This window comes from Noviherbaspirillum suwonense (genome assembly GCF_900182955.1).
GTDB classification, from domain to species: domain Bacteria; phylum Pseudomonadota; class Gammaproteobacteria; order Burkholderiales; family Burkholderiaceae_D; genus Noviherbaspirillum_A; species Noviherbaspirillum_A suwonense.
Genome location: NZ_FXUL01000001.1, coordinates 112861 through 169728, shown reverse-complemented (window position 1 = coordinate 169728; position 56868 = coordinate 112861). Strand labels below are relative to the sequence as shown.

The 56868-nt window shown below is 62.4% G+C and carries 52 protein-coding genes (1 of these 52 only partly in view); 11 read left to right on the top strand and 41 right to left on the bottom strand.

Translation table 11 applies throughout. The features are described 5' to 3' along the window. The 8 genes from QOL82_RS00785 to QOL82_RS00750 form a co-directional block, all read right to left on the bottom strand. Nucleotides 1-79 carry the 5' portion of an oxidoreductase-like domain-containing protein gene (locus tag QOL82_RS00785; RefSeq protein WP_283440315.1) on the bottom strand. The gene continues 83 nt to the left of window position 1, outside the view, so the window shows 79 of its 162 coding nt (coding positions 1-79); the start codon lies at nt 77-79; the stop codon falls past the left edge of the window. Nucleotides 80-84: 5 nt separating this feature from the next. Then, nucleotides 85-1353 (bottom strand): lipid IV(A) 3-deoxy-D-manno-octulosonic acid transferase, encoded by a 1269-nt coding sequence (gene waaA, locus QOL82_RS00780; protein ID WP_283440314.1) that lies wholly within the window; start codon nt 1351-1353, stop codon nt 85-87. Next, nucleotides 1353-2222 (bottom strand): Kdo hydroxylase KdoO, encoded by an 870-nt coding sequence (gene kdoO, locus QOL82_RS00775; RefSeq protein WP_283440313.1) that lies wholly within the window; start codon nt 2220-2222, stop codon nt 1353-1355. The genes waaA and kdoO overlap by 1 nt, the downstream gene beginning before the upstream one ends. Nucleotides 2223-2254: 32 nt before the next feature. Then, on the bottom strand, nt 2255-3244 hold the full coding sequence (waaC, locus tag QOL82_RS00770) for a lipopolysaccharide heptosyltransferase I (protein ID WP_283440312.1): 990 nt from the start codon (nt 3242-3244) through the stop codon (nt 2255-2257). 47 nt (nt 3245-3291) lie between these two features. After that, nucleotides 3292-4668 carry a phosphomannomutase/phosphoglucomutase gene (locus QOL82_RS00765; protein WP_283440311.1) on the bottom strand — a complete coding sequence of 459 codons (1377 nt, stop codon included), beginning with the start codon at nt 4666-4668 and terminating at the stop codon, nt 3292-3294. An 83-nt stretch (nt 4669-4751) separates the two neighbouring features. Further along, nucleotides 4752-6692, bottom strand: a complete 1941-nt coding sequence (locus QOL82_RS00760; RefSeq protein WP_283440310.1) for a polysaccharide biosynthesis protein — start codon at nt 6690-6692, stop codon at nt 4752-4754. Between the two features lie 121 nt (nt 6693-6813). After that, on the bottom strand, nt 6814-7374 hold the full coding sequence (locus tag QOL82_RS00755) for a sugar transferase (protein WP_283440309.1): 561 nt from the start codon (nt 7372-7374) through the stop codon (nt 6814-6816). After that, nucleotides 7371-8339 carry a UDP-glucose 4-epimerase family protein gene (locus tag QOL82_RS00750; RefSeq protein ID WP_283440308.1) on the bottom strand — a complete coding sequence of 323 codons (969 nt, stop codon included), beginning with the start codon at nt 8337-8339 and terminating at the stop codon, nt 7371-7373. The genes QOL82_RS00755 and QOL82_RS00750 overlap by 4 nt, the downstream gene beginning before the upstream one ends. A gap of 391 nt (nt 8340-8730) precedes the next feature. On the opposite strand from QOL82_RS00750, the gene QOL82_RS00745 reads away from it, so the two are divergent. Continuing rightward, nucleotides 8731-9534, top strand: coding sequence for a glycosyltransferase family protein (locus QOL82_RS00745; RefSeq protein WP_283440307.1), 804 nt, complete (start codon nt 8731-8733; stop codon nt 9532-9534). Nucleotides 9535-10030: 496 nt separating this feature from the next. Here QOL82_RS00745 and QOL82_RS00740 read toward each other — a convergent pair whose 3' ends face one another. The 7 genes from QOL82_RS00740 to rfbB form a co-directional block, all read right to left on the bottom strand. Then, nucleotides 10031-12796, bottom strand: coding sequence for a glycosyltransferase family protein (locus tag QOL82_RS00740; RefSeq protein WP_283440306.1), 2766 nt, complete (start codon nt 12794-12796; stop codon nt 10031-10033). A 60-nt stretch (nt 12797-12856) separates the two neighbouring features. Continuing rightward, on the bottom strand, nt 12857-14221 hold the full coding sequence (locus QOL82_RS00735; RefSeq protein ID WP_283440305.1) for an ABC transporter ATP-binding protein: 1365 nt from the start codon (nt 14219-14221) through the stop codon (nt 12857-12859). Then, nucleotides 14211-15029 carry an ABC transporter permease gene (locus QOL82_RS00730; protein ID WP_283440304.1) on the bottom strand — a complete coding sequence of 273 codons (819 nt, stop codon included), beginning with the start codon at nt 15027-15029 and terminating at the stop codon, nt 14211-14213. The genes QOL82_RS00735 and QOL82_RS00730 overlap by 11 nt, the downstream gene beginning before the upstream one ends. 608 nt (nt 15030-15637) lie before the next feature. Further along, nucleotides 15638-16504 (bottom strand): dTDP-4-dehydrorhamnose reductase, encoded by an 867-nt coding sequence (rfbD, locus tag QOL82_RS00725; RefSeq protein WP_283440303.1) that lies wholly within the window; start codon nt 16502-16504, stop codon nt 15638-15640. Beyond that, nucleotides 16501-17052: a dTDP-4-dehydrorhamnose 3,5-epimerase gene (gene rfbC, locus QOL82_RS00720; RefSeq protein ID WP_283440792.1), complete on the bottom strand. Its 552-nt coding sequence runs from the start codon at nt 17050-17052 to the stop codon at nt 16501-16503. The genes rfbD and rfbC overlap by 4 nt, the downstream gene beginning before the upstream one ends. A gap of 8 nt (nt 17053-17060) precedes the next feature. Continuing rightward, on the bottom strand, nt 17061-17960 hold the full coding sequence (gene rfbA, locus QOL82_RS00715) for a glucose-1-phosphate thymidylyltransferase RfbA (protein WP_283440302.1): 900 nt from the start codon (nt 17958-17960) through the stop codon (nt 17061-17063). Next, complete coding sequence (rfbB, locus tag QOL82_RS00710; protein WP_283440301.1) at nt 17957-19039, bottom strand: dTDP-glucose 4,6-dehydratase; 1083 nt, start codon at nt 19037-19039, stop codon at nt 17957-17959. The genes rfbA and rfbB overlap by 4 nt, the downstream gene beginning before the upstream one ends. A 199-nt stretch (nt 19040-19238) precedes the next feature. Between rfbB and QOL82_RS00705 the strand changes: the two genes are divergently transcribed. Continuing rightward, nucleotides 19239-20057 carry a symmetrical bis(5'-nucleosyl)-tetraphosphatase gene (locus tag QOL82_RS00705; RefSeq protein WP_283440300.1) on the top strand — a complete coding sequence of 273 codons (819 nt, stop codon included), beginning with the start codon at nt 19239-19241 and terminating at the stop codon, nt 20055-20057. On the opposite strand, the gene QOL82_RS00700 is transcribed toward QOL82_RS00705, so the two are convergent. The 7 genes from QOL82_RS00700 to QOL82_RS00670 all read right to left on the bottom strand — a co-directional run bounded on the left by QOL82_RS00700 (nt 20054) and on the right by QOL82_RS00670 (nt 25168). After that, nucleotides 20054-20788 carry a lysophospholipid acyltransferase family protein gene (locus tag QOL82_RS00700; protein WP_283440299.1) on the bottom strand — a complete coding sequence of 245 codons (735 nt, stop codon included), beginning with the start codon at nt 20786-20788 and terminating at the stop codon, nt 20054-20056. The genes QOL82_RS00705 and QOL82_RS00700 overlap by 4 nt on opposite strands. 25 nt (nt 20789-20813) lie before the next feature. Next, nucleotides 20814-22097, bottom strand: coding sequence for a dihydroorotase (locus QOL82_RS00695; RefSeq protein WP_283440298.1), 1284 nt, complete (start codon nt 22095-22097; stop codon nt 20814-20816). Nucleotides 22098-22371: 274 nt separating this feature from the next. Next, the gene (locus QOL82_RS00690; RefSeq protein ID WP_283440791.1) at nt 22372-22656 is read right to left on the bottom strand and encodes a GIY-YIG nuclease family protein; all 285 of its coding nucleotides are present in this window, start codon (nt 22654-22656) and stop codon (nt 22372-22374) included. Between the two features lie 11 nt (nt 22657-22667). After that, nucleotides 22668-23627, bottom strand: coding sequence for an aspartate carbamoyltransferase catalytic subunit (locus tag QOL82_RS00685; RefSeq protein WP_283440297.1), 960 nt, complete (start codon nt 23625-23627; stop codon nt 22668-22670). Next, nucleotides 23620-24126 (bottom strand): bifunctional pyr operon transcriptional regulator/uracil phosphoribosyltransferase PyrR, encoded by a 507-nt coding sequence (gene pyrR / locus QOL82_RS00680; RefSeq protein ID WP_283440296.1) that lies wholly within the window; start codon nt 24124-24126, stop codon nt 23620-23622. The genes QOL82_RS00685 and pyrR overlap by 8 nt, the downstream gene beginning before the upstream one ends. Further along, nucleotides 24113-24502: a Holliday junction resolvase RuvX gene (gene ruvX / locus QOL82_RS00675; RefSeq protein WP_283440295.1), complete on the bottom strand. Its 390-nt coding sequence runs from the start codon at nt 24500-24502 to the stop codon at nt 24113-24115. Before ruvX ends, pyrR begins: the two co-directional genes overlap by 14 nt. A 21-nt stretch (nt 24503-24523) precedes the next feature. Continuing rightward, a complete protein-coding gene (locus tag QOL82_RS00670) occupies nt 24524-25168 on the bottom strand; it encodes a YqgE/AlgH family protein (protein WP_283440294.1) in 645 nt (214 codons plus the stop codon). Between the two features lie 109 nt (nt 25169-25277). On the opposite strand from QOL82_RS00670, the gene QOL82_RS00665 reads away from it, so the two are divergent. Beyond that, on the top strand, nt 25278-26777 hold the full coding sequence (locus QOL82_RS00665; RefSeq protein ID WP_283440293.1) for a cryptochrome/photolyase family protein: 1500 nt from the start codon (nt 25278-25280) through the stop codon (nt 26775-26777). 93 nt (nt 26778-26870) lie between these two features. On the opposite strand, the gene QOL82_RS00660 is transcribed toward QOL82_RS00665, so the two are convergent. The 6 genes from QOL82_RS00660 to QOL82_RS00635 form a co-directional block, all read right to left on the bottom strand. Then, nucleotides 26871-33044, bottom strand: coding sequence for a hybrid sensor histidine kinase/response regulator (locus QOL82_RS00660; RefSeq protein WP_283440292.1), 6174 nt, complete (start codon nt 33042-33044; stop codon nt 26871-26873). 117 nt (nt 33045-33161) lie between these two features. Further along, complete coding sequence (locus tag QOL82_RS00655) at nt 33162-35432, bottom strand: methyl-accepting chemotaxis protein (RefSeq protein WP_283440291.1); 2271 nt, start codon at nt 35430-35432, stop codon at nt 33162-33164. Between the two features lie 52 nt (nt 35433-35484). Continuing rightward, on the bottom strand, nt 35485-36078 hold the full coding sequence (locus QOL82_RS00650) for a chemotaxis protein CheW (RefSeq protein WP_283440290.1): 594 nt from the start codon (nt 36076-36078) through the stop codon (nt 35485-35487). Between the two features lie 3 nt (nt 36079-36081). Further along, nucleotides 36082-36447 carry a response regulator transcription factor gene (locus tag QOL82_RS00645; protein ID WP_283440289.1) on the bottom strand — a complete coding sequence of 122 codons (366 nt, stop codon included), beginning with the start codon at nt 36445-36447 and terminating at the stop codon, nt 36082-36084. A 33-nt stretch (nt 36448-36480) separates the two neighbouring features. Next, nucleotides 36481-36882 carry a response regulator gene (locus tag QOL82_RS00640; protein WP_283440288.1) on the bottom strand — a complete coding sequence of 134 codons (402 nt, stop codon included), beginning with the start codon at nt 36880-36882 and terminating at the stop codon, nt 36481-36483. 168 nt (nt 36883-37050) lie between these two features. Then, complete coding sequence (locus QOL82_RS00635) at nt 37051-37203, bottom strand: rubredoxin (protein ID WP_283440790.1); 153 nt, start codon at nt 37201-37203, stop codon at nt 37051-37053. Between the two features lie 98 nt (nt 37204-37301). Here QOL82_RS00635 and thiD point away from each other — a divergent pair, with 98 nt between their 5' ends. Genes thiD through QOL82_RS00620 form a run of 3 tightly spaced genes read left to right on the top strand, consistent with a single transcriptional unit; the run spans nt 37302 to nt 40128 of the window. Then, entirely contained in the window at nt 37302-38126 is an 825-nt protein-coding gene (gene thiD / locus QOL82_RS00630; RefSeq protein WP_283440287.1) for a bifunctional hydroxymethylpyrimidine kinase/phosphomethylpyrimidine kinase, read from the top strand. Between the two features lie 37 nt (nt 38127-38163). Beyond that, on the top strand, nt 38164-39447 hold the full coding sequence (hemL, locus tag QOL82_RS00625; RefSeq protein ID WP_283440286.1) for a glutamate-1-semialdehyde 2,1-aminomutase: 1284 nt from the start codon (nt 38164-38166) through the stop codon (nt 39445-39447). A 42-nt stretch (nt 39448-39489) separates the two neighbouring features. Then, nucleotides 39490-40128: a DUF4136 domain-containing protein gene (locus QOL82_RS00620; protein ID WP_283440285.1), complete on the top strand. Its 639-nt coding sequence runs from the start codon at nt 39490-39492 to the stop codon at nt 40126-40128. A 100-nt stretch (nt 40129-40228) separates the two neighbouring features. On the opposite strand, the gene QOL82_RS00615 is transcribed toward QOL82_RS00620, so the two are convergent. From QOL82_RS00615 to QOL82_RS00600, 4 genes are all read right to left on the bottom strand, one after another. Further along, nucleotides 40229-41035 (bottom strand): ABC transporter ATP-binding protein, encoded by an 807-nt coding sequence (locus QOL82_RS00615; protein WP_283440284.1) that lies wholly within the window; start codon nt 41033-41035, stop codon nt 40229-40231. Nucleotides 41036-41046: 11 nt separating this feature from the next. After that, nucleotides 41047-41970 carry a nitrate ABC transporter permease gene (ntrB, locus tag QOL82_RS00610; protein WP_283440283.1) on the bottom strand — a complete coding sequence of 308 codons (924 nt, stop codon included), beginning with the start codon at nt 41968-41970 and terminating at the stop codon, nt 41047-41049. A 26-nt stretch (nt 41971-41996) separates the two neighbouring features. Beyond that, a complete protein-coding gene (locus QOL82_RS00605; RefSeq protein ID WP_283440282.1) occupies nt 41997-43250 on the bottom strand; it encodes a CmpA/NrtA family ABC transporter substrate-binding protein in 1254 nt (417 codons plus the stop codon). A gap of 284 nt (nt 43251-43534) precedes the next feature. After that, nucleotides 43535-44158, bottom strand: a complete 624-nt coding sequence (locus QOL82_RS00600) for an ANTAR domain-containing response regulator (RefSeq protein WP_283440281.1) — start codon at nt 44156-44158, stop codon at nt 43535-43537. 83 nt (nt 44159-44241) lie between these two features. Here QOL82_RS00600 and tsaD point away from each other — a divergent pair, with 83 nt between their 5' ends. Beyond that, complete coding sequence (gene tsaD / locus QOL82_RS00595; RefSeq protein WP_283440280.1) at nt 44242-45267, top strand: tRNA (adenosine(37)-N6)-threonylcarbamoyltransferase complex transferase subunit TsaD; 1026 nt, start codon at nt 44242-44244, stop codon at nt 45265-45267. 37 nt (nt 45268-45304) lie between these two features. Here the strand turns inward: tsaD and plsY are convergent, their stop codons facing one another. Both plsY and QOL82_RS00585 read right to left on the bottom strand, forming a co-directional pair. After that, entirely contained in the window at nt 45305-45907 is a 603-nt protein-coding gene (gene plsY, locus QOL82_RS00590) for a glycerol-3-phosphate 1-O-acyltransferase PlsY (protein ID WP_283440279.1), read from the bottom strand. 80 nt (nt 45908-45987) lie between these two features. Next, the gene (locus QOL82_RS00585; RefSeq protein ID WP_283440278.1) at nt 45988-46479 is read right to left on the bottom strand and encodes an aminoacyl-tRNA deacylase; all 492 of its coding nucleotides are present in this window, start codon (nt 46477-46479) and stop codon (nt 45988-45990) included. Between the two features lie 36 nt (nt 46480-46515). Between QOL82_RS00585 and QOL82_RS00580 the strand changes: the two genes are divergently transcribed. Beyond that, nucleotides 46516-47475: an endonuclease/exonuclease/phosphatase family protein gene (locus QOL82_RS00580; RefSeq protein ID WP_283440277.1), complete on the top strand. Its 960-nt coding sequence runs from the start codon at nt 46516-46518 to the stop codon at nt 47473-47475. Between the two features lie 25 nt (nt 47476-47500). Here QOL82_RS00580 and QOL82_RS00575 read toward each other — a convergent pair whose 3' ends face one another. From QOL82_RS00575 to QOL82_RS00560, 4 genes are all read right to left on the bottom strand, one after another. After that, complete coding sequence (locus tag QOL82_RS00575; RefSeq protein ID WP_283440276.1) at nt 47501-47689, bottom strand: hypothetical protein; 189 nt, start codon at nt 47687-47689, stop codon at nt 47501-47503. Nucleotides 47690-47832: 143 nt separating this feature from the next. Continuing rightward, entirely contained in the window at nt 47833-48219 is a 387-nt protein-coding gene (locus tag QOL82_RS00570) for a DUF488 domain-containing protein (protein WP_283440275.1), read from the bottom strand. Between the two features lie 12 nt (nt 48220-48231). After that, on the bottom strand, nt 48232-49137 hold the full coding sequence (xerD, locus tag QOL82_RS00565) for a site-specific tyrosine recombinase XerD (RefSeq protein WP_283440274.1): 906 nt from the start codon (nt 49135-49137) through the stop codon (nt 48232-48234). Continuing rightward, nucleotides 49134-49625, bottom strand: coding sequence for a methylated-DNA--[protein]-cysteine S-methyltransferase (locus QOL82_RS00560; RefSeq protein ID WP_283440273.1), 492 nt, complete (start codon nt 49623-49625; stop codon nt 49134-49136). The genes xerD and QOL82_RS00560 overlap by 4 nt, the downstream gene beginning before the upstream one ends. 271 nt (nt 49626-49896) lie before the next feature. Between QOL82_RS00560 and QOL82_RS00555 the strand changes: the two genes are divergently transcribed. Beyond that, nucleotides 49897-50778: an RMD1 family protein gene (locus QOL82_RS00555; RefSeq protein WP_283440272.1), complete on the top strand. Its 882-nt coding sequence runs from the start codon at nt 49897-49899 to the stop codon at nt 50776-50778. An 89-nt stretch (nt 50779-50867) separates the two neighbouring features. On the opposite strand, the gene QOL82_RS00550 is transcribed toward QOL82_RS00555, so the two are convergent. The 3 genes from QOL82_RS00550 to QOL82_RS00540 all read right to left on the bottom strand — a co-directional run bounded on the left by QOL82_RS00550 (nt 50868) and on the right by QOL82_RS00540 (nt 53812). Next, entirely contained in the window at nt 50868-52151 is a 1284-nt protein-coding gene (locus tag QOL82_RS00550; RefSeq protein WP_283440271.1) for a TRAP transporter large permease, read from the bottom strand. After that, a complete protein-coding gene (locus QOL82_RS00545; protein ID WP_283440270.1) occupies nt 52148-52717 on the bottom strand; it encodes a TRAP transporter small permease in 570 nt (189 codons plus the stop codon). Before QOL82_RS00545 ends, QOL82_RS00550 begins: the two co-directional genes overlap by 4 nt. A 90-nt stretch (nt 52718-52807) precedes the next feature. After that, nucleotides 52808-53812 carry a TRAP transporter substrate-binding protein gene (locus QOL82_RS00540; protein WP_283440269.1) on the bottom strand — a complete coding sequence of 335 codons (1005 nt, stop codon included), beginning with the start codon at nt 53810-53812 and terminating at the stop codon, nt 52808-52810. Nucleotides 53813-53977: 165 nt separating this feature from the next. Here QOL82_RS00540 and QOL82_RS00535 point away from each other — a divergent pair, with 165 nt between their 5' ends. After that, complete coding sequence (locus tag QOL82_RS00535) at nt 53978-56005, top strand: sensor histidine kinase (protein ID WP_283440268.1); 2028 nt, start codon at nt 53978-53980, stop codon at nt 56003-56005. Between the two features lie 99 nt (nt 56006-56104). Further along, entirely contained in the window at nt 56105-56695 is a 591-nt protein-coding gene (locus tag QOL82_RS00530; RefSeq protein ID WP_283440267.1) for a response regulator transcription factor, read from the top strand. Nucleotides 56696-56868 lie beyond the last annotated feature (173 nt).

Genomic DNA, 56868 nt, shown 5'->3' with positions numbered 1-56868 from the left:
GGTCGCAGCCGCTGCGGCAGCATTCGCTGTCGTCGGGCTGTTCCGGCGGCGTCGGCCGCGGGTCCTGGGCGTCGGCCATCGTCGTCAACCCAGCAGCGGCGCCAGCAGCCACACGGTGCGCGCAGTCGCGCCGCGGTGCTGCAGCGCGTATTCCCGCGCGCGCATGCCCATCGCGCGGCGGGTGTCGTCGTCGGCCAGCAGCGCCGCGGCCTGCTGCAGCATCGCCGTGGCGTCCTGCACGCGGATCGCTGCGCCTTCGGTCACCGCGTCATTGCTGACCGCGGCAAAGTTGAAGGTATGCTCGCCGATCAGCACCGGGGTGCCGACCGCGCAGGCCTCGATCAGGTTCTGCCCGCCCAGCGGCAGCAGGCTGCCGCCGATGAAGGCCAGGTCGGCCGCAACGTAATAGGCAAACATCTCGCCCATCGAGTCGCCCAGCACCACCTGCACGTCGGGCGGGACCTCATAGCCCAGCGACGAGCGCCGCCGGTAGGTCAGGCCGCGCGCCTCGATCTCGCGCGCGACATCGTCGAAGCGCTGTGGATGGCGCGGCACCAGCACCAGCAGCGCCTCGCCCAGCGGGGCCTCCGCCAGCGCGTCGAGGATCAGCGTTTCCTCGCCCTCGCGGGTGCTGGCGCACAGCAGCACGCGGCGCGAACCGAAACGGGTATGCATCGCCGCGCCGGCGTCCAGCATGGCCGGCGTCGGGCAGACGTCGAACTTGATGTTGCCGGTGACCTCGACGCTGGCCGCGCCAGCCTTGCGCAGCCGTTCGGCGTCGGCCTCGGTCTGCGCGGCGATGAAGGCGATGCCCTGCGCCGCCTGCTGCAGCAGCCCGCCGAAGCGGCCGGCGCGCGCCAGCGAACGCTCCGACAGCCGCGCATTGACCAGCGCCACCGGCACCTGGTGCGCATTGCATTGCGCGATCAGGTTGGGCCACACCTCGGTCTCCATCAGGATGCACAGGCGCGGCGTGAAATGCCGGAGGAAGCGCTTCACCATCCAGCCGGTGTCGTAGGGCAGATAGACCTGGTGCAGCCGCTCGCCGTACTTGGCGTACAGCTCGCGGCCAGCGGCGCGGCCGGTCGGCGTCATGTGCGTGAGCAGCAGAGCGCAGTCGGGAAACACGTCCAGCAGTTCGCGGATCAGCGGCTCCGCGGCGCGGGTCTCGCCGACCGACACCGCATGCAGCCAGACCAGCCGGCCGTCGACGACAGGCGCCGGCCCGTCGTAAAAACCCAGCCGCTCGGCGATATGTTGCCGGTAGCCCGGTTCCTTGCGGCCGCGCCACCACAGGCGCAGCAGCACCAGGGGCAGGCTGACCCACCACAGAAGAGAATAAAACCAGCGCATCAGATGAGATTCCGGCCTGTCAGCCGCGTCAATATGGCAAGGGGACTGGACGCCGTGTCGTACTGGGCGTCCGCGGGGAGATGAAAGGTCTGCTCCAGCATGTACTGGCCGGACATGACCGCATGGGAGGTCTGGTCCGAGAAGCAGACCCAGACCGCGCCAGGCGCGAACGGCATGGTCTGCTGCCGCGCATCGCGCTGGTAATCGAGGTCGGACTTCATCGCGTCATGCAGCTGCAGCATCAGGTGGTCGTATTCGCTGCGCAGCGACTTGGTCACGCGCAGCGCCCGCAGCAGCCGTGCCTGCATGCGCGAGTACGGCTTCAGCCGCGGCAGGAAATGGCTGGCCACCGCCTCGAACGGCTCGCCGACACGCCAGACGCGCGGCCGGTCTTCCGGGTTGATGTTGGTGAACACGCGCAGGATGCGCTCGCCGTAATTGGGCCGCGACGGGAACGCGTCGACATGCAGCCGCCGGTCGTCCGCGCGCCACGACTGCGCGCGCGTCTCGACCTGCGCCGGCCGGTAGCTCGTGGGCGCGGCGCGCAGCACGCCAGTGTAGGCCGGCAGCAGCGCGGCCACCAGCGCATGCGCCTCGGCACGGAAGCGTCCCACCATCGCCGCCAGCTGCGTCTGCTGCGCGCCTTCCAGCACCGTGCCTTTCAACCCGCCGCGGTCGTCCAGGCTGATGTTGCGCACCTTGGGGTCGCGCACCGCCGGCGTCAGGAAAGCCTGCTCGTGGTCCTGCAGCACGAAGGGCCGGTGCGGGAAATGCAGCACCTTGCCGGCCTCCACTGCCGCGATCCAGTCCGGGTTGGGAGCGCCGTCCTGCAATGCGCCCGAGTCAATGTCGATGATTTGCTGTTCCATCAGCCGTATTATGCCTGTCGCACCATGTTGGGTCAGCCGGCCGGGTGCCGGTCCAGCAGCGCCAGCGCCGCCGCCGCGGCCTGCGCCACGTCCGGCGGCGCGCCGGCGTCGCCCAGGTTGACGATGCGCGGCGACCAGTTGCCCTCGGTCTTCCAGCGCGGCGAGTCGCAATACAGCTCCACCGTCGGCCGCTCGAAGGCCGCTGCGATATGGGTCAGCCCGGTGTCGACGCCCACCGCCAGCGCGGCCCGCTGCGCCAGCGTCACGGCCTCCATCAGCGGCAGCTTCGGCAGCACCTGCGCTCCCGGAATCCCGGCCGCGATGCGGCGCGCCGCGTCATGCTCGGCCGCGCTGCCCCACGGCAGCAGCAGCGCCAGCCCGTGCGCAACGAGTTGCCGGCCGAGCGCGATCCAGCTCGCTTCCGGCCACTGCTTGGCCGCGCGCGCCGTGCCATGAAAGAAGACCGCATACGGTTGCGCCGGCAGCCAGGCCGGCTGGAGGTCCGGCGCGCCCAGGTTGAAGTCGGCCGGCCCTTCCACCGCATAACCCAGCGCCGCCGCGGCCACTTCCCGCGCCCGCTGCACCGCGTGCGTACGGCGTCCGACCGGCACGCTCTCGGTATGGAAGATGCGCGACAGCGCCTCGTAGCCGGAACCCTCGGTCGCATTGGCCAGGCCGATGCGCCGCCCGCCGGGCGCGAGCCGCGCCATGCGCATCACGATACCGGTCTTGATCAGGCCCTGGGTGTCGAGCACGAGGTCGTAGGATGTCGCGCGCAGCGCGTCGCGGAATGCGCGCATCTCGGCGCGGGTGGCAGGGTCGCCCAGGTGCTTGCGCCAGCGCCGCAACGCGAACGGGATCACGTTGCGCACCGTGTCGTTGAGGCGCACCAGGCTCGCATACGACTCCTCGACCACCCAGTCGATCCGGGCGTCCGGCACGTGGCGGCGCAGGTCGGCGAGCATGGGCATGTTATGCACCACGTCGCCCAGCGAAGACACCCGCACGATCAGGATGTTCACGCCGCCGCCACCGCACCGGGTGAACCTGCCTGCCGCATGCAGCCCCTTCAGTAAGGCAGGGCTGCGTCAGGCTTCGCAGCCTGGATCACGCGCTTGAACTCGGCCTGGATGCGCGCCAGCGCCGCGTCGTTCTCGGCCTCGAAGCGCATCACCACCACCGGCGTGGTGTTGGACGAGCGGGCCAGGCCGAAGCCGTCCGGGTATTCGACGCGCAGGCCGTCGATGGTGATGACCTGGTCCGAACCCGGGAACGTCGCTTCCTTCTGCAGCTTCTCGATCAGCGCGAAGTTCTCGCCTTCATTGAGCTTCAGCTGCAGCTCGGGCGTGCTGGTCGACTGCGGCAGCGCATTGAGCACGGCCGACGGGTCGGTCTCGCGGCTCATCAACTCCAGCAGGCGGGCGCCGGCATACAGGCCGTCGTCGAAGCCGTACCAGCGGTCCTTGAAGAAGATATGGCCGCTCATCTCGCCGCCCAGCGGCGCTTCGGTCTCGCGCATCTTGGCCTTGACCAGCGAATGGCCGGTCTTCCACATCAGCGGCTCGCCGCCGTTCTCGGTGACCCAGCTCGCGAGGTGCCGCGTGCACTTGACGTCGTACAGGATTTTTTCGCCGGGATGGCGGGTCAGCACGTCCTTCGCGAACAGCATCAGCTGGCGGTCCGGGAAGATCACCTGGCCGTCCTTGGTGACCACGCCGAGGCGGTCGCCGTCGCCGTCGAAGGCCAGGCCGAGTTCGGCGTCGGACGTCTTCAGCGCCTGGATCAGGTCCTGCAGGTTTTCGACATGCGCCGGGTCCGGGTGATGGTTGGGAAAGTTGCCGTCGACCTCGCAGAACAGCTCGGTGACTTCGCAGCCCAGGCCGCGGTACAGGTCGCCGGCGAAAGCGCCCGCCACGCCGTTGCCGGCATCGATGACGATCTTCATCGGTCGCGCCAGCTTGATGTCGCCGATGATGCGCTGCAGGTAGGCTTCGCGGATATTGTGCTCCCGGTAGCTGCCCTGCCCCGTCGCATAGCCGTTGCTGTCTATCGTGCGGTACAGCGCGGTGATGGCGTCACCGTAGATCGCTTCGCCCGACAGCACCATCTTGAAGCCGTTGTAGTCCGGCGGATTGTGGCTGCCGGTGACCATGATGCCCGAGCGCGCTTCCAGCGTGCTGGTGGCGAAGTAGACCATGGGCGTAGCGACCACGCCGATGTCGATCACGTCCACGCCCGACGCCTGCAGGCCTTCCGCCAGCGCGGCCGACAGGCCGGGGCCGGACAGGCGGCCATCGCGGCCGATCACGACCGTGGTTTCGCCCTTGGCGCGCACCGCGGTGCCGAAGGCCTGACCGATGCGACGGGCCACCGATTCGTCCAGCGTCTTGCCGATGATGCCGCGGATGTCGTAGGCCTTGAATATGGAAGGAGAGAGTGTGAGCATGGTTTAGGGGTACTGCATTTCAGGTTGGACAAAAACGCCGGCAGTATACCGGCGCGGCGACATCACTGATTGTTCGGGCAACGCTATTTCACCGCGCGGATGCGCGCCGTTTCCAGCTTGGCCGGCTTGCGCTGCGCGCTCCAGACAAAATCCTCGATCCCGCACTGCGGCGCATATTCGGACACGACATCGAGCAGTATCGCCCGCACCGCTTCATAGTCGAAACGGGCGCAGGCGTCGTTGAGCCGCTCCAGGTCGGCCAGCAGTTCGGACCACGGTATTTCCGCCTCCTGCGCCCGCATGATCAGCGGATGCCCGGTGCCCTGCGCATTCGCGCCGATCAGCAATTCCTCATACAGCTTTTCACCCGGACGCAAGCCGATCTGGCGGATCTCGATCGTGCCTTCGGGCGTGGCGTCGGTCTTCACCTCGAGACCGCTCAGGTGGACCATGCGCTTGGCCAGGTCCATGATGCGGACAGGCTCGCCCATGTCGAGCACGAACACATCGCCGCCCTCGCCCATGCCGCCCGCCTGCAGCACCAGCTGCGCGGCTTCCGAGATGGTCATGAAGTAGCGCGTGATTTCCGGATGCGTCACCGTGATCGGACCACCGGCCATGATCTGGCTATGAAACAGCGGCACCACCGAGCCCGATGAACCGAGCACATTACCGAACCGTACCATGCAAAACCGGGTGTGCTTTTGCTCGCGTGCAAAGGCCTGCAGGATCAGCTCGGCCATGCGCTTGGTGCAGCCCATCACATTGGTCGGCCGCACCGCCTTGTCGGTCGAGATCAGCACGAAGCGCCCTACCCTGGCCTCCATCGCCGCACGCGCGATGGACAGCGTGCCGAACACATTGTTGCGTATGCCCTCGACCGGATTGTGCTCGACCAGCGGCACGTGCTTGTAAGCGGCGGCATGGTAGATCGTATCCGCGCCGAAGGTCTGCAAGATGCGCGTGCATTTCTGCTGGTCGAGCACCGTGCCCAGGAAAGGCAGCAGTTCGACCTGGCTATCCAACATCAGCGACTGCCGCATTGCCTGCAGTTCCTGCTCGATCGAATACAGCGCGTACTCCGAGCTTTCCAGAAGCAGCATCCGCGCAGGCTTCAGGCGGATGATCTGCCGGCACAGTTCGGAGCCGATGGAGCCGCCAGCGCCGGTCACCATGACCGTCTTGCCGGTGATGCAGCTGCCTAGGAGCGCCATGTCCGGCGCCACCGGATCGCGCCCCAGCAAGTCCTCGATCTCGATGTCGCGCACGTCCTGCAGCCGGAGCTGGCCGGATAGCAGGCTGCCCACCGGCGGCGTCACCCGGGTCTTGACCTTCAGCGGCTCGAGCCGGTTGAGGATGGTTTTCTGCTGGCTGCGCGTCAGGGACGGCATGGCCACCAGGATTTCCTTGATCGAGCGCTTGGCGATCAGGTCTTCGAGGTTGCGCGAACTGTAGACGCGAATGCCGGCGATGGTGGCGCCCTGCAGGTCGCGGCTGTCGTCGATGAAGGCGACCGGGGCGTAGTCCGGGACCAGCCTGAGCGCGCTGGCAAGCTGGATGCCGGCTTCGCCGGCGCCGTAGATGGCGACGCGGGTGCCACCTATCGGGCCCATTACACGAATAAAGTAGCCGCGAGCGATGAAGCGGCCGGCGACCATGTATAGGATTGCGCTGATCCAGTAAATGCCGAATACGCCGCGGGACAGGCCTTCGAGTCGGGTGGCGATGGCGGCGGTGGTGACAAGTACGACCAGTGACACGGTGACGCCTAACACGACGACGTAGACGATTTTCTGGTCGATGAAGCGGATCATGGCCCGGTAGAGGCCGGTGCGGATGAAGATGGGGATGGATACCACAGGGATAGCCAGCATCAGCCACCAGTACCGGCGCATCAGCGTCATGTCGACGACATCGTAGCGCAGCCATATCGCCAGGAAGAAGATGAGCGGCAGCATGATGGAGTCGATGCTGGCAGCCAACAGCTGCTTCTTGATCCGGGATAGTTCTAGTACGGCTCTCATTTATGGTGTTTTAGGCATTGGAGGGGGCATTTTACCTGCCTGGTGCGGTGAATGGTCTTGAAGCACCGCCAAGCGCCGGCTCGGACGTGTTGAACAACGGAACGTTTTACTTGGCATTTTATTAATGTGTCACCCCATCTCGCCTGACAACTTTAATGAAAGTCATGAAAAGGATTTTTAGATCGAACAGCCACGACTGTCGTGCCAGATATTCGGCATCCAGTTTCACCTTGTCCGGTATTGCGAGTTCATCGCGTCCATTCACCTGCGCCCAACCCGTCAACCCGGGCAGCAACTCGTCAACCTGGAACTGGGTGCGCAGCGCGACCAGGTCGTGCTGGTTAAACAAGGCGGGGCGCGGTCCGACGAAACTCATGTCGCCCCAAAGGATGCTCCACAACTGCGGCAACTCGTCCAGGCTGCTTTTACGCAGAAAGGAGCCGATCGGCGTCAGGAAACGGTCTGGATCGCCGAGCAAATGAGTTGCGACGGCCGGCGTATCGATGCGCATGGTGCGGAACTTGGGCATGCGGAAGATGGCATTTTTGCGGCCGACGCGGTCGGACCAGTAGAGGGCGGGCCCGGGGGAGGTCAGGCGTACAAGCAGCGCGATCAGCACACATGGAAGCAGGCAAACCGCGGACAGTAGCAGCGCCATGCAGAAGTCGGTAATGCGTTTCATTGATCAGCTATCGGATAGGGATTTAGCAGCGGCGCAACGGCAAGCCGGATACCCGTTTCGACATCGAGCGGTGGCGTCCAACCTAGCCGGTCGAGCGCAGGCCTTACGTCCACTTGAAGCGAGTCGAGCAGGCGACCGGCAGCAGCGCGACGACCCAGCAGACTCGCGCCTGCCGCGAGCAGGCCGGTGGGAACTGGCAGCAAACGGGCTGGCCGGCCCATTGCCGTTGCGATTAAGGTAATCAGTTCCGGCAAACTCAGGTCGCGGTTGTCCGACACCATCCAGGTAGCGCCAGCCGCGCCCGGATGACTGGCGCACAACAACAGGAAATCGACCAGATTCCCAAGCGCAACCACGCTACGACTATTCCTGACGTTGCCCAGCGGCAGCGGCACGCCCGACTTCACCAACTGCATCAGCCGCAAGAAATTGGCGCGCACACCCGGTCCATACACCAGCGGCGGCCTGACGATTACCAGTTCGGTCCCGGTCCTGGCCGCCCAGGCCTGCAGCGCCAATTCAGCTGCCAGCTTGGACCGGCCGTAGGCATCTTCCGGCGCTGGAGGGTCGTTTGCGCGGAACGGCTGGCTCAGCGTGTGCTCGCCATTTACCTTCACGCTGCTGACGAAGATGAAGCGGCGGACGCCCTGCGCTGCTGCCTGTTCGGCCAGTCGCATGGTCGCGTCCACGTTCATTGCTCGATAAACCGCTTCCGGGTCCGCAGCCTGCTCTTGCATCATGTGCACTCGGGCTGCAAGGTGTACGACGACCGTGCAGCCGGCAAGCGCAGGCGTCCAGTCTACGGCGACGGATAGATCCCCGGTTTCAAACATTGCTGGTCCGGGCGACTGGGTCGACGGCAGCTTGCGCACGCATGGGACGAATGAGATACCGCGCGCCAGAAGCGTATGGCACAGCGATGCGCCTACGAGGCCAGTTGCGCCGGTTACCAGCAATTTTTCCATGGCTAATTTGATCTCTGTATCGTCCAGCGTAATATTGTACGGATCATGTCACACAGCTAATTTGTTGATTCTGGCAAACGCCGACCCTTGTACGTTTCGGTAGAACACCTTGTCTCAAAAATGTCCCAGCCAAGACCTGCTTGATTATTGCAAGAACGGCATAGCGCTGCGGTCCACTTCGACGCGCAATGCTTCTCCAACATATCCGCCAAGCTTATCAAGTATACTTTTCTATTCAAACATGCGCAGTGAGCAAGTGGGCACAGGCTTCAATTTGGCAAGTTGTCTAATAAATCGATAGGTCGTTCGCCTGATTGTTCGCCTACTCAACGCTTTGCCTATTTTTCAATTAAATACAGCTGACCGTATGGGTCCCCGTAATAAAGAAACAATGCCCCCGAAACAACCAATCATATTTTCGCTTTCAATTGTCAGCCACGGCCATCGGGACCTCGTTTTGGCTCTTCTCGCTGATCTGACTAGAATCAGACGCACTGACATCGAGGTGATAGTCACATGGAATTTGAAACAGGAAGATAATGCGGTCGATCCTGCAGCTTTTCCGTTTCCAATACTGGCCGTGATAAATGACTCGCCCAAAGGTTTTGCTGCCAACCATAACACGGCATTCCATAAGTCCAGCGGCAAGCATTACGTCGTTCTTAATCCAGATATTCGACTTCCAGAAGATCCTTTCGCAGTTCTGCTTTCTGTTCTTGAGACTAACTCGAATGCCATTTGTGCGCCAATCATCCGGAATACTCACAACGAACTGGAAGACAGCGCACGCTTTTTCCCGAGTCCATTTGGCTTGGCAAAAAAGGCCGCAGCCAAGTTGCTAGGCATTCGATTAAGACTGCCCGCCCTTCCCATGCGGGATGCGCTGCTTTATCCGGACTGGATCGCCGGCATGTTCCTCGTAGTTCCACGTCACATCTATGTGATGTTGGAAGGCCTATCGGAAAGATACTTTCTCTATTACGAAGATGTGGACTTTTGTGCACGGGCCCGGCTACATGGAGTAGACATAATTGTGACGCCGGAAGTTGCTGCCATTCATGACGCACGAAGAGAAAGCCATCGAAATCTCCGGTTCCTATCTTGGCATTCTTCCAGTGCTTTCAAGTTTTTTACGTCACGAGCGTATATAACGCTCAAGCTGAAGGACATGGCTGGCAAAGCCTCACGAGACTAAGGGAAGCGAAAAATGTAACCAGTCGGTTTTTCCAAAGAAAAATAATAAAAAAACGAGACGCGCTACGTGCTTTACTACAGACAACTCCATCAGGTTTACCCACCAGATCGTTATAAAAATGCGATTGTGGTGGCGCGAGCCTAAAACCGATTCGCCTCCAATATGATTTCGGCAGCCACAACCAAAAATTTTAGTCAACCGAAAGGAAAATTTCTTATTAAAAAGCTATCAAAATTAGCACGAATATCGTCAGACTAAGTCTTGATTAAATCGCTATAAAATTTATCTTAAACTAGTTTTCACAATTCAAAGCCTTGTTGGAAGACGGCTCACGACTTAGTCCCTCTGCCTGCTTTATATAACCGAAAATCTTGGATCAAACTCATATTAATCATCAATAAATCAAAAAGAATTTGAATACACAAACATGAACATTGGAAATGCGCCCATTGAGAACCGAATAAGACGCATGCTGCAGGATTAAGTGGACTCTCTCTTAATGTTTAAGATTGTATTCTTTCAACATACTCATTAATTTCTTTTCACTGTCTCCTATAATCTCAAGATAATGTGAATTCTGAAATCCCCATAACGTTGAATGAACGTCCTCTCGATGCCCAACAAAAAAAGGAAGAGCAACAACAACCTTGAGATTGATTTGGCTTTCAATAAACCTATCAATAGTATTAGTGTGTGGATCTATATTTTCTGGATTCCAAGTAGCTAGAATGCGTAGCGCTTTCTCGTTATATATATTGAATACCATGCTCGTCATTCTATCGATGGTAAGAAATGTAACTCCATCAAAAATCTCTACTGCAAGAATTTTGGTCTCCGGATGCAAAAGTGCTATTACACCTGCAAAAACATCCCATTCATCTTTTTTTGAAGACAGATAATTTCTTATAACGGAAAGTTTTACGTCATAATCGCTAGGCAAAAGAACATCGTCTTCCATGACCGTTAACTGCTTTTTCCCTGTCCGAACAGCGTGCTGAGCAAGCGCCTTGTAACTCAAGCCACAACCTATCCAACCAGGATGACGTCGAATTCCAGAAAATACTAAGCAATCCTTAGGTTTTTCGATATTGAAAATATTGCGCCTGACAACTGTCTCTGGAAGTGATAGCGCTACTGGCTCGCTGGAATTAGGCAGTGGCAACTGAAGTTGCTGTATATATGACGATGGCAGAAAATTCATTGCCACCAAAAAACGATCAAACATAAAATCAAAGAGCTTTTCACCACGATAGGCTGCAGCTTGCACTTCGCTGATAGATTGAGGATTTTCTATAGCGTTTTGCAGCGCTTTGATCATTTCATCTTGGTTACCCTGATCGAAGAAGATTACGCCACCTTCTATTTCGGGATAATTAGCCTGATCTTGCGCCGACTCGGAAACTACCGGGATACCCAAGGATAAACATTCTTGAATCCGAGGCATTTCAAGCAAGGCATTTTCATAATAATGAATATTAACCACTACACGAGCTGACAGTATTTCATCAACCATTTTTGGACCAAATGTATCTCCACATATCTTCACATTAAAATGCTTCCGGATATATTTCAGCAATTCATTCCGGCGCGGAGAACTTTTTGCATCTCCGTAAAACAAGATATCGTAAATTTTTTCTTTTTTATCAAAATTCTGTGAATAAGAAGCATTTGCGCCAACAGGAAGGTAATGAACGTGTGGGTACGAAATCCCCTTAGTTGACATATACTCGATGTTGGAAAGGGCATAATCCAAAACAGCAAGTGAGTTTTCAAGGGTATTCAAATAATCTTCTTTGAACCACCGCGACGTGACTGACTGCTCCATTTGGTAGCAAATTCGCTTTTCTCCAGGTGGCAGAACATCAAACATTTGCGGGCAAATTACGATATACATATCATGCAGATATTCGCTCTGAGAACTTGTCAGAATATCTACTTCCCAACCATGATGGCGCAGTCGCTTTGCAACTAATTCAGCGATAAACAATGTATGCAGTGTTGCCATTACTCCCCATCGCTGTGGGGGCCCAGATTTTTGCGAGGATTGTAGAGCCGAATCTGTCCGATAATAACGAACCCGCTTTTTCAGCCCGTCAAAGTCACCCTTGGCGATGTAGCGGATTCCATTTCTTACTCTTCTCGAAAGATTAGGTATCGCGTTCGCGGTGGTCATAACCGCCCTTAACGGATGAGTAACCGCCCAAGATTTTGATCGATAAACTTTCGCTAATTCCTGTGATACCTCTGAATGGGAGCTTTGAAATTGAACTACTGAAGATTGCAATATAATTAACTCTTCTTCAAACCGATTTGCTCTATTCTGCAGTTGTTCACGGATCACCGATTCAGCATCTAGCTTTTCGTTTAAACTATCTATTAATTTTTTATATTCCTCGATTTTTTCATTATATGAAAAATTATGTTCAACTTCACTCTTTAGCAAAGCTTCTAGACTATTTATTTTATCTTTAGCTAGTTCCAATTCCTCTGAAACAATCTTAGATCCAAAACAAAAGTCCTGCTCTGCTTTTCCGTCACGGATTAGCTCTCTATTTTCGTCGTTTTTTAATTGGCTTACTAAATAATTTACTTGCGCCCGAGTACTGTGTAACTCTTCAAACGCCCTTTGCAATCTCGACTCCAGATCATTTTGAAGAATTCGCACAGGATGAGATGGCAAGTTTATCGATCGGTCTCTTCTGTTTTCAAATAAACCTTTCTTTATACCGAAAAAGTACAGATCTTTGGTTTCATGATTTACAGAAAATTCAAAAAATTGAAATTCTTGATCGACATTAACCGCATTGCGGATATCCTGTTCGGTAAGATTTCGATAGTAATCAGCCCATTCGTCATCTACTGCTGCAAGCAATGGCGCATCCTGAGGAGTAGTTCGACGAGTCCCATGCTCTGGTCGACCAGTCGTAGCGCAGGTTAGTAAAAGAAGTCCACCGCCGCGTAGTAATCGAATGGAATTATGAAGAGTAGCTACCCAATCCCTGTCGTGTTCAAGGCATTCAGTTGAAACTATCGTATCGAACGTCTGGTCAGGTAACTTCACATTGGAAGCAGAACACACAACGTCCACGTTTCTTCCAATAGCGACATCGACACCAAGAAATATGCTATTGGAGTCAAATAAAAACTGGTTATTTCCATTTATATCCAATGACCCGATGTCGAGCGCAAATACACTGGAAAAATATTGAGGAAATCTTAATTTGACCGATTCACAAAAATTACGTTGCTGCAGATGTGCCATTATTGTCCTACAGTAAAATGAGATATTAGTATGTCGATGCTATAAAATAGGTATCTGGCTTTATGAATTACTGACCGTAAGTTGTACCGTTCTCATTGGTATTCCCACCAAGCCTGCAGCAACACTTGTAGATTCAGATTTAAAAAACAAGGCATCCCGAATCCAATGATGTTGTATATGGTCCTGCTGAGTGCCATTGGCTATAGCAACTTCCACTGTATAGTTTCCAACTGGCAGTCTAGGCATGGAAAAAGAAAATTCAGCCTGTAGTTCGTCTCCGGGATTGCACAATAGAGGCGCATCGAAATAGGTCAAATAGGTATTATCACCAAACAACACCTGGCCTAGTCGATCCTTGATTGAAAATCCAACAATTGGCGAATCGAGCATTTCGTTCACTTGCACTTGAATCCTCAACGCAACATCTTCACCACCAACGACCCATGAGAGTGGTTTCCCGTCGGCATTGACAAATGAAACACCAACGATAGACGCGCCGCCTTTTCCAAATGATCCTGCCTCTGTATTAAACTTGAAAATCTCCAAGTCATTTCGTAAATTCCCGGCGTTAATAAACTCCAGTCTTTGATCTTTCCATTCCAGTTGCCTGCTGTCAGATTTTTTGGAAAGTTGTGCGGTATTTTTCTTATGCACTGCGCCTTGTTGCGATTCATAAAATTTCTGCAGGTAACCTTCGCAAATATCTTTAGGGCTCCCGGTTTGAATCATCTCGCCATTTTCCAGCCAAATTGCATAGTTACATAGGTTCTTGACCGATGCAGTATCATGACTTACAAAAAGAACCGTTCCAGATTTCATAAATTCACGTAGAAACCGCATGCATTTTTGAGTAAAAAATGCATCGCCTACAGCAAGTGCTTCGTCAACAATTAATATATCTGCACTAACATGGGCAATTACAGCAAAAGCGAGGCGTACTAACATGCCGCTGGAATATGTCTTTACCGGCTGTTCAATAAATTCACCGATATCAGCAAATGCAATAATATCGGCAAATCGCTCTTCAATTTCAGTACGACTTAATCCGATTATCGCCGCATTCATGTAAACATTTTCGCGACCAGTGAACTCTGGATTGAAGCCGGATCCAAGTTCTAAAAGCGCCGCGATACGTCCGTTCGTCTGGACAGTTCCGGAGGTTGGATTTAATGTTCCGCATATGAGCTGCAGCAATGTCGACTTGCCGCTTCCATTTCGACCTACAATTCCTACAGTCTGTCCTTTCTTGATCTCGAAATTAATGTCTTTTAGTGCCCAAAATTCTCGATAAAATTTTCTATCAGGACGGTTTAGCAGTCGAAGCAACCGCGGATAAATTGACTGTTTAAGTCGATCATGAGGTTTGTTGTAAATGTTGTAACACTTACTTAAATTATTTACGCTTATTGCTATTTCAGATGACATCTGCAAAGCCTTTCCGGGTTTTTTGGAACCAGGCAAATCCGAGCCAAGCAATCGTCAGTGCGCCGAACACATAGATTGCAAAAATACCCATGTCGGGCACTTTTCCCCAGAACAATATTGCTCTCGTATTTTCAATGGCAGTTGTTAGTGGGTTGATCAACAAAAATTTTTGATACTGTTCCGGCAATGCGCCTATCGGGTAGAAAATTGGCGAAAGGAACATTAAAACTGTTGTGATGACACTCACGAATTGGCTAACATCCCGAAGGTATACACCAAGCGAAGCCAAGGTCCATGAAACCCCCATAATAAACATGATCAATGGGAAAAATATTAGAGGAAGCAATAGAACAGTTAAATTTGGCATACCAAAAAAAATTAAATATGCTACTAGCCATACTAAAAGACTTATAACGGTATGAAACAACGCTGAACCAAGAACAACCCAAGGAAGAATTTCGAGTGGAAACACGACTTTTTTAACATAATTGACGTTAGACAGTATCAATGTAGGAGCACGACTGATACATTCTGAAAATAAGTTAAAGACAATTAATCCAGCAAAAAGCACCAATGCAAATTCCGTTTTGGAGTCACTACCTGCATTCCATTTAGCTTTGAATACCACGCTAAAAACAAATGTATACACAAGTAGCATGAAAACCGGGTTAAAAAAAGACCATAATATTCCCATTACAGATCCACGGTAGCGCCCGATTACATCCCGTTGTACAAGAGTACTAATCAGGTTGCGATTTTTCCAGAAACTTACAATCGCTTCATTTGGTGAAATAGAATAATGTTGCATTTCGTGTTATTTCGTTAACCTAACATAATGGCTAAGGGCATATCATGGAGATAGTTACGCACAAAAGTAAAAGCTTACGCCAATTTACTTGATTTACGCGACTACGAGTAGAGCAAAACAATACCCTGCTAAATCTCTTCGCCAATTGATTCAGACAAATACATTCTGTTCTGCGGCGTTAAAATAATTACAGTAATCCTGTTTCAAATAGTATCAGCGTGGATAAAGGGCTATAAATCATTGATTTTTCGTACACGGGAACCAACTGCTTTGAAAACGAATAGATAATTTTTTAAGCTGGATTCCGTATTCGGAAGTCGTAATGCACCTCCTCGCGCGAGGATTGTGTCATTGCTGGCACTTCTATGCGGCCAATACTTTCTGGTCCTGATATTTTCTTTTAACGCAACCACTGTTTTTTTACTGCCATAAAGAGGCAAAGGATCGCCCGCACGCGCAATGCCTTTACTGCATAGTTCCCGGTGGACGGCACTGCTTGTTTAGCGGGCAAGGCGTCCTCGTCTATTTTCCACCATTGGGCCAGGCGCTTACGCATTTACACCTTACGGCATGTGCGAATGTTCATACTTATCCTAGCAAAGTTAGAATTAGGCCTCCTGGCATAGCCGCAGGGCCTCTCGCCAGTGTGGCAAGTGACCGAACCTGTTAATCATCAATTCACAAGACAGCCGCGAATTCGTCGGCCTTGCAGCCGGCACCGGGTATTCGCTGCTGCTGATTGCTACCAGTTTCGGTTTCTTCTCCGCCTTGTCCAGCAACGCGTCCGCGAAACCATGCCAGGTCGTCGCTCCCTGCGAGGTCAGGTGGTACAGGCCGCTATTCTCGCGCCACCAGGCATCCCGGTCAGCGGCGCCACGCGCCTGGGCAAGAATACTGGCCGTCGTATCAGCTAGCGTGCGGCACCAAGTCGGCGCGCCATGCTGGTCGGCGACAATGCGCAGTTCTTCCCGCTCGGCTGCCAGCTTTATCATCGTTAGCAGAAAATTCTTGCCGCGCATGCCATACACCCAGCTGGTCCTGAAAATCAAATAGGGAACACCCGCCGCGGCAATCGCCTGCTCACCCGCCAGCTTGGTCCGGCCATAGACGTTCAGTGGACAAGGTGTGTCGGCTTCGGTGTACGGTTCCGGCTTCGTGCCGTCGAACACGTAATCGGTCGAGTAATGCACGATGGCCGCACCCAGCTTCGCTGCTTCTTCAGCCATCACGGCTGGGGCCAGTGCATTGACACGCATTGCCAGCTCCGGCTCGGTTTCGGCCTTGTCCACGGCGGTGTAGGCCGCTGGGTTAACGATCAGGCCAGGCTGGATGCGACGTATCGCATCACGCACTTGGTCCAAGTCGCCCATGTCCATCTCGTCCTGGTCGATGCCTACGACTTCACCCAGCGGCTGCAGGCTGCGCATCAATTCGTAGCCGACCTGGCCGCTCTTGCCCGTTACAAGGATCTTCATGCGAATGTCTCCGCTTCGGCCAGCGGCACGCCGGCCTGGTCTTTTGCCGACAACTGGGGCGTGCCTTCAAGCGGCCATTGAATGCCGATAGCCGGGTCGTCCCAGCGCACCGATCGTTCATGTTCCGGCGCCCAGTAGTCAGTGGTCTTGTACAGGAATTCTGCAGACTCGCTGGTGACGACGAAACCGTGGGCAAAACCTTCCGGTATCCATAATTGCCGCTTGTTCTCGGCCGACAGAGTCACCCCGACCCAGCGGCCAAATGTCGGCGAGCTGCGCCGCATGTCTACCGCAACGTCGAACACTTCGCCCGAGGTCACGCGTACCAGCTTGCCTTGCGGCTGTTTGATCTGGTAATGCAGGCCGCGCAGCACGTTGCGGCCAGAGCGCGAATGGTTATCCTGCACAAAACGGGGACTGCCCCCGGTCAGTTCGGCAAAGCGGCGTTCATTGAAACTTTCATAGAAAAACCCGCGCTCGTCGCCAAACACCTTGGGTTGGATAATCAGCAAGTCGGGTATATCGGTCTTTAGTATTTGCATAGGAATGTGGTTGCTCAGTAAACCGTGGTGTTCAGTAGCTGCAGAAGGTATTTGCCATAGCCATTTTTCTTCAGCGGCTCGGCCAGACGTTCAAGTTGCGCAGCGTCGATGTAGTTGCGGCGGAACGCAATCTCCTCCGGGCAGCAAACTTTCAACCCCTGCCGTCGTTCGATCGTCGCGATGAAGTGGGAAGCGTCCAGCAGTGATTCATGCGTGCCCGTGTCGAGCCAAGCCATGCCGCGTCCCAGCAGTTCAACGTTTAACGCATTGCGCTCAAGGTAGACCCGGTTGACGTCGGTAATCTCTAGCTCGCCACGTGGCGATGGCTTGATGTCGGCCGCGATGTCGCAGACGTTCGTATCGTAGAAATAAAGGCCCGTCACCGCGTAGTTGGACTTCGGCACCAGCGGCTTTTCTTCGATGCTGATCGCGCGGCGGTCCTTGTCGAACTCGACCACGCCATACCGTTCCGGATCGGTCACGTGATAGGCAAATACCGTCGAGCCTTCGTTCTTGAGCGTCGCCTCGCGCAATTGCGGCTCGAAGTCATGACCGTAATAAATGTTGTCTCCCAGGATCAGCGCCGACGGCGCGCCGCCAACGAACTCGCGGCCGATTATGAACGCCTGCGCCAGTCCGTCCGGCGACGGCTGCGTCGCATACGTTATCGACAAGCCCCACTGGCTGCCATCGCACAGCAGATCGGCGAAGCGCGGTGTGTCCTGCGGCGTCGAGATGATCAGGATCTCGCGTATGCCAGCTAGCATCAGCGTGGCCAGCGGATAGTAGATCATCGGCTTGTCATAGACCGGCAGCAGCTGCTTTGAAACTGACATCGTAACCGGGTACAGCCGGGTGCCGGAGCCGCCGGCGAGGATAATGCCCTTGCGGGCCGATTGCAGTTGAGCGCTCATGCCTGTTTCCTTTCGCTGTCGCGCTGGTCGTAATTGCGCTCCATCCATTTCATATAGTCGCCGGACTGCACGTTCTGCACCCACTGCGTATTGTCGAGATACCACTGTACGGTCTTGCCGATGCCGGTCTCGAACGTTTCCACCGGCTTCCAGCGCAGCTCGCGTTCAATCTTGCGGGCGTCGATCGCATAGCGGCGGTCATGTCCGGGGCGGTCGGCAACATAGGTGATCTGTTCGCGATAGCTGCCGCCTTGCTGGCGCGGCGCAAGCTGGTCGAGTATGTCGCACAGCGTGTGCACCACGTCGAGGTTAGCCTTTTCGTTCCACCCGCCAATATTGTAGGTCTCACCGAGACGACCGGAGTCAAGTACTCGACGAATTGCCGCGCAATGATCTTTCACGTATAACCAGTCGCGAATTTGCTGGCCATCGCCATAGATCGGCAATGGCTTGCCCGCACGCGCATTGGCAATGATTAGTGGAATCAGCTTTTCCGGAAAATGAAAGGGACCATAATTATTCGAGCAATTAGTGGTCAGCGTCGGCAAGCCATAAGTATGGTGGTACGCCCTTACCAGATGGTCCGATGCCGCTTTGGATGCCGAATACGGACTGTTCGGTTCATAAGCATTGGTTTCCGAGAAAGGAGGATCAGATGGGCCTAGCGACCCGTATACTTCATCGGTCGATACATGCAGGAAACGAAATTCAGTGCGCTCTGGTGCTTCCAGCTTTGTCCAATAGCTCTTTGCCGCCTCCAGCAATGCAAAGGTACCATTGACATTAGTTTCAATGAACGCAGCAGGACCGTGTATCGAGCGGTCAACATGGCTTTCGGCCGCGAAGTGCACGATGGCTCGTGGCTTATGCTCTACAAGCAGCTTCTCAACAAGCGCTTGGTCACCAATGTCCCCATGCACGAACACATGGCGCTCGTCGTTACGAACAGCTTCCAAATTGCTCAGATTGCCCGCGTAGGTGAGCTTATCGAGATTGATAACGCCTTCCGACTCCTGACTTAGCCAGTCCAGAACAAAGTTGGACCCGATGAAACCTGCACCGCCCGTAACCAAAATCATAACATTGCCTTTTTGTAACCAAACAATTCCACAAGCCGGTTATTTTACGGTAACTGCGTCCATCGTCCCGCGTAGAGCCAGCGAATATAGAAAAAATTTGTAAAAAGCCAGCTTTATTTACCAAACTGAGCTACACGCAGGCCCAGATCTGCCAAAATTTTATCCAAGAGCAATTACTCACAAAATCATACTTTACCCAATGACCACCTACGCCATCGGCGACATCCAGGGCTGCCACTCCCGCGCGCTGGCCCTCATCTCCAAAATCCGCTCCCGCACCGCCGACGCCCGCCTTATCTTCGTCGGCGACGCCGTCAACCGCGGTCCGCAGTCGCTGGCCATGCTACGCGAAGTTCGCGCGCTGGGCGACGATGCGGACATGGTGCTCGGCAACCATGACCTGCACCTGCTGGCAGTCGCCAACGGCATCCGCAAGCCAGGCCGCGGCGACACATTGGACGACATTCTGTCCGCCCCCGACCGCGACGAGCTGCTGGACTGGCTGCGTTTTCGTCCAATGGCCTTGCGCGAGGGCGATTACCTGATGGTGCATGCCGGGCTGGTGCCGCAATGGACGGCGGCACAGGCGCTGGAACTGGCGCAGGAGGTGGAGACGGCGCTGCGCGGGCCGGACTGGCTGACGTTCCTGCGTGGCATGTATGGCAACGAACCGGCGCGTTGGGACGATAGGCTGCAGGGCGTCGACCGCCTGCGCTTTATCGTCAATGCGCTGACACGGATCCGTTTCTGCTCATCGGACGGGACGATGGATTTTCATACCAAGGACGGCGCAGGCGAAGCGCCCGCTGGCTTCATGCCGTGGTTCGACGTGCCCGGCCGTCGCTCGCTGGACGCAACGGTGGTGTGCGGACACTGGTCGACGCTGGGCCTGGTGATGCGGCCGGATTTCATCGCGCTGGATACCGGCTGCGTCTGGGGCGGCCAGCTCACCGCGGTGTCGCTGGACGACCGGGAAATCGTGCAGGTCGACTGTCCGCAATACCAGCAGCCTGGCTAGGCAGGCACGCTCGTCGCCCCCAGCGCCCCCGCAATCGCATCATGCGCCGCCACCGCCAGCTCGCGCCGATGCGCGCCGGCGCTTGGCATCGCTTGCAGCACCAGCAGTTCCGCCGTGATGTCCCTGTGCCGCAGGATCGTCAGCATGCTCTGCACGAAAGTCGTCTCGCCCACGTAGTCGACCGCCGGGTGCGGCTGGCCGCTGCGGTCCAGGTAGCGCAGCGCATACGGCTGCACCGGCACGTCGGCATCGATCGCCGCCTCGAACAGGTTGGCGTGGAATGGCAGCACGGTGCCCTGCAGGGACGTGGTTCCCTCCGGGAAGAAGGCCACGCGCTCGCCGGCATGGATGCTCTGCACCAGGCCCTGGAAGATGCGGCGCACGTCGCGCTGGCGGCCGCGGGCGATGAAGATGGTGCCGGCGCGGTCGCATAGCCATCCCAGCAGCGGCCAGTCGCGGATGTCGGACTTGGCGACGAAGCGGCATGGGCGGCAGGTGTTGACGGCGAAGATATCCAGCCAGGAGATGTGATTGCAGACGATCAGCGCCGGGCTGTCCGATATGGCGCCCTTCACCACCAGCCGCACGCCGCAGATTGCCAGCAGCTTGCGCGACCAGTTCCGTATGCGCCGCTCGCGCATGGCGGGGCCGGCCAGCGGGAACACCAGTGCGCAGGTGGCGAGGCCCTGGAAAAGGTGCAGCACCACGCGCAGCAGGTGGAACCCGGTCATGCCGCGTCTTTCGCGATGAACCTGCTCATCGGCGCTGAAACACGACCTGGCCGGCGACGATGGTGTGGCGCACCTGGCCGCGCAACTCGTAGCCGAGGAAAGGCGTGTGCTTGCCCTGGCTGGCGAGCGAGGCGGCGTTGACGGTCCAGCGCGCATCAGGATCGAAGATGCAGATGTCCGCCGGGGCGCCCGCCTCCAGCCGGCCGCCGGGCAGGCCGGCGACCCGGGCGGCGTCGGCGCTGATCTTGCCGATCGCCATCGACAGGCTGTCGCCCTTCCCTGCTTCGTCGGCCCATTTCAGCGCCAGCGACAGCAGCAGTTCCAGCCCGGTGGCGCCGGGGGAGGCTTCGCCGAAGGGCAGCAGTTTCTCGTCGTCGTCGACCGGGGTGTGGTCGGAGCAGATCGCGTCGATGGTGCCGTCCATCAGGCCCTGGCGCAGGCCGTCGCGGTCGCGCTGCGAGCGCAGCGGCGGCGTCAGGCGCGCGTTGGCGTCGAAGTAGCCGATGTCGGCGTCGGTCATGTGGACATGGTGGGCGCCGACGTCGCAGCTCAGCCGCAGCCCTTCCTGGCGCGCCGCCCTGACCAGCGCGACGCCGGCAGCCGACGAGATGCGGCACAGGTGGACGCGGGCGCCGGTGGCACGCATCAGTTCGAATATCGTGTACAGCGCAATGGTCTCGGCCATGACCGGCACGCCGGACAAGCCCAGCCGCGACGCGATCGGCCCGCTGTGCGCGATGCCGCTGCGGCCGACATGCGCATCCTGCGCGCGCAGCCAGACCGTGTAGCCGAAGGTTTGCGCATATTGCATGGCGCGCATCAGCACGGTGGTGTCGAGGATCGGCTCCTCGGCCTGCGAAAAACCGACGCAGCCGGCATCGGTCAGCTCGGCCATCTCGGTCAGCGCCGTGCCCTTGAGGCCGACGGTCAGCGCGCCCAGCGGGTAGACATGGGCTTGGTTCATCGTGCGGGCGCGGTGGCGAAGCATTTCGACCAGGCCGGGTTCATCCAGGACCGGGTCGGTGTCCGGTGGGCACACCAGGCTGGTGACGCCGCCCTGTATTGCCGCCTGCAACTCGGACTCGAGCGTGGCCTTGTATTCATAGCCGGGTTCGCGCAGCCGGGCGGAAAGGTCGACCAGGCCGGGGACGACGATCAGGCCGCTGGCGTCGATGGTCTGGTCGGGCTGGAAATCGGCGGGCGCGGCGCCAACGGCGGCGACCTTGCCGTCGGCGAGGTAGAGGTCGTGTTGCGCGTCGATCTTGTTGGCCGGGTCGATCAGGCGGCCGTTCTTGATATGCAGTTTCATGTTCACCTTGATGCTGGCGCCAGGTATTCCTGGCGTTTTTCTGTTCAATATACTGACATGCGTTGCGGATGTTACGGTGCTGCGGGGCCTCCTTCGATACGGCCTGCGGCCTACTCAGGACGAACGGGTGGTTGTAAAGGTGTACTTCCTACGAACAGCAATGCAGGGCAGTCAAACGCGCAAACGACCGTCGCCTTTGGGTTTGCCAACCCCCACCTCCGTTCGTCCTGAGTAGGCCGCAGGCCGTATCGAAGGAAGGCACCCGGCCCCCAAATCACTTGCCTGTCCTCGAAAAGTTTTTCTTCGCCAACACCTTCAACAACGCAAAATCCCCCCTCACCCAAGCCTCCTTCTTCGCCCGCGACCAGCCTTTCAACTGCATTTCCGCCGAGAGCGCTTCCAGCCGCGTCTCGAACCCTTCCGCCTTCAGCAGTTCCACCGGTAGCCGCGACCGCGTGTACCCCTCGCACACCCCGGCCCGATGCTGCCCCACCCGCATTTCCAGGCTATCCGTATGCCCCACGTAATAGCTGCCATCCGCACAGGAAAGCAGGTACACGTGGAACAAGGTCAATTCCCCGCGATGATGCTCATCACCGCCATCCGCACCGCGATGCCGAAGGTCACCTGCGGCAGAATCACCGCCTGCGCGCCGTCCGCGACCGCCGATTCGATTTCCACGCCGCGGTTCATCGGACCCGGGTGCATGACGATCGCGTCCGGCTTGGCCAGCGCCAGCCGTTCGGTGGTCAGGCCGTAGCTCTTGAAGTATTCCTGCGCCGACGGCAGCAGCGCGCCGCTCATGCGCTCGTTCTGCAGGCGCAGCATGATGATCACGTCGACATCCTTCAGCCCTTCCCGCATGTCGGTGAAGACCCGCACCCCCAGCTGTTCCAGGCCGCTTGGCAGCAGCGTGCGCGGGCCGATCGCGCGCACTTCGGGCACGCCCAGCGTGGTCAGCGCGTGGATGTCCGAACGGGCGACACGGCTGTGCAGGATGTCGCCGACGATGGCCACCGTCAGGTTCGAAAAATCTTTCTTGTAGTGCCGAATCGTGTACATGTCCAGCAGGCCCTGGGTCGGGTGCGCATGGCGGCCGTCGCCGGCATTGACCACGTGGACATGCGAGCGGCCGGTGTCGGTCAGGTGCTTGGCGATCAGGTAGGGCGCGCCGGACTGCGCATGGCGCACCACGAACATGTCGGCATGCATGGCCGCCAGGTTGTCGATGGTGTCGAGCAGCGACTCGCCCTTGCTGGCGCTGGAAGCCGAGATGTTCAGGTTGATCACGTCGGCCGACAGCCGCTTGGACGCGATTTCGAACGTGGTGCGGGTGCGGGTCGAGTTCTCGAAGAACAGGTTGAAGACGCTCTTGCCCCGCATCAGCGGCACCTTCTTCACTTCGCGGTCGCTGATGCCGACGAACGATGACGCGGTGTCCAGGATCTGGGTCACCACCGCCCGCGGCAGCCCTTCGATCGTCAGCAGGTGCGTCAGTTCGCCATTCTTGTTGAGTTGCGGATTATGCATGGTCTACGGTAAAGGAAAGTTTGCCGTCGTCGGCGCGTTGCAGTACGAGGCGCTCGCCGGGCTGGAGCGCAAGCGTGTGGGCGACGAAGTCGGCGGCGATCGGCAGTTCCCTTTCGCCCCGGTCCACCAGCGCGGCCAGCATGATGCGCGCCGGCCGGCCATAGTCGAACAGTTCGTTGATCGCGGCGCGCGTGGTGCGGCCGGTGTAGAGCACGTCGTCGACCAGCAGGATGGTCGCGCCGTCGACATCGAACGGGATGTGGCTGGGCTTGACCTCGGCCGGTAGGCCTTTCTCGGCATAGTCGTCGCGGTAGAACGAGACGTCGATGTAGCCGAGGCGGCCTTCCACCGGCAATTCGGCGGCCAGCCGGTCGGCCAGCCAGGCGCCGCCGGAATAGATGCCGACCAGCGCCACGTTGTCCGCGCTGGCGAGCGCGTCTTTCACTTGCCGGGCAAGCGCGGCGTACAGCGCTTCGGCGTCGAGTTCAGGATGGGGCATATTCTTCAAAGTATTGTTGCAGGATGATGGCGGCGGACTGGTCGTCCACCCGTTCGCCACGCCGCTGCTGCAGCACCGCGGACGAGTAGCGTTCGTCGACCAGCACGGTGTCGACGCCGAACCGGCCATGCAGCTGGTTGGCGAAACGGCGGCAGCGCACCGTCATTTCATGCTCGGCGCCGTCCGGGTGGCTGGGCAGGCCGACCACGCAGACGGCGGGCTGCCATTCGGCGACCAGCTTGCCGAGGGCGGCGAATTTGCCGTCGTTGGTCGGCGCATCGATGATCAGCAGCGGCTGCGCCTGCCGCAGGCCGGTATTGCCGACTGCCACTCCGATGCGCTTGAGTCCGAAATCGAAACCGAGCACCGTCTTCACGCTGCCGCCGGCCGCTGCAATTCACGCATGCCCGGCCTCGCCAGTGAGCATCATCGGGTCGATGCCCAGCAGCTTCAGGGCGGCAACAAAGCGTTCTTCGACCGGCAGGTCGAACATGATGGCCGGGTCGGCCGGCACCGTCAGCCAGCCGTTGCGGGTGATTTCTTCCTCCAGCTGGCCGGCGCTCCAGCCGGCGCAGCCCAGCGTCACCAGCAGGTGGGCCGGCCCGCCGGTGGCGGCGACGGTTTCGAGCACGTCCTTGGAGGTGGTGAGGATGATGTCGTCGGTCACTTTCATCATCGATGAAAATTCGCCGAACGGCGCATGCAGCACGAAGCCGCGCTCGACCTGGACCGGGCCGCCGAACATCACCGGCTGGTCGGCCATGCGGCTCGGGTCGATGTCGAGCGACAGGTCGATGCGCTCGAACAGCGTCGGCATCATCATGTCGGTCGGCTTGTTGATGATGACGCCGAGCGCGCCGTCTTCATTGTGTTCGCACATGTAGACGACGGCGCCGCCGAAAATCGGGTCCAGCATCGACGGCATGGCAATCAGGAAATGGTTGGCAAGATGCAGCCCCGGCTCCACCGACGAAGCAGAATCGGGACCCGACGCGCTGCGCGGTCTGGATGAAGGGTCAGGTGTGTCGCTACGCTTGGCCATAGTTCGCGCATTCTAGCAGTTTTGTCCCGCCCGGATGCCGCTTCTGGCATCATGCCAGCTCCCGCGGCCCTGCCTTTCCGGCCGCCTCTTCCGCTACTATTTTCCTCCCATGACCCTTTTCGACCAAGCGCTGGTATGGTTCCGGCGCGACCTGCGCAGTTTCGACCAGGCAGCGCTGCATGAGGCGCTCACGCTGTCGCGCCGTGTCCATTGCGTGTTCATCTTCGACCGCGCCATCCTCGATCCGCTGCAGCGGCACGGGGCCACCGCGGACCGCCGGGTCGCCTTCATCCACCAGAGCCTGGCCGAGCTCGACGCCGAACTGCGCAGCCACGGCGGCGGCATGATCGTCCGGCATGCGCACGCGGAAAGCGAAATACCGCGGCTGGCGGCGGAACTGGGCGTGGCCGCCGTGTTCGTCAACGAGGATTACGAACCGGCGGCGGTGGCCCGCGACGCCGCGGTGTCCGCCGCGCTGAAAGCGGACGGCCGCCGGATGATTTCCTGCAAGGACCAGGTGATCTTTGAAAAGTCGGAAGTGCTGACCAAGACCGGCAAGCCGTATTCGGTCTTTACGCCGTACAAGAATGCCTGGCTCAAGACCCTGATGGGCGCGGCGGACGACCCGTTTGCCGCCAATCCCCTGCTCAACCGCTACCTGTCGACGCCCGACTACGGGCGCCTGGCGCCGGCGCCGGTGCCAGCGAACGGCCTGCCGACGCTGGCCGATCTCGGCTTCCTGCCCGCGGACCTGTCGCGGCTGGACATCGGCCCCGGCATGAGCGGCGGCCAGGAATTGATCGACGCGTTCATGGACTGCATTGCCGACTATGAAACCGCCCGCAATTACCCGGCCCGGCGCGGCACCTCGCACCTGTCGGTGCACTTGCGCTTCGGCACGGTGTCGGTGCGCTCGCTGGCGCGGCGGGCGCTGATGGAGCGGCATAATGGCGCGGGCGGCGCCGGCGCGGCGGTCTGGCTGTCCGAGTTGATCTGGCGCGATTTTTATTTCAGCATCCTGCATCATTTCCCGCACGTCGCGCAGCAGGCATTCAAGCCCGACTACGACCGCATTTCCTGGGCGTCCGGGCCGGAAGCGGACGAAATGTTCCAGGCCTGGTGCGATGGCAAAACCGGCTATCCGCTGGTCGACGCGGCGATGCGCCAGCTCAATGAAACCGGCTTCATGCACAACCGGCTGCGCATGGTCACCTCCTGCTTCCTGATCAAGGACCTGGGCATCGACTACCGCCGGGGAGAACGCTACTTCGCCGACCGGCTCAACGACTACGACCTGTCGGCCAACAACGGCGGCTGGCAGTGGGCCGCGTCATCGGGCTGCGATGCGCAGCCGTGGTTCAGGATCTTCAATCCGGTCACGCAGTCGGAAAAATTCGATGCGGACGGCGTGTTCATCCGCAGCTGGCTGCCGCAGCTGGGCAGGCTGTCCGGGCGCGACATCCACGCGCCATGGAAACTCGCGCCGGAAACGCTGCGGCAAGCCGGCGTTGAACTGGGCACGGATTACCCGCAGCCGCTGGTGCGGCACGAGGAAGCGCGGGAACAGACGCTGCAGCGCTATGCGGTGGTGAAGAAGGCGATTGCCTAGCAGCGCGGCAATGCGCGCAACGTAACAAGGTGGCGGCGGGAACGCCGCCGGCCCGCGGGATGCGCCGGGCCGGGGACATGGCGTCCCGCCCGCCTATCCTCCCGCCGCGGCCGCCGCCTCCGGCTTCCCGGTGTAGGCCGCCACGAACCCGAGCAGGTCGGTTTCCCGGTAAGGCTTGCCCAGGTACTCGTTCACGCCCAGCTCCATTGCATAGTTGCGATGCTTGGTGGCGGTGCGGGACGTGATCATGATGATGGGAATGTGCCGGGTCCGGATATCGTCGCGCACATTGCGGGTCAGGTCGAAACCGTCCATCCGCGGCATCTCGATGTCGACCAGCATCAGGTGCGGCGTCACCGTCTGCAACTGCTCCAGCGCATCGACGCCATCCTTGGCCAGCATCACCTGGTAGCCCTCGCGGGTCAGGAAACGCTGGGTGACGCGCCGCACCGTCAGCGAATCGTCGACGACCATGACGATAGGCTGGGCGCGCGGCGCCTGCAGCGGCTGCAGAGCCTGCTCCTCGCGCGGCGCCGCCCGTTCGGCGTCGGCCAGGCGCTGCGCCAGCGGCACCGGGTCGAGGATCAGCACGATATCGCCCGAGCCCAGCACGGTCGCGCCGGCCACGCCCGGCATCTGGGCAAGCTGCGGGCCGATGTTCTTGACGACGACTTCCCGGTTGCCGACTACTTCGTCCACATGCACCGCCACCCGCATGTCGCCGCTCTTCAAGATCAGCAGCGGCGAATACTGCTGCGTGACCGGCGCAACGCTGCTGTCGCCCAGCAGTTCCGACAGGAAGTACAGCGGCACCTGCTCGCCGCGCCACGCCACCGAGCCCTGCGCATAGGCGTCGGCCAGCGGCGCCGCCTTCAGCTGCTGCACCTGCTCGACCAGGACCGACGGCACCGCGTAGGTGTTGCCGCCGGTGGTCAGCACCACCACCTGGGTCACCGCCAGCGTCAGCGGCAGCCTGACCATGAAGGTCGTGCCGCGGCCGCGCTGGCTGTCGATGCCGACGCGCCCGCCAAGGCCGCTCGCCTCGGACCGGACGATGTCCATGCCGATGCCGCGGCCGGCCAGTTCGGTCACTTCCTGCGCGGTGGAAAAGCCCGGATGGAAGATCAGTTCGCGCAGTTCGGCATCGGACAGCGCAGCGCCGTCCCGCACCAGGCCGCTTGCCTCGGCCCGCTGGCGGATGCGTTCGAGGTCCAGGCCCGCGCCGTCGTCGGAAAACTGGATCACGACCTCGTTGCCTTCCTGCCGTATCTCGACGGTCAGCTCGCCGGTTTCCTTCTTGCCCGCCGCCAGCCGCTGGCCGCGGCTTTCGATGCCGTGCACGATCGCATTGCGCAGCAGATGCTCGAACGGCGCGGCCATTTTCTCCAGCACGCCGCGGTCGATTTCGACGCCGCCGCCGCGGATGTCGAGGCTGACCCGCTTGTCGACTTCCTTCGCCGCCTGGCGCGTGACGCGGTACAGCCGTTCGGCGATGCTGCCGAACTGCACCATGCGCACCCGCATCAGGTCCTGCTGCAGCTCGCGCGTGAGCCGCGACTGCAGCTGCAGGTCGGCGCCCGCCTGCTCGACGCCGCGGGTCATGTTCTGCTGCACCGTGGCGACGTCGGCGACGGTCTCGGCGATCATGCGGCTCAGTTCCTGCAGCCGGGTGAAGCGGTCGAACTCGAGCGGGTCGAAGCCGCGCTCGGCCGACTGCGCCATCTGCGAACTGATCTGGGTTTCGGCCTGGATTTCCAGCTCGCGCAACTGCGACCGCAGCCGGGTCACGTTCTCGGTCAGCTCGGACAGCGACTGCTGCAGCCCGGACACGCCATTCTCCACCCGCGAACGGGAGATCGACACCTCGCCGGCCTGGTTGACCAGGCGGTCGATGACGTCGGCGCGCACCCGCACCAGCGGCGTGTTGGCCGCGGCCGGGTTTCTTGCGGCCGCCGTGGCCGGCGCCACCGCGCTGGCCACGCTGCCGCTGACGACATTCGGCGCCAGCCGGGCGGCGTCGGGATGCTGCAGCTGGTCGTACAGGTACAGGCCGATGTCGAACCGGCCGAACAGGTCGTCGAATGCGGCGCCCGACGGCTGGCCGACGATGACAATCTGCTCGATCCGGCTTTCCATGTCGTGCATCTGCTGGCCGAGCCGCATTGCGCCCGCCATCCGCGCGCTGCCCTTGATGGTATGCAGCAGCCTGCGCAGGTTTTCCACGGGCTCGGCGGCTGCCGGCTCGGCCTGCCAGGTCCGCAGCTGGATCTGGATCTGCGGCAGCAGGTCGCTGGCTTCTTCCAGGAAAACCGGCAGCAGGTCGGCGTCGAGTTCATCGCGCGGCATGCGCCCGGCCTGGCTGGCCGGTTCGGCCGCATCGGCATCCACATCGGTCTCGTCCGCCGCGGTCGCGCGTTCGGCCGGGACGGCAGCGTCCACTGCGAAGCCGGCGAGTGGCCGCGTCTTCGCGCCCGGCACGTCCGCCGGCGATGTCCTTGCAACCGCGGCGGCGCGTTCTGCTTCGCTGCCGTCGATGCCCTCGGTTTCGTCGGGGATGAATGCCGGCACCGCGGACTGCACTTCCGGCTGGCTGCTGGCGGCGCGCCTGGCAATCTCCTCGCGCATCTGCACCAGGATAGCGACCTGGTCCGGCGCCGCTTCGGGCATCTCGCCCAGCGCGAAGGTTTGCAGCATGGCCTTCAAGCGGTCGACCGCGCAGTCCAGCGCATCATAGTCGGCGGGACTCAGCATGACCGGCTTGCGCGCCAGCGTCTGCAGCACCCGCTCAAGCGCATAGGCGACTTCCTGCAACGGGACGAAGCCGACGGTTGCCGAACTGCCGGCCAGCGAATGCGCTGCATGCACGGCGATGGTATTGACGCTGCGGGCGGCCTCATGCCGCCATTCGGCCAGGTCCTGCGCCAGCAGGCGCACCAGGTCGTCGGTCTCGGCGAGATAGATGTTGTGCAGGGGGACGCTGATCTCGAGCGTGCCGATGCGCTTGATGCTGTCGTCCACCCGGCTCTCGGGCGGATGCACGTCGGGGAAGCTGAACACCTGCGCAAGCATCGCAGGCACTTCCTCGGGCACCGGGGAAGCGCCTGCGGTATCGGACAGGAGGAAGGCGTCCGCCGCCTCGGCTGCGTTGGCAGCCTCGCTTGCCTCGTCGCCTGGCAGCGCGGGAGTGTCTTCGGCTTCGGCTACCGCAATGGCTTCATTGGCGGTATCCGGCGGGAGGCTGGTCGCGCCGGCGTCAGCCGGGGCCGGACCGGGCTGCTCGTTTCCGGTTGTGGATGTTTCCGTGCTTGCTGCAGCGGCTGCGACCCCTGCACTTTCTACTGCGTCTGCTATCTCCTTGTCTGCGATCTCTTCGGCTGCGGCTGCCTCGACGATTCCCGCTGTCCCTGCAATCGCCGCTGCATCCCCGGCTGCTGCCACTTTGTGTGCAGGCTCAGCTGTCTCTGCAGGTTTTGCCTCCTCTGCGATTGCTGCTTCCTCTCCGGCTACTGCTGCCTCCGCAAGTGCCGCCTCGTCTTTGGCTACTGCTGCCTCCGCAGCTGTTTCCTGTGCGATTGCGGTTGCTGCTGCCTCAACTTCTGCTGCTTTCTCTGCGGATGCTGCTGCCGCTGCGGATGCTGCTTCCTCCGCTGTTGCTGCTTCTTCTGCGGTTGCTGCAGCCGCTGCACTCGCACCGACGGCCGACCCTGCCGAGACTTCCATGTCCGCATCCGGCAAGCCGCCGCCGTTGGCAAACTGTTCGCATGCCCGCACCAGCGCGTCCGGCGTGCGGCTGGATTTTCCGGTTTGCTGCAGGTCCTGGACCCAGGCGCCCAATTCGGCGTGCGCCCGGTCGATCAGGCTGCACAGGTCGTCGGATACCGGCTCATTGCCGGCGAGCGCAAGGTTCAGGGTTTTTTCCACAGCCCATGCGGCCTCGCCGAATGCGCCGAGGCCGACCATGCGCCCGCTGCCCTTCAGCGTATGGAAGGCGCGGCGCAGTGTGGTCAGGTAGCTTTGCTCGGCTGGCGCCATCCGCAGCGGCGGCAGGTTGTCGCTGACGGTTTCCAACACCTCGACCGCTTCGCCAAGGAAAATTTCCAGCAGTTCGGCGTCGACTGTCTCGTCGTCCATCGCCAGCACCAGGTCGGATGGCTGCACCGGCGACGGCGGAGCCGCCGCGTAGTCGATGCTTTCAGGCAGGTCGGCCAGGGCCAGCGCGCGTTCTTCGTCATAGGCTGCCGGCGCAGCCGCGGCAACGATCTCGACGGCTTCGGCGGCTTCGGCGGCTTCGGCGGCTTCGGCAGCTTCGGCAGCTTCGGTGGCTTCGACAGCTTCGGTGGCTTCGACAGCTTTGGTGGCTTCGACAGCTCCCGTGGCTTCGACAGCTTCCGCAGCCCCAGCCCCAGCGTCTGCCGCAGTCTCCGCTGCCGGCATGGCGATGCCGTCAGGCTGCCGCGCAAGGGCCTGGACCGGCTCCGCGGCCATCTCCGCAACCGGCGCGGCGGAGATGGCCGGTACGTCCACCATCCTTGCCTGGCCGCGACGCGGCGCGGTGCTGACAAACAGCTTGCTGGCCGGATCGAAGACGAATCGGGTCATCGCGGCTTCGCTGTCAGCCTGCATGCTTTCCATGAAAAAACTCAGCGCGCCGAGGTTGCGCGCGACATGCTGGAATTCGGGGCGGCCAGGTTCGCCCTCGAAGTCCGGCGCAGCGAATCCAGCCACTTCAGCGCGCACATTGCGCACCGCCAGCACCGCCTGCTGCTGGTCGAGGATCGCAAGCGCGCCTTCAATCTGGTGCAGGATGCCGTCGACCGGCGCGAGCACCGTTCGTTTTGCCGAGTTGCTGAAGAACTCGTCCAGCATCTTTTCGACCTGCGCGAGATTGCTGCGCATCTCGCCGGCGAGCACGGCGACGGTCTCGCGCTGGCCGACGTCCTCGGCGGGACTGCCGGACCACTGTACCGGCGCGGCATGCAGGTCGCCGCTGGCCAGCGCGCCAAGGCGTACGGTCATGGCGTTGGCGGTGCGATCCGTGTCCGCATCCGGACGGACGCCGCCGTCCAGTACGCTTTCCAGGAATAACAGGCCGGTCGCGACATCGAGCGCCAGTGCCTGGCCGGGCGCGGCAGGCATGTCGCCGGCGGCGATCTGCGCGAGTTGCGCCAGCAGCTGCTCGAGCGGCACCGAACCGAGGTTGGCGACTGGCCGGGCGAGCGCGCCCAGGTCGCGCCTGAAGTCGGCCACAGCCTGCATTTCGCCGGTGGCGAGCCGCTCCCAGGCGGCCTTGGCCGACTGCAGGCCTTCCAGCGCGCTGGCGTTCAGTGCGCGGTCGGTGCGGCCGTAGCGCCGGCTGTCCAGCGCGGCCTCGTCCACGGACGCCAGGCTGTAGACCTGGCGTATCTGCAGCAGCCGCGGCGACGGGGCCGGCGCCGCGGCGATGAAGTACAGCGCATCGCGCATCAGGCGCTCGCTGACGTCGGACGCCGGTTCGTCGAGCTTGCGCATCTGCATGTTGATGCGGCCAAACAGCTGCTTCACATACACCGCCGACGCGATTTCACCGCCTGCCACGCCGGCGGCAAAACCGTGCAGCACCCACCAGTAGGCGCGCCCGGCCTGTCCCGGCGTGCGGCGGACAAAATCGGCCAGCACGTCGGCGAGTCCGGCGGCGCTGGCTTTTTCCGCCTGCGGGTCGGCGCTTTTCAGCAAGGGCAGCAAGGCCTTTTCGAAGCGCTGCCGCAGGTGCGATGCCTCGACCGCGCTGGCCTGCGCGGTCGCGCCGCCCAGCCTCGGCTGTATCGACAGGTCGGGGAAATACAGGTCGGTCGGATGGATGCGGCTGATGCCGCGGGCCTGCTGCAGGTCGCGGTAATACGGATACAGCTTCAGCGGCTGCGGCGCAGCGCCGGCCAGCAATTCATCCAGGTATTCGGTCAGCGCGACGCAGGCGGCGGCGACGGCGTCCAGCCAGCCCGCTTCCGGCGCCGCGGCGTCGCCGGAAGCGCGCGTGAGCAGGTCTTCGATTGCCTCGGTCAGCAGCGGCACGCCGGCGATGTCGACCACCTGCAGCACGCCATGCGCCTGGTGCAGCACCGTGGCAGCCTGCTTGAAGGCCGCCGCGGCGGCTTCGGCGTCGAGCACGGCCGAGGACTGCGCCAGTGCGCTGGTACGCGCAAGCACGGCGCGGATCTCTTCCATGACCCAGGACAACGGCCCGGTGTCGAACTGGTCCGCGGCGGCGGGGTTGGCAGGATAGCTGCTCATGCGTGCCTCAAGGTGTCAGGTTGTGCGCGGTCCCGGCGCGTTGCGGCGCGCTGGCCTTGCGGGAAGGCGCCGGTACCAATACGGTGCATTGCGGGATGCGGACGGCATCGGGGGGCGTCAGGCGACGCGGAAGCGGGACACGGAACTCTTCAGTTCTTCCGCGAGCCGGGACAGCGCGTGAATCGACTGCGCGGTCTGTTGCGTGCCCTGCTGCGTCTGCTCGGTCACCGTCAAAATGTTCTGGATGTTGCCCGCGACGCCGCTGGCCGAGCGCGCCTGGTGGCCGGTCGCGGTGGAGATTTCCTGGATCAGCTCGGCCAGCTGGTTCGAAACCCGGCGGATGTCGAGCAGCGCGGCGCCTGCCGCGTCCGACAGCCGGGCGCCTTCGACCACGCCCTGCGTCGATTTCTCCATTGCGGCGACGGCATCGTGCGTATCGGTTTGAATGGTGCGCACCAGCGCGCCGATCTGCTTGGTCGCTTCGGCCGAGCGTTCCGCCAGCCGCTGCACTTCCTCGGCCACGACCGAGAAGCCGCGGCCCGCCTCGCCCGCCGACGCCGCCTGGATCGCCGCGTTCAGCGCCAGCACGTTGGTCTGCTCGGTAATGTCGGAAATCAGCTCGGTGATCTCGCCGATCTCCTGCGAGGATTCGCCCAGCCGCTTGATGCGCTTGGACGTTTCCTGGATCTGCTCGCGAATCTCGGTCATGCCCTTGATCGCGTTTTCCACTGCCTGCGAACCCTGCTCGGCCGCCGTCACCGACTGCCGCGCCACTTCGGCCGATTCGCTGGCCGAGCGGGACACGTCGGTAATCTGGCTGGCCATCTGCAGCACCGCCTGGCCGGTCTCCTGGATTTCCCGCGACTGCTTCTGCGACGCTTCCAGCAGTTCGGTGGAGATGTTCTGCGCCGCGTTGGACGCGGAGGTCACCTGCTCGGCGGTCTTGGTCACGCGTCCGACCAGGCCGCGCAGTTCTTCCACCGTGTAGTTGAGCGAGTCGGCAATGGCGCCGGTGATGTCTTCGGACACGGTGGCCTGCACGGTCAGGTCGCCGTCCGCCACTTCCTGCAGTTCGTTCATCAGCCGCAGAATCGCCGCCTGGTTCTGGTCGTTGGCGGCCTTGGCCTGTTCTTCCTGGCGCTGCGCTTCGAGACGCTGGGCGTCGGCCGCCTCGCGCCGCGATTCCGATTCGAGCGCGCGGCTGCGGCTGTCCTGCAGCAGCACGCGGGCGATGGCCGCGGCCGACAGCAGCGCCGCCAGCGCGAACACCAGCATCGGCCAGAAGGTCCAGCCGACGGCGTCCTCATGGGCGCGGTAGGCGCGCTGGAGCGTCGCAAGGCGTTCCTTGAGCGCTTCGTTTTCGGTGAAGATCAGCTGCTCGGCCTGCTTGGCCGCGATGAAGTTCTGCAGGTTGCCGAGGATGCTGGACACCGATTTCTGGTATTCGCCGAAGGTCTTCTGCAGTTCGATCAGCTTCTCGCGCGTGTCCGGGTCGCGGGTGGCCGACAGGCGCATGATCTCGCTGCCGCTCAGGAAGCCGTCGGTGATGTCTCGGAAGGTGTTGGTGTCCTTGCCCAGCAGGAAAGCGGTTTCCGGGTTGACGCCTTCCGAGGTCAGGAATTCGTTGGCGCTGCGGCCCAGTCGCTGGGTCAGCATGACCAGCTGGCCGGCCGCGGCGATTTCACGCGGGCTGGCGCCGCCCTGCGCTTTCAGCGTCGAGATCTGCTCGGTCAGTTCCAGCAGCGTCGGCGACAGCGCATTGAGCTTCTGCAGCGTGGCGCCGAAACCGGACAATTCCTTCTGCAGCTTCAGCACCGTGCCGGCGGCCTTGTCCGAACTGGCCCAGGCCTTGCGGGACTCCGAGAGGATGGCGCTGATGTCGCCGCCCGCGGGACTGATGCTGCGGCCCTGGAACTCGCCGCCGCTGGTCAGCACGTCGAGGTCGGTGTTGAGCGCGCGCCGGCTGTCGGCCAGCTGTTCGAATGCGGCCGGGTTGCCCTGGATCGCGTTCGGCGCCGCCTTGCCGATACGCTGCGAGTGCATCAGCGTGTCGCCGGCGATCTGCGTCTGCAGCGAATTCATGCCGGAGACATTGGCGTTGAGCCACACCGCACCCGAGCCGAGCAGCAGCGAGCCGCCCAGCACGCCGAGCAGCAGCCGCATCTGGTGCTGGACCGGGAAGCGGCTCAGCATCAGCATGTCGGAGCGCTTCAGGCCGCCGAGCCGCGACTTCGCCACCGCCGCGGGCGTCTCGGCCTGCGCGGCGCCGGCGAGCGCCGGCGACAGCGCGGACGCTCCGCCATGCGCGCCAGCCGCGGCCATCGCCGCGTGTCCGTCGTGGATACGCGGTTTCTTCAGCTTGTTGAGGAAAGCCAGATTGAACGCCATGCAATGTCTCCTGATGCCGGTAACGGGTAATCCAGGCGCGACCGCCTGGCGGTCATGAACCTACATGCAAAAATCGGGAATCCTGCGTGATCAGGGAAAGATCAAGTTCGGTCCAGTCCTGCGCCTCCTGGTCGACGTAATGCCGTGCCAGCCATGGAGGGTTATCGGCAGCCGCCGCCGGATTCTTTAACGTCATCTCGGCGACGTTGCGCAGGCCCAGCACGCGCGACACCAGCAGGCCGCAGTTGAACCCCAGCGCCGGCGCGAAGGCGACCACCCGGCTGTCCTTCTCGATGACGGTGGATTCACCGCCCTGGAAACGGGCGAGGTCGATGATGCTGATCAGGTTGCCGCGCAGGTTGGACAGGCCGAGGAACCAGTCGGCGGTCAGCGGCACGCCGGTGATGGCGCCGACGGTGGTGATCTCCCCTGCCTGCTTCAGGTCCAGCAGGTAGCGGCTGCCGCCGATGACGACGGCGAGGCCGTTGACATGGGCGTCGGCGCCGCTGCGGGCCGCATGCATGCGATCGACCAGGTGGGTCTGGAAGTCGCGCATCCGGGCCCGGCGCGCTGCCCGGTCGGGCGAAATCTGTGGCGTATGGGACAGTGCTGCCGATGCTTCCCGGGAGGAATTGGCGCTGTCCATGGATTAACCCAGCGCCGCGATTTTTGCCAGCAGTTCCTGGGGGTCGACCGGCTTGACGATGTAGTCGCGCGCACCCTGGCGCAGTCCCCAGATGCGGTCGGTTTCCTGGCCCTTGCTGGTGCAGATGATGATGGGCACGTCCTGCGTGTCAGGGTTGCGGCTGATCGAGCGGGTGACCTGGAAGCCGTTTTGCCCCGGCATCACCACGTCCATCAGGATCAGCTGCGGCCGGTCGGCCTTCACTTTCAGCAGCGCTTCCTCGCCGCTTTCGGCGGTCGACACCGAAAAGCCGTTCTTGATCAGGATATCGGACAGGAAGTAGCGCTCGGTCGGCGAATCGTCGACGACCAGGATTTTTTGTATGGCCATTGCATCAACCTTGGAGAGGGGTCGGGTGGGGCATTACCGGGAGACCGCGGCGGCCGTGTATTCACGCACGGTGCGCAGCAGGCTGTCTTTTGTAAAGGGCTTGGTGAGATAGGCGTTGGAGCCGACCATCGCGCCGCGCGCGCGGTCGAACAGGCCGTCCTTGGAGGACAGCATCACTACGGGTGTCGAATGGAAGCGCGCGCTCTTGCGGATCAGCGCGCAGGTCTGGTAACCGTCCAGCCGCGGCATAAGGATGTCGCAGAAGATCAGCGCCGGGTGGTGGTCGTTCATCTTGGCAAGCGCGTCGAAGCCGTCGTCGGCCAGAACGACCTGGTAGCCTGCCTGCCCCATAAAAATCTCCGCCGACCGCCTGATGGTGCTGCTGTCATCGATCACCATGATTTTCAGGGCGCCGTTGTCTGTCGAAATTGTCATCGCGTCATCCTGTTGAACCACCTTAATATAAGGTGCATTCATGACTAAAAGCAAGATCGTTAAATTGGCGGCGTCGACGACTCAGGTGGTGGCGTGGTTTTTATGCGAATGAATCGCTGGTTTCTATTGGTGATCGAACAAATATGCGGCGAACGATTTTTTGAATTGTTAAATCGTGACCATCTCGAAGTCTTCCTTGCGGGCGCCGCATTCCGGGCAGGTCCAGTTCATCGGCACGTCGGCCCAGCGGGTGCCGGCGGCGATGCCCTCTTCCGGCAGACCTTCGGCCTCGTCGTAGATCCAGCCGCAGATCAGGCACATCCAGGTCTTGTAATCGGTCGCGGCGGCTGTTGTGTTATTGCTCACGGTGTACTGCCCTTCAAGTAAAATGCAAAGTCGGATATCTTAATCTAGTCCCTGTGCAAAACCAAACTTCTCCGCTCGTGATGAGCTTCAATGTCGCCGATCCGGTCGGCGCGACCGGCATCCAGGCAGATCTGGCTTCGTTTGCCGCGATGGGCTGCCACGGCCTGTCGGTGATCACGTCGATCGCGGTGGGCGACACGGCCCGGGTCGAGGATGCGCAGACCATCGACGCCGACTGGGTGTCCGACCAGGCCCGGGTCATCCTCGAGGACATGGCGGTGACGGCATTCAAGGTCGGCTACCTGGGCGGCATCGAGAACGTGTCGGTGATTGCCGAGATCGTGTCCGACTACCCCGACATCCCGCTGGTGCTCGACCCGTTCTCCAGCCGCATGCCCGACCTCGGCGCCGACGGCGACGACCTGCTCGTCGCGCTGCGCGAGCTGCTGGTGCCGCAGACGACGCTGCTGCTGCTGTCCACGGTCGAGCTGGCGCGGCTGGCCGAGACCTGGCGCGAGCCGAGCAACCGCGACACGCTGACCGAGGACGTCATGCACTTGATCGATCTCGGCTGCGAGTACGTATTCGTCACCGGCACCCCGGACGATGTGCACAATGTCGCCAACAGCCTGTACAACGAGTCCGGCCGGGTCCGGCACGACAGCTGGGCGCGCCAGCCCGGCGCCTTCAGCGGCGCCGGCAGCACGCTCTCCGCCACCATCGCGGCGATGCTGGCGAACGGCCTGGACGTGCCGGAAGCCGTGCTCGAAGCGCAGGAATTCATCGTCGCGGCGCTGGCGCATGCCGGCCGCATGGGCATGGGCAAGCTGATCCCGGACCGCCTGTTCTGGGCGCGCGAACCGGACGACCTGGCCTGACCCCTGCCTGCCGCACCATCCTATAAAGAGCCTTGCAATGACATCGAATAACGACATCCTGTTTGAACGCGCGCAGCGCAGCACGCCTGGCGGCGTCAATTCCCCGGTCCGCGCCTTCCGCTCGGTCGGCGGCACGCCGCGCTTCATCAGCCGCGCCGCCGGCCCCTATTTCTGGGACGCCGACGACCGGCGCTACATCGACTATATCGGCTCCTGGGGCCCGGCCATCGTCGGCCACGCGCATCCGGCGGTGGTGAAGGCGGTGCAGGAAGCGGCCGAACGCGGCCTGTCCTTCGGCGCGCCCACCGAGGGCGAAGTGCTGATGGCCGAGGAACTGTGCCGGCTGGTGCCGTCGATGGAGCAGGTGCGGCTGGTGTCGTCGGGCACCGAGGCTGCGATGAGCGCGCTGCGGCTGGCGCGCGGCGTGACCGGGCGCGACCTGGTGATCAAGTTCGAAGGCTGCTACCACGGCCATGCCGACTCTCTGCTGGTCAAGGCAGGCAGCGGCATGCTGACCTTCGGCAATCCGACCTCCGCCGGCGTGCCGGAAGACTTCGCGCGGCACACCATGGTGCTCGACTATAACGATGCGCAGCAGCTGGAAGAAACGTTCGCCCGGGTCGGCGACCGGGTCGCCTGCGTGATCGTGGAGCCGGTCGCCGGCAACATGAACCTGCTGCCGGCGACGCCCGAGTTCCTGCAGACGATGCGCGACCTGTGCACGAAATACGGCGCGCTGCTGGCGTTCGACGAGGTGATGTCGGGCTTTCGCGTGGCGCTCGGCGGCGCGCAGTCGCTGTACGGCATCGCGCCCGACATGACGGTGCTGGGCAAGGTGATCGGCGGCGGCCTGCCGGTGGCCGCATTCGGCGCCAGCGCGGCGGTGATGAAGCACCTGGCGCCGCTGGGCGGCGTCTACCAGGCCGGCACGCTGTCGGGCAACCCGGTGGCCGTGGCCGCCGGCATGACCACGCTGAAGCTGGTCCAGGCGCCCGGCTTCTACGAGGCGCTGTCGGCCCAGACCGCGCGGATGGCCGCCGGCATCGGCGACGCGGCCCGCGAAGCCGGCGTGCCGTTCTGCGCGAACTCGGTCGGCGGCATGTTCGGACTGTATTTCACGGCGGACGTGCCGCGCAACTACGCCGAAATGATGAAGTGCGACAAGGCGGCGTTCAATGCCTTCTTCCACGCAATGCTCGACGCCGGCGTCTACCTGGCGCCTTCCGCGTTCGAAGCCGGCTTCGTGTCGGCGCAGCATGACGACGCGGTCATCGATGCGACGATAGACGCTGCGCGCCAGGCCTTTGCCACGCTGCGCTGAAGACCGCCGCGCCGCCCGCGGCTACCCTGCAAGGAGCAAGTCATGATGTCCAACCGTTCCCGCCTGCCGCTGTGGCTGGCCCTGCTGTTCGCGCTGCTGCTGTCGGGCTGCGCCGGCACCATCGTGCGCAGCGAGGTGACGGCCTTCCATGACGCGGCCATCGACTTCGGCGACAAGACCTATGCGTTCAGCCGCGACGCCCGGCAGGACAACGACCTCGAATACCGCAGCTATGAAAACCTGGTGCGCGGCGAGCTGCAGCGGCTGGGCTTCGCCGAGACGGCGGGCGCCAGGCTGCAGGTCGCCATGCGCTACCAGGTCGACGCGCGGGACATGCGCGTGATCGAGCCGGTCGTGGTGGACCCATGGTACGGGCCGGGCTTCGGGCGCTATCGTTATCCCTATGGTTTCTACGGCCCGTATGCCGATCCGTTCTGGTTCGGGCCGCCGCTGGTGCAGCCGGTGGAGCGGCGCTTCGTCAGCTACAGCCGCAGGCTGGAAATCAGCATCGCCCGCGCCGCCGACCGCAAGAACCTGGTTCAGGTGATCGTCAACAGCCAGGGCCAGAACCCGTCGCTGGCCGCGGTGATGCCGGCGATGGTGCGCAGCGCCTTCGCCGACTTCCCCGGACCCAGCGGCGTGCCGCGGGTGCTGGAATTGAAGCTGGAGCCGGCGCGGTAGGCATTCGACGCCGGCTGTCCGCCTTCACCTACCCGGTGCATGGCCGCTCCACGCCGATGACGATGGCGCGGTCAGCCCGTGCAGCGGGTCGGCGCTGTCCTCAGGCGGCTTCCTTCGCCGGATGCGCCTGCCGGTGATACAGGAATTCCAGCACCGCCGTCCGGTATTGCGAATAGCGCGCATCCTGCGCCAGCGCCACGCGTTCCCGCGGCCGCTCCAGTTCCACCTTCAGGATCTCCCCTATCGTTGCAGCCGGTCCGTTGGTCATCATGACGATGCGGTCCGACAGCAGCACCGCCTCGTCGACATCATGGGTCACCATCACCACGGTGGAGCTGGTGCGCGCGACGATCTTGAGCAGTTCGTCCTGCAGGTGCGCGCGGGTCAGCGCGTCGAGCGCGCCGAAGGGCTCGTCCATCAGCAGGACCTTGGGCTCCATCGACAATGCGCGGGCGATGCCGACCCGCTGCTTCATGCCGCCCGAGATTTCATGCGGCCGCTTCTGCGCGGCATGCGTCAATCCCACCAGCGCGAGCGCGGCATTGGTCCGCTCCTTCATCTGCGCCTTGCCCTCGGCCGCGCCGAAGACCCGCTCCACCGCAAGGTAGACGTTCTCGAAGCAGGTCAGCCACGGCAGCAGCGAATGGTTCTGGAACACCACTGCGCGTTCCGGCGCGGGTCCGGCGATCTCGCGGTTGGCGCACAGCAGCAGTCCGTCGCTGGCCTTGAGCAGGCCGGCGATCATGTTCAGCAGCGTCGACTTGCCGCAGCCGGAATGGCCGATCAGGGTGATGAACTCGCCCCTGGCCACCGTCAGGTTGATGTCCCGCAGCGCCTGGAACACGCCGTTGCGCGTGTTGAAGGACATTTGCGCGTTCTGGATCTCGATGAATTTGTTGTTGTCCATGTCTGTCGCCCCTAGCTTTTCACGTCTTCGTAAGTGAACGCCCTGGCCACGGCGACCAGTGCCTGCTCGAGCAGCAGGCCGACCAGTCCGATGGCGAAGATGGCGATGATGATGTGCGGCACGTTCAGGTTGTTCCACTCGTCCCAGACCCAGAAGCCGATGCCGACGCCGCCGGTCAGCATCTCGGCCGCGACGATGACGAGCCAGGCGGTGCCGATGGACAGCCGCACGCCGGTCAGCATGTAGGGCAGCACCGACGGGAACAGGATCTTGGTCAGGATCTTCCACTCGGACAGGTTCAGCACCTTGGCCACGTTCATGTAGTCCTGCGGCACGCGCTGCACGCCGACCGCGGTATTGATGATCATGGGCCAGATCGAGCAGATGAAGATGGCCCAGATCGAGGCCGGGTTGGCTGCCTTGAACACCAGCAGGCCGATCGGCAGCCAGGCCAGCGGCGACACCGGCTTCAGGATCGCGATCAGCGGGTTGAACATCGCCGACAGGAAGCGGAAGCGGCCGATCAGGAAGCCGGCGGGAATGCCGACGGCGGCGGCCAGGCCGAAGCCGATGGCGACCCGCTGCAGCGACGCCAGCAAATTCCAACCTATGCCCTGGTCGTTCGGACTCTTGCTGTAGAACGGGTCGGAAAATATCTTGATCGCCTCGGTCAGGGTCACCAGCGGCGTCGGTATGCCGTCGCTGCTGGCTGACACGATCTGCCAGACCAGCACCAGGAAGGCGATGCCCAGCACTGGCGGAAAGACCGTGGCGCCCACCGCGCGCAAGCGCCGGCGCACGCCGCCGCCGGTGCGCGCCGGCCTGGCGGCCGGCGCTGCCTCGGCGACCGCGGCCTTGCCGGTGCTGGCGCCGGTACCGGTGGCCTGGGCCGGGGGATTGGCGAGAGACTCTATCTTGTTCATGACTGCGCTCATTGCGGTTCCTTGTGCCTATGCGTCGATCAGGCCTTGATGGTGAAAGAGGAAGCGTAGGCCTGCGGGTTCTTGCCGTCCCAGACCACGCCATCCATCAGCTTGGTGCTGCGCATGCTGTCCCTGGGCACGTTGACCTTGGCCATGCCGGCGGCGTCCCTGTAAAGATCGACCTGGTTGATCTGCTTGGCCACGGCCAGGTAATCGACATCGGCCTTCAGCAGGCCCCAGCGCTTGTGCTGGGTCAGGAACCACATGCCGTCGGACAGGTAGGGGAAATTCACCGCGCCGTCGTTGTAGAACTTCATGTAGTTCGGGTCGTCCCAGGTCCTGCCCAGGCCATTCTGGTAGCGGCCCAGGATGCGCTGGTTGATCACGTCGACCGAGGTGTTCACATAGGACTTGTCGGCGATGGTTTCCGCCATCTTGTTCTTGTTCGACAGCGACGCGTCGATCCACTTGCCGGCTTCCAGCACAGCCGCGGTCAATGCGCGCGCGGTGTTCGGGTATTTCTTCACCCATTCGGCGCTGGTGCCGAGCACTTTTTCCGGATGGTCGCGCCAGATGTCCTGGGTCGTGATGGCGGTGATGCCGATACCGTCGGCGATCGCGCGGTGGCCCCATGGCTCGCCGACGCAATAGCCGTCCATGTTTCCGACCCGCATGTTGGCCACCATCTGCGGCGGCGGCACGGTGATGATCTTGGCGTCCTTCATCGGGTCGATGCCGTTGGCCGCCAGCCAGTAATACAGCCACATCGCGTGGGTGCCGGTCGGGAAGGTCTGGGCGAAGGTGTATTCGCGCTTCTCGGACTTCATCAGCTTGGCCAGCGACGGGCCGTCCACCGCGCCCTTGTCGGCCAGCTTCTTCGACAGCGTGATGGCCTGGCCGTTGTTGTTCAGGGTCATCAGCACCGCCATGTCCTTCTTCGGGCCGGACACGCCAAGGTGCACGCCGTAGATCAGGCCGTACAGCACATGGGCGGCGTCGAGTTCGCCATTGACCAGCTTGTCGCGCACGCCGGGCCAGGACGCTTCCTTCGACGGCGTGATCTTGATGCCGTATTTCTTGTCGATGCCCAGCACCGAGGCCATGACGACCGAAGCACAGTCGGTCAGCGGGATGAATCCGACCTTGACCTCTTCCTTCTCGGGCTTGTCCGAACCGGCTGCCCATGCGCCGCGGGTGGAGAGTGCGCCGAATGCGCCGGCCACGCCGGCGGCGGCGCCGGCTTTCAGTACGCTGCGGCGGGTGATTGCTGATTTGTCTGCGTTCGCTGTCATGTCTTCCTTGCATTGGAAAGAGGCGCCCTGTCCGGGACCGCAGCCAACATGGCTGGCGTTCCCTGCCCTGGCCTTGCGCCATCATTGGCGCAGCTTCCAATCAGCAATTGGTGTGCCAGCGTGAAACTCCCGGCTTTGCGCCATTGCAAGGCGCGCGTTGCCCTGCGCTTGGGCGGCGCACCATCAGGGCGCGTTGAAAATGCGGGAATAGTGCGGCGGGCGTCCAGCGTGTGGCCCGGCGCTGGTGCGCTCTGCCGGCGCCTGCCGGTGCGTGCCGGTGCGCGCTACAGCAGCAGGTCGGCGACGTCGATCATGCGCTGGGCGACGTCGGAGAGCTTCAGGTTCTTGTCCATCGCCAGCCGGCGCAGCTTGCGGTAGGCCTCGTCCTCGGTGCAATGGTGCCGGTCCATCAGCAGCCCCTTGGCGCGCTCGATGACCTTGCGTTCGGCCAGCTTCAACCGGGTGACCGACAGCTCGTCGCGCAGCTTCTGGTCGACCTCGAAGCGGGCCACGGCCACGTCCAGCACCGCCTTCACCCATTCCGCCGACAGGCCGGCGGCGATATAGGTGGACACACCGGCCTCCAGCGCCGCATGCATGCGCTTGCGGTCGCCGTCCTCGGAGAAGCAGATGATGGGCCGCGGCGCGTTGGCGGTGGCCGACACCACTTCCTTCAGCGCCGCGTCGGACTGGGCGTCGACGATGATGACATCCGGCCTCAGCTGGGCGATATGGCCCTGCAGGTCGGCGTCCGGCGGGAATACCGCGAGGATGTTGTAGCCGGCTTCCAGCAGGTTGATGCGCAGCATGCGGGCGCGGTCTGCCTGCTCGATTTCGGCTGCGTCCGCGCCTTCCGACGGGACCAGCGAGTTGACGACGATGATGCGTAGCAGTTTTGAATCCGTCATGGGCTTTTTAAGCGATATGCGCTTTCCTTTACAATACCGCTTTGCAAAAAGCTTGCCACCCCCCTCTCCTATCCTGTCCTTCCATGATTGTTCTCGGCGTCGAATCCTCCTGCGATGAAACCGGCCTGGCCCTGTACGACACGGACCGCGGCCTGCTTGCGCATGCGCTGCACTCGCAGGTCGCGATGCACGAACAGTACGGCGGCGTCGTGCCCGAACTGGCGTCGCGCGACCATATCCGGCGCGCGCTGCCGCTGCTGGAACAGGTGCTGGCCGATGCCCGCCTGGACCGGCACGCGATCGACGCGATCGCCTATACCCAGGGCCCGGGCCTGGCCGGCGCGCTGCTGGTCGGCGCCTCGGTCGCCTGCGGCCTCGGCCTCGCGCTGGACAAGCCGGTGCTGGGCGTGCATCACCTCGAGGGCCACCTGCTGTCGCCGCTGCTGGCCAGCGAGCCGCCGGAATTCCCCTTCGTCGCGCTGCTGGTCTCGGGCGGGCATACGCAGCTGATGCGGGTCGACGGCGTCGGCCGCTACACGCTCCTGGGCGAAACCGTGGACGACGCCGCCGGCGAAGCCTTCGACAAGTCGGCCAAGCTGCTGGGCCTGGGTTACCCCGGCGGCCCGGCCATTTCCCGGCTCGCGGAATTCGGCGACCCCGGCGTCTACACGCTGCCGCGGCCGATGCTGCATTCGAAGAACCTGAACTTCAGCTTTTCCGGGCTGAAGACGGCGGTGCTGACCTTGGTGAAGACCAAGATCACGAATATCTGCGAGCAGGACAAGGCCAATGTCGCGCGCGCCTTCGTCGACGCGATCGTCGAGGTGCTGGTGGCGAAATGCATGGCGGCTTTGAAGGAAACCGGGCTGAAGCGGCTGGTGATCGCCGGCGGCGTCGGCGCCAACCGGCAGCTGCGGGAAGCGCTGAATGCCGCCGCGGCGAAAAAGCGGTTCCGCGTGTTCTACCCGGAGCTGGAATTCTGCACCGACAACGGCGCGATGATCGCGTTCGCCGGCGCGATGCGGCTGCAGCTGCAGCCGGAGGCGGCGCAGCGGGATTATGCGTTCAACGTCAGGCCGCGCTGGCCGCTGGATGAATTGAGCATCTGAGCGCGCCGGCGCAGATTGCGCCGCGCGCCGGCCTTCCCTACTTCTTGCTGCCCAGCCGGCTTTCCTTGCCGTTGATCAGGTTGCCGATGTTCTTCGCATGCCGGTACACCAGCAGCAGGCTCATCGCCACCACCGCCAGCAGCAGCGGATCGACCCCGAACAGCAGCACGTAGAAGAACGGCGCGAAGACGCTCGACACCAGCGCCGCCAGCGACGAGTAGCGGAATGCGTAGGCGATGATCAGCCAGGTTGCCAGCGTCGCCAGGCCCAGCCACACGTTCAGGCCCAGCAGCACGCCCAGCGCGGTCGCAACGCCCTTGCCGCCGGCGAAGCGGAAGAACACCGGCCACAGGTGGCCCAGGAACACCGCGATCGCGACCAACGCGATGCCAGTGTCGTCCACACCGAAGCGCGGTCCCAGCTGCAGCGCCAGCCAGACGGCAAACCAGCCCTTGAAGCAGTCGCCGATCAGTGTGGCGATCGCCGCCTTCTTGTTGCCGCTGCGCAGCACATTGGTGGCGCCCGGGTTTTTCGAGCCGTAGGTGCGCGGGTCGGCCAGGCCGAACAGGCGGCTGCAGACCACGGCGAAGGAAATGGAGCCGATCAGATAGGCGGCGACGACGAACAAGACGGTATACATGGGCTGCTTGACCTGTTGTTATAAATGAGGCAATGAAACGGTGAGTGGCAACGGATAAAAAGGCTAAGGACCGCCTGCTATTACCCGGCCAGCGCGCATGATACAGCGGTGACCGGCAGGATCGTCGGCAGCACCGCGGGCGCCAGGCCGACCAGGTAGCCGCGCCGGCCGCCGTTGATATAGATGCGCTCGAGCGCCAGGATGCTCTGCTCGACATACACCGGCATCGCCTTGCGGGTGCCGAACGGCGAGGTGCCGCCGATCTGGTAGCCCGAGTGCCGCTGCGCCACCTCAGGCGTGCATGGCTCGACCGACTTGCAGCCGATCTGGCGCGCGAGGTTCTTGGTCGAGACCTTGCAGTCGCCATGCATCAGCACGATCAGCGGCTTGCCGGCTTCGTCCTGCATCACCAGGGTCTTGACCACCTGGTGCTCGTCGACGCCCAGCTCGCGTGCCGAGACGGTGGTGCCGCCGTGTTCCTCGTACTGGTACGGGTGCTCCGAGAAAACGACCCGGCATCGGCGCAGATACTGGGTCGCCGGGGTCTCGGAGATATGCTCTTTCCTGCTCATGCGTGATACGCTCACTTGAAAAATGGGTGGGGTATTATGCAACAGGAAATTCGCTTCGCGACATTCAACGTCCTCAACCTCGCCCCGCCGGGACTGCGCTTCTACGACGGCATCGAGCCTTACACGCCGGAACAATACGACGCCAAGGTAGCCTGGCTGGCGCGGAAATTCGACCAGCTCGACGCCGACGTCATTGGCCTGCAGGAAGTTTTTTCACAGGATGCGGTGCGCGACGTGCTGGCCCGCACCAGCCGCTACCGGGACGCCGCGCACATCGGCTTCGAACCCGAACCCGGCAAGCTCACGCCCAGCGTCGCGCTGATCAGCCGCCTGCCGCTGGCCGGCCCGACCGCCAAGCACCTGGACCTGCCGCGCGGGCTGTCGATGCCGCTGATGGACCTGGGAAGCGCGGTGACCCGCTTCACGCGGCCGGTGCTGCAGGTGCCGGTGCAGCTGCCGACCGGCCAGGTGCTGAATGTGTTCGTGGTCCACCTGAAATCGAAGCGCCCGGACTACCGCAACGGCGACAGCGAAAACGATCCCGGCAGCATAGGCGCGGCCGTTTTGCGGTCCATGGTCCGGCGCGGGGTCGAGGCGCTCGGGCTGCGCTACCTGCTATCCGATTTCACCGCCGGCCAGCGGCGGCCGCTGATGGTGATGGGCGATTTCAACGATGTTGCCGACGCGGTGCCGACGCAGCTGGTGCTGGGCGGCGGGCGCAGCCTGAACGGGCATGACGAACGGATGTTCGAATGCTACCGGCTGCAGTCGCGGCGCGACCCGCTGCGCGATGTCGGCTTCACCCACGTCCATGACGGCAATTTCGAAACGATAGACCATGTGCTGGTCTCGGAGGAATTCAACCCGGCGTCGGCGCATGCGCTGGGCGAAGTGCTGGAAGTGGCCTACCTGAACGACCACGTGATATTTCGTTCGCCCGACGCGTCGGACCATGGCGCGGTGCTGGTGCGCATCGGCATCAGGCCGGGCGAATGACGGTTTACTGAATAAAGCGTTACTTCTACGGCGTTTCGGTCTGGGAATCGCCTTCGACCGGCGCCGGCAGGCCTTCGATGCTCTCGGCCTCTTCGGCGCTGTCGGCGGTGCCGTCGGTTGCGCGTTCCTGCTTGCGCTTGAGCTTTTCTTCCTTCTTGCGCTTCTTTTCCAGCTCTTTCTGCCGTTTTTCGTACGTGAAATTGGTCTTCGCCACGACATGGTTCTCCGGTGAATACCGTTTTCAACCCGTCCCGTGCCAAATGAAAAAACACGTTCTCATGGCGAGGCAGGGTTGGCGACTGGTATGGGGCCTGCGGGATTGCATTAACACTGTTGTCATCGTAGCACGTCAATCGGTCAATCTATCACCGCACCTCGTTCGATCAGGAGTTCGCGCAATACCGTTCGGTGACAGTGCGCAAGGTCGGCGCAATAGCAGCCGACGGAAAAACTGGTCTGGTGGGATAGCGCCGCCAGCAGGTCGAGCAGCCGCGCCGGCTCGGCTTGTTTCATCTGGGAAATGTAACGTTTGCGGCAGGCGGCCAGCGTGGCGTCGTCGGACGCGGCCAGCCAGGCTTTCACCGTTTCCGGGTCGGGCGACAGCAGCGGCATCCAGACATCGTAAAAATCGCGCGACGCGAATTCGGCTTTCGGCACGCCGCGCGGCGGCCGCCGCACCGTGCCCAGCCGCAGCCCCTCGCCCTCGATGCGCGGCGTGCCCAGCCGGACGACCCTGATTCCCATCGCGCCCTCGCCTCAGCCGCGCGGATGATGCTGCGCATGCAGCAGCTTCAGCCGTTCGCGGGCGACATGGGTGTAGATCTGCGTGGTCGAAATGTCGGCATGGCCCAGCAGCAGCTGCACGACCCTGAGGTCGGCGCCGTGGTTGAGCAGGTGGGTGGCGAATGCATGCCGCAGCGTGTGCGGCGACAGCGGCGCCTGGATGTCGGCCTTCAGCGCATGTTTCTTGATCAGTATCCAGAACATCTGGCGGGTCATTGCGCCGCCGCGCCCGGTGACGAACAGCGCGTCGTCGGTCTGGCCGTTCAGGATCACGCCCCGCGCCTGCGCGAGGTAGCGCTCGATCCAGCCGCGCGCCTCGTCGCCGAAAGGCACGAGCCGGGTCTTGTCGCCCTTGCCGGTGATGCGCAGCACGCCCTCGTTCATGCCGACTTCCATCGACTTCAGCAGCACCAGTTCGGACACCCGCAGGCCGCTCGCGTACATCAGTTCCAGCATCGTGCGGTCGCGCAGGCCCAGCGGCGTGCTGACGTCGGGCGCGGCCAAAAGCGCCTCGACCTGCGCTTCCGACAGGGTCTTGGGAAAGCGCGACGGCTGGCGCGCCGAGCGCATCCGCAGGCAGGGATCGACCGCGATCCGTTTCTGCCGCAGCGCCATCTGGTAATAGCGGCGCAGCACCGCCAGCCGGCGGTTGGCCGAGGTCGCGCGGCTTTCCGCGTGGCGGGCGGCGAAGTAGGCATTGAGGTCGTCGGCGCCGGCCGCGTCCAGCGGCTTGCCGGCTTCCGCCTCGAGCCAGGCCGCGAACAGGCTCAGGTCGCGCCGGTAGGCTTCCAGCGTGTTTTTCGCCAGGCCGTCTTCCAGCCACAGCGTGTCGCAGAATCCATCGATCAGCGGCTGGCTGTCGAGCGCCGGCCTGCTCATCGGAAACGCTCCACGCCCTCGTGCGCCAGCAGCCAGCGCTTGACGCCGAGGTGGAAGCCGTCGGCGTCGGCGCTGCTGGCGAAACCGCCCAGCCCGCCTGCCGCGGTGACGCGATGGCAGGGCACGACCAGCGGAAACCAGTTGGCGCCGCATGCCTGCCCCACCGCGCGCGGCGCCGAGGCCAGCAGCCGGGCCAGGTCGCCGTAGGTGCGCACATGGCCGCGGGGGATGGACGCGATCGCGCTCCATACCCGCTGCTGGAAGCGGGTGCCGACGGTGGCCAGCGGCAGGTCGAAGCGGAAATCCGGCTCGGCGAAATAGCGCTGGATCTGGCCTGCTGCGCGCTCGGCGAGCGCGTCGGCGGGGTCCTGCGGCTTGTGGGACGGCGGCAGGTAGACCAGTTCCTGCAGCAGGGCGTCGGCGGTGCGCACGCCGATCGCGCCGAACGGGGCGGGAACGATGGCGGAGAAAATCGTGGTATTGGGCATGGGGGAAAGCATAATGGAAAAGACGGCCTCCCTGCATGCCCGTTCGGGCCCGGCGGCTTGCGCAAGGGGGGTTTTTCCCGGTCATGCGCGCCAATGCGGGCGGCCGATGCATGGCACACGGGCTGACCCTGGGGCTGACCCGGGAATGCCGATTCAGGGGCTTTGGTTCAGGAGACCGACGCAGGCAGCCGATAGCGCAATGCGCGTCGCCCGGCGCAGCCTACAATCTCGCCGTTACTCACCCTGCAATCCCCTACCGACAACAAGCATCATGACCGACCTGACATCCCGCAACACCATCCACTGGACTCCCTCCTCCCCGCGCCGCCATTCACGCCGGCAGCGCATCGTCCACCGCGAAGGCAAGCCGCTGGTCCAGGCCACCCGCTTCACCGCCACCGTGCTGATCGTCGCCGAGCGCATCGACATCAAGGCGCTGGTCCACCTGCCGATGGTCGCGCAGTCCCCGCTGATGGTGCGCCTGCCCAGCGCCGGCGTGGCGGCGATATTCCGCTACGGGGCGGTGGCCTTCTTCGCCGAGGAAACCGGCGACCGCGAATGGCTGATGGCCAGCATCGGCCCGGCCAGCCACGGCGGCGGCGACCCGCTGGCCGAGGAAAAGGCCGCCGTCATCGTCGACCCGGATGCGCACGAGGGACCGGTCGGCAATGAAATCCACATCCATGCGGCCGACCGCGACCGGCTGCAGCTGCTGGCCGAAGTCATGTCCAAGGCGGCGATGCTGTCGTTCCAGGAGCGGCGCTCGGCCGGCGAGTTCGACCGCATCGAGCCGCTGGCGCAGGACCTGGCCGACGACGGCCGGTTCTCGGTGCGCTCGCAGGACCTGATGCGGGCGGTCGGCAACATGCTGCTTTCTGAACACCGGCTGACCAACCGGGCCGAGGTGATGGACAAGCCCGAGCTGTTGTGGAGCAACAGCCACCTGGAAGCCCTGCATGCGCGCCTCGAGGGCGACTACGAAATCATCGACCGCGCCAAGGCGCTGGAGCGCAAGCTGGCGACCCTGGGCCGCACCGCGGAGACGCTGCTGGAGACCGTGCGCTACAAGAGTTCGCACCGGGTCGAGTGGTACATCGTCGGCCTGATCGTCAGCGAGCTGGTGCTGTCGCTGTACGGCCACTTCGTCGGCTGAGACCAAAAAAAACCGCCGCTTCCCTGCGGAAGCGGCGGCTCGTTTCAGCGCTGCATGCGACCTGCCGCATGCGGCCTGTCACATGCGGCTTATTTCCCGTACAGCAGGTTGGGCAGCCACAGCGAGATCTGCGGGATGTAGGTGATGATCATCAGGAAGGCGAGCATGGTCAGCAGCCACGGCATCACCGCCACAGTGAGCTCGCTGATCCCCATCTTGGTAATTCCCGACGCGACATACAGGTTCAGCCCCACCGGCGGATGGCACATGCCGACCTCCATGTTCACCACCATCATGATGCCGAAGTGGACCGGGTCGATGCCCAGCGTCATCGCGACCGGGAACAGGATGGGCGCCATGATCAGCACGATGGACGACGGCTCCATCACGTTGCCGGCCAGCAGGAGCAGCACGTTCACCACCAGCAGGAAGCTGACCACGCCGAAGCCCTTGTCCATGATCCAGCCGGCCATTGCCTGCGGGATGTTCTCGGACGTCATCAGGAAGGAGAACAGCACCGCGTTGGTGATGATGTAGAGCAGCATCGCCGACATCGACGCCGAGTCCAGCAGCACCTTGGGCACCTGCTTGAAGCCCATGTCCTTGTAGACGAAGACCGCGACGATGAACGCATACACCGCCGACATCGCAGCCGCCTCGGTCGGCGTGAAAATGCCGGTGTAGATGCCGCCCATCACGATGACGATCAGCAGCAGGCCCCAGGCGCTCTTGCGGAACGCGATGAAGCGCTCGCCCCAGGTGGCCTTCTTCAGGCGCGGATAGTTGTGCTTCCTTGCCAGGTACCAGGTGGTCAGGCCCAGCAGCGTCGCCAGCATCAGGCCCGGGATCACGCCGGCCATGAACAGCTTGCCGACCGAGGTGTTGGTGGACACCGAATACATCACCATCACGATGGATGGCGGGATCAGGATGCCCAGCGCGCCCGAGGTCGTGATGACGCCCGCGCCGAAGCCCTTCGGATAACCCTGGCGAACCATCGCCGGCATGATGATGGAGCCGATCGCCACCACGGTCGCCGGGCTGGAGCCGGACACCGCCGCGAACAGCGCGCATGCCATCACGCCTGCCAGCGCCAGGCCGCCGTGCCAGTGGCCGACCATCGAGGTGGCGAAGTTGATCATGCGCCGCGCGACGCCGCCGTGCGTCAGGAAATTACCCGCCAGGATGAAGAACGGGATCGCCATGATCTCGAACTTCTCGATGCCGGTGAACAGCTTCAGCGCGACCGACTCGATCGGCACCTGCGTCATGGTGAACAGGAAGGTCAGCACCGTCAGGCCGAGCGAGATGGAGATCGGCATGCCGGTCAGCATCAGCGCCAGCAGCAGCACGAAAATAATCAGCGCATTCATACTTTTGCTCCGGAGATGTCTTCTTCGTTGGGGTCGATGCCTTCGACGTGCGCATGGTCATGCTTGGGCAGCTCGCCGGTGCGGATGAACGCGAACGTCACCTGCAGGAAGCGGAAGCACATCAGGTAGGAGCCGAGCGGCACGGCCATGTAGACCATCCACATCGGGATTTCCAGCACTTCGGACGTGCTGGTGGTGTGGCTCAGTTCGTAGACGAAGGTCGCGCCCAGCGTGCCGACGATGCCGGTGAACAGCGCGCCGGCCAGCAGGCCAAGAATGACGAAGCGCCTGTGCCACGGCGCGTTCATGCGGTTGATCAGCACGTCGACGCCGACGTGGATGCCGGTGCGCACGCCGTAGGCGGCGCCGAACTTGGCCATCCAGACGAACATGTAGATCGTCAGTTCCTGGGCCCAGCTGGTGTTGAGCTGGATCAGCCAGTCCTGCAGGCCCGGTATCGGCAGGCCCGACATGTAGCGGTGTACCACTGCAACGAAGACGACGATGGTCGCCGCCGCCATCAGGCTGGCGATGAGCCACTCTTCGAGATGGTCTAGTAATTTCATGGGTGTCCCCTCATAGTGGAAAAAAGCCCGCACAAGACAATGCGGCTTGCCGGCCGTGGCCGGAAAGCCGCATGCGTGCGAACCGCTGTATTACTTGGCGCCGATTGCCGCCGCTTCCTTGTTCACGGCGTCGATGGTGGCCTTGCCGATACGGCTTTCCATGTCCTTCTGCACCGGGGCGAGCGCCTTGCGCCACTCGGCCTTTTCCTTGTCGTTCAGCGCATAGATCTCGGTCTTGCCGGTTGCCTTGACGGCCGCGATCGCCTTGTCGTTCTCCTGCTGGGCGATGGCGTTGGCATACTTGGTCGCCTCCTTCATCGCGCCGTCGAGCTGGGTGCGGATGTCCGCCGGCAGGCCATCCCAGAACTTCTTGTTGACGATGACCGCATAGCCCAGGTAGCCATGGTTGGACATGGTCACGTGCTTCTGCACTTCATGCATCTTCTGGGTGTACAGGTTGGACGGCGGATTCTCGGTGCCGTCGACCACGCCGGTCTGCAGCGCCTGGTAGACCTCGGAGAAGGCCATCACCTGCGGGTTCGCGCCGAGCGCGCGCATTTGCGCGTCGAGCACCTTGGACGACTGGATGCGCATCTTCATGCCCTTGAAGTCGGCCGGCATGTGCATCGGCTTGTTGGAGGACATGACCTTGAAGCCGTTGTCCCAGTAGGCCAGGCCGGTGATGCCCTTCGGCTCCAGCTTCTTGAACAGATCGCGGCCCACCTGGCCCTCGGTGACGCGGTACAGCACGTCCTTGGTCGGGAAGATGTAAGGCAGGTCGAATACCTCGAATTCCTTCACGCCCAGCGGGCCGAACTTGGCCAGCGAAGGCGCCAGCATCTGGACCGCGCCCAGCTGCAGCGCTTCCATTTCTTCCTTGTCCTTGTACAGCGTGCTGTTCGGGTACACTTCGATCTTGACGCGGCCGTTGGTGGCTTTCTCGGCCAGTTCCTTGAAGCGGTCGGCGCCCTTGCCTTTCGGGGTGTCATTCGCCACCACGTGGCTGAACTTGATGACGATGGGGGCCTGCGCATACGCCTGGCCGGATACGACTGCTGCGGCCGCAAGCGCCAGGTAAAGGACGTTTAATTTCATGTTTTCTCCAGATCGACAATACGAATGATGTGTTTTTATTGTTCTTTTGAAATAGGCAGCACATTCTGGTCACGCCACGCACTGGTCACAAGTGTGGATAACCACAATGGCCAAAGCCTTGCATGACGCTAACGACGACCTGCACCTGATACGCGCCTGGCCCGCATGATGCGATTTCCCGCCTTCCCTCCGCTGCCCGGCCGCCCCGGCCGCGAACAATCCTGGCGCTGGCTGCTGCCGGTCTTCCTGCTGCTGCTGTTCCTGTTCGCGCTGCTATGGCTGCCATGGCAGGCGCAGCGCATGGAGTCCACCGAGCGCCAGGAGCAGATGATCGCCGACACCCTGTGGGTCGAGCAGACGGTGCGCTTCCAGCTGGGCCGCAACGAGGAAAGCCTGCGCCTGGTGGCCAGCGACATGGTGTCCGGCTACCTCGACGGCAAGAAGTGGGATGACAGGATGGACGCGCTGCTGCGCAACAGCCGCGAGCTGGCGCGCGTGGTCTGGCTGGACGCGCAGGGCCGGCAGGTCGCTTCCACCGACGACGGCGTCGAACTGTCGCTGGCCGACCTGTCGCTGCCCTCGCGCCAGGCGCTGGAAAAGGCGCGCCAGACGCGGCTGCCGCTTTACGTGCAGCCGGTGCGCGGCAGCACCGGCACCGTGACGATGGACTATCACGTGCCGCTGGTGCGCGGCAACCAGTACCTCGGCGACCTGGTTGCCACCTACACCACCGCCAGCATCCTCGACCAGCTCGTGCCATGGTGGTTTGCGCAGGAAAACGAGATCCTGCTGACCGACAGCGACGACACCGTGCTGGACCGGCGCGCGTCCGGCGGGCCGGGCCGCAATGTCTACACCCACAGTCGCGCGCTCGACCTGCCGGGCGTCGCCATCACGCTGCGCACAAACAGCATCAAGAGCGAGCCGAAGCTGCTGCCCAACCTGCTGGTCGGCTCGGTGATCCTGCTTTCGCTCGGCCTGCTGTGGAGCCTGTCCGCGCTGTGGCGCGACATCAACCGCAGGCTGGTCGCCGAGGATGCGCTGCGCCAGCAGGTGTCGTTCCGCACCGCAATGGAAAACTCGCTGGTGACCGGCCTGCGCGCGCGCGACCTCGAAGGCCGCGTCACCTATGTCAACCCGGCGTTCTGCCAGATGGTCGGGCTGGCGGCGTCGGACATCGTGGGCCGGCTGCCGCCGATGCCCTATTGGGCGCCGGAAGCGATGGACGAATACCAGCAACGATTCAGCAAGGTGCTGGCCGGCAGCGTCACGCCCCGCTTCGAGACCATTTTCCAGCGCGCCGACGGCGAGCGTTTCCCGGTGCTGGTGTTCGAGGCGCCGCTGATGGACGACAGCGGCCGCCAGACCGGCTGGATGGGCTCCATCCTCGACGTGTCCGACCTGCGGCGGGTCGAAAACATCAACCGCCAGCAGCAGGAAAAGCTGCAGGCAAGCGCCCGCCTGGCCAGCATGGGCGAACTCGCGTCCACGCTGGCGCACGAGCTGAACCAGCCGCTGGCGGCGATTTCGTCGTATGCCACCGGCGCGCTGAACCTGCTGGCGCGCTCGCCCGAATCGGGCGCCGACCATGGCATGCTGAAGACGGCGCTGGAGAAAGCCAGCGCCCAGGCGCAGCGCGCCGGCCACATCATCCGCAGCGTCCATGCGTTCGTGCGCAAGCGCGACCCGGCGCGCCTGCCGATCGACGTCAAGACGCTGCTCGACGGCCTGGCGCCGCTGGTCGAACTGCAGGCGCGCCAGTTCTTCGTCTCGATCCAGATCAGCAGCGCGCCCGGCCTGCCGCAGGTCCTCGGCGACGGCGTGATGCTCGAGCAGGTGCTGCTGAACCTGACCCGCAACGCGATCGAGTCGATGCAGCTGGTGCCGCCGGCGCGCCGCGTGCTGCGCGTGGCCGCGGTGCTGGACGACAGCGGCGACACGCCGATGGTGGCGGTCTCGGTCGCCGACCGCGGCCACGGCATTCCGGCCGAAGTCGCCGAGCGCCTGTTCTCGCCGTTCTTCTCGACCAAGTCCGAAGGCATGGGCATGGGACTCAATATCTGCCGGACGGTGGTCGAATTCCATGGCGGCACGCTGACGCACAGCGACAACCCGAAAGGAGGCACCATATTCCGCTTCACGCTGCCGGTCATGACGCGCACCGCGGACGGCCCGGAGACCGCGCCGGCGTAGCTTGTCGCAATGGGACACCGCAGGAATCGATTTGTCGTTACACTGCAGGCGCAAACAATTTACACAAAGAAACTACAGTGCACACCATAAAGAACCCGCATGCTGCATATCGTCGACGATGAAGAAGTAATCCGGGACGCCCTCTGCTGGCTGGCGCAGTCGCGCGGCATTCAGGCCGCGGCATACGACAGCGCCGACGCTTTCATGAAGGCGCTGGAGGGCCGGCCGGCATTCGACCCGGGCGGCGACTGCCTGCTGCTGGACATCCGCATGCCCGCGACCAGCGGCATCGCGCTGTTCGAGACGCTGGATGCGCGCGGCCTGACCACGCGGCTGCCGGTCATTTTCCTGACCGGGCATGGCGACGTGCCGATGGCGGTCAGCGCGCTCAAGCGCGGCGCCTTCGACTTTTTCGAGAAGCCGTTCAACGACAACACGCTGATGGACCGGGTCGAGGAAGCGCTGGCCGCGTCGCGCAACGCCGGCGCCACGGCGGCCGTCAGCGAGCGGCTGGCGGCGCTGTCGGCGCGCGAGCGCGAAGTGCTGGACCTGATCCTCGAAGGCAAGATGAACAAGGTGATCGCCGACTGCCTGGGCATCAGCATGCGCACGGTGGAAGTGCACCGCGCGCATATCTTCGACAAGATGAATGTGAAGACCGCCGTGGAACTCGCGCGGCTGCTGAAGTAGCGCGGCGCGGCTTTTCTACGCGGAAGCCAGGCCGCAGCGGTTGCGCGGTCCCGGCTTCGCCGAACGGGAATGAAGCGGATGGAGCCGGGTTTCAGCCGCCCGGCGCCATGAGGCGGTTTGCTGAATTTCCGGCTGATCGCACCCGCCGTTTCCGCCGATAATTTCCCTACCTC

Coding starts and splice junctions, on each gene's coding strand:
- QOL82_RS00700 (WP_283440299.1), bottom strand. CDS start 20,788: ATGACCGGGTTCCACCTGCTGCGCGTGGTGCTGCACCTTTTCCAGGGC.
- QOL82_RS00555 (WP_283440272.1), top strand. CDS start 49,897: ATGACCGACCTGACATCCCGCAACACCATCCACTGGACTCCCTCCTCC.
- QOL82_RS00655 (WP_283440291.1), bottom strand. CDS start 35,432: ATGGCGTTCAATCTGGCTTTCCTCAACAAGCTGAAGAAACCGCGTATC.
- QOL82_RS00550 (WP_283440271.1), bottom strand. CDS start 52,151: ATGAATGCGCTGATTATTTTCGTGCTGCTGCTGGCGCTGATGCTGACC.
- QOL82_RS00670 (WP_283440294.1), bottom strand. CDS start 25,168: ATGGCCAAGCGTAGCGACACACCTGACCCTTCATCCAGACCGCGCAGC.
- QOL82_RS00585 (WP_283440278.1), bottom strand. CDS start 46,479: ATGAGCAGGAAAGAGCATATCTCCGAGACCCCGGCGACCCAGTATCTG.
- hemL (WP_283440286.1), top strand. CDS start 38,164: ATGACATCGAATAACGACATCCTGTTTGAACGCGCGCAGCGCAGCACG.
- pyrR (WP_283440296.1), bottom strand. CDS start 24,126: ATGCCCCATCCTGAACTCGACGCCGAAGCGCTGTACGCCGCGCTTGCC.
- QOL82_RS00745 (WP_283440307.1), top strand. CDS start 8,731: ATGCCCCCGAAACAACCAATCATATTTTCGCTTTCAATTGTCAGCCAC.
- rfbB (WP_283440301.1), bottom strand. CDS start 19,039: ATGATTTTGGTTACGGGCGGTGCAGGTTTCATCGGGTCCAACTTTGTT.
- QOL82_RS00740 (WP_283440306.1), bottom strand. CDS start 12,796: ATGGCACATCTGCAGCAACGTAATTTTTGTGAATCGGTCAAATTAAGA.
- plsY (WP_283440279.1), bottom strand. CDS start 45,907: ATGTATACCGTCTTGTTCGTCGTCGCCGCCTATCTGATCGGCTCCATT.
- rfbD (WP_283440303.1), bottom strand. CDS start 16,504: ATGAAGATCCTTGTAACGGGCAAGAGCGGCCAGGTCGGCTACGAATTG.
- QOL82_RS00545 (WP_283440270.1), bottom strand. CDS start 52,717: ATGAAATTACTAGACCATCTCGAAGAGTGGCTCATCGCCAGCCTGATG.
- ntrB (WP_283440283.1), bottom strand. CDS start 41,970: ATGAGCGCAGTCATGAACAAGATAGAGTCTCTCGCCAATCCCCCGGCC.
- QOL82_RS00665 (WP_283440293.1), top strand. CDS start 25,278: ATGACCCTTTTCGACCAAGCGCTGGTATGGTTCCGGCGCGACCTGCGC.
- QOL82_RS00765 (WP_283440311.1), bottom strand. CDS start 4,668: ATGCTCACACTCTCTCCTTCCATATTCAAGGCCTACGACATCCGCGGC.
- xerD (WP_283440274.1), bottom strand. CDS start 49,137: ATGAGCAGGCCGGCGCTCGACAGCCAGCCGCTGATCGATGGATTCTGC.
- QOL82_RS00660 (WP_283440292.1), bottom strand. CDS start 33,044: ATGAGCAGCTATCCTGCCAACCCCGCCGCCGCGGACCAGTTCGACACC.
- QOL82_RS00615 (WP_283440284.1), bottom strand. CDS start 41,035: ATGGACAACAACAAATTCATCGAGATCCAGAACGCGCAAATGTCCTTC.
- QOL82_RS00530 (WP_283440267.1), top strand. CDS start 56,105: ATGCTGCATATCGTCGACGATGAAGAAGTAATCCGGGACGCCCTCTGC.
- QOL82_RS00580 (WP_283440277.1), top strand. CDS start 46,516: ATGCAACAGGAAATTCGCTTCGCGACATTCAACGTCCTCAACCTCGCC.
- QOL82_RS00755 (WP_283440309.1), bottom strand. CDS start 7,374: ATGAAACGCATTACCGACTTCTGCATGGCGCTGCTACTGTCCGCGGTT.
- QOL82_RS00570 (WP_283440275.1), bottom strand. CDS start 48,219: ATGGGAATCAGGGTCGTCCGGCTGGGCACGCCGCGCATCGAGGGCGAG.
- QOL82_RS00535 (WP_283440268.1), top strand. CDS start 53,978: ATGATGCGATTTCCCGCCTTCCCTCCGCTGCCCGGCCGCCCCGGCCGC.
- QOL82_RS00695 (WP_283440298.1), bottom strand. CDS start 22,097: ATGAAACTGCATATCAAGAACGGCCGCCTGATCGACCCGGCCAACAAG.
- QOL82_RS00635 (WP_283440790.1), bottom strand. CDS start 37,203: ATGTGCCTGATCTGCGGCTGGATCTACGACGAGGCCGAAGGTCTGCCG.
- QOL82_RS00760 (WP_283440310.1), bottom strand. CDS start 6,692: ATGAGAGCCGTACTAGAACTATCCCGGATCAAGAAGCAGCTGTTGGCT.
- QOL82_RS00730 (WP_283440304.1), bottom strand. CDS start 15,029: ATGCAACATTATTCTATTTCACCAAATGAAGCGATTGTAAGTTTCTGG.
- kdoO (WP_283440313.1), bottom strand. CDS start 2,222: ATGGAACAGCAAATCATCGACATTGACTCGGGCGCATTGCAGGACGGC.
- tsaD (WP_283440280.1), top strand. CDS start 44,242: ATGATTGTTCTCGGCGTCGAATCCTCCTGCGATGAAACCGGCCTGGCC.
- QOL82_RS00685 (WP_283440297.1), bottom strand. CDS start 23,627: ATGCATAATCCGCAACTCAACAAGAATGGCGAACTGACGCACCTGCTG.
- QOL82_RS00540 (WP_283440269.1), bottom strand. CDS start 53,812: ATGAAATTAAACGTCCTTTACCTGGCGCTTGCGGCCGCAGCAGTCGTA.
- waaA (WP_283440314.1), bottom strand. CDS start 1,353: ATGCGCTGGTTTTATTCTCTTCTGTGGTGGGTCAGCCTGCCCCTGGTG.
- QOL82_RS00600 (WP_283440281.1), bottom strand. CDS start 44,158: ATGACGGATTCAAAACTGCTACGCATCATCGTCGTCAACTCGCTGGTC.
- rfbA (WP_283440302.1), bottom strand. CDS start 17,960: ATGAGCGCTCAACTGCAATCGGCCCGCAAGGGCATTATCCTCGCCGGC.
- QOL82_RS00750 (WP_283440308.1), bottom strand. CDS start 8,339: ATGGAAAAATTGCTGGTAACCGGCGCAACTGGCCTCGTAGGCGCATCG.
- QOL82_RS00735 (WP_283440305.1), bottom strand. CDS start 14,221: ATGTCATCTGAAATAGCAATAAGCGTAAATAATTTAAGTAAGTGTTAC.
- QOL82_RS00620 (WP_283440285.1), top strand. CDS start 39,490: ATGATGTCCAACCGTTCCCGCCTGCCGCTGTGGCTGGCCCTGCTGTTC.
- QOL82_RS00650 (WP_283440290.1), bottom strand. CDS start 36,078: ATGGACAGCGCCAATTCCTCCCGGGAAGCATCGGCAGCACTGTCCCAT.
- QOL82_RS00705 (WP_283440300.1), top strand. CDS start 19,239: ATGACCACCTACGCCATCGGCGACATCCAGGGCTGCCACTCCCGCGCG.
- QOL82_RS00605 (WP_283440282.1), bottom strand. CDS start 43,250: ATGACAGCGAACGCAGACAAATCAGCAATCACCCGCCGCAGCGTACTG.
- QOL82_RS00640 (WP_283440288.1), bottom strand. CDS start 36,882: ATGACAATTTCGACAGACAACGGCGCCCTGAAAATCATGGTGATCGAT.
- QOL82_RS00645 (WP_283440289.1), bottom strand. CDS start 36,447: ATGGCCATACAAAAAATCCTGGTCGTCGACGATTCGCCGACCGAGCGC.
- QOL82_RS00560 (WP_283440273.1), bottom strand. CDS start 49,625: ATGCCCAATACCACGATTTTCTCCGCCATCGTTCCCGCCCCGTTCGGC.